Source organism: Aeromonas sp. ASNIH1 (assembly GCF_002934285.1).
GTDB lineage: Bacteria > Pseudomonadota > Gammaproteobacteria > Enterobacterales > Aeromonadaceae > Aeromonas > Aeromonas caviae.
Map to the genome: position 1 here is coordinate 2352501 of NZ_CP026228.1, position 57284 is coordinate 2409784.

Here is a 57284-nt window from a genome sequence, read left to right on the forward strand (position 1 = left end):
GCTGGAGATATCAGAAGTGCGAATGCTGACGTAAGTAACGATAAAGGGGGTGAAAAGCCTCCTCGCCGGAAGACCAAGGGTTCCTGTCCAACGTTAATCGGGGCAGGGTGAGTCGACCCCTAAGGCGAGGCCGAAAGGCGTAGTCGATGGGAAGCAGGTTAATATTCCTGCACGACTTGTAATTGCGATGGGGGGACGGAGAAGGCTAGGTGGGCCAGGCGACGGTTGTCCTGGTGAAAGTGCGTAGGTGGTGTTTCCAGGCAAATCCGGAGACACAACACTGAGACACGAGACGAACGCACTACGGTGCGGAAGCCATTGATGCCCTGCTTCCAGGAAAAGCCTCTAAGCTTCAGATTACAAGTCATCGTACCCCAAACCGACACAGGTGGTCGGGTAGAGAATACCAAGGCGCTTGAGAGAACTCGGGTGAAGGAACTAGGCAAAATAGAACCGTAACTTCGGGAGAAGGTTCGCTCTTGATGGTGAAGTCCCTTGCGGATGGAGCTGTCGGGAGTCGCAGTGACCAGATGGCTGGGACTGTTTATCAAAAACACAGCACTCTGCAAACACGAAAGTGGACGTATAGGGTGTGACACCTGCCCGGTGCCGGAAGGTTAATTGATGGGGTTAGCGCAAGCGAAGCTCTTGATCGAAGCCCCGGTAAACGGCGGCCGTAACTATAACGGTCCTAAGGTAGCGAAATTCCTTGTCGGGTAAGTTCCGACCTGCACGAATGGTGTAACCATGGCCATGCTGTCTCCACCCGAGACTCAGTGAAATCGAATTCGCCGTGAAGATGCGGTGTACCCGCGGCTAGACGGAAAGACCCCGTGAACCTTTACTACAGCTTGGCACTGAACATTGAACCTACATGTGTAGGATAGGTGGGAGGCTTTGAAGGCGTGACGCCAGTTGCGCTGGAGCCGTCCTTGAAATACCACCCTTGTATGTTTGATGTTCTAACGCAGGGCCCTGAATCGGGCTCGCGGACAGTGCCTGGTGGGTAGTTTGACTGGGGCGGTCTCCTCCCAAAGAGTAACGGAGGAGCACGAAGGTTGGCTAATCCTGGTCGGACATCAGGAGGTTAGTGCAATGGCATAAGCCAGCTTAACTGCGAGACGGACAGGTCGAGCAGGTACGAAAGTAGGTCATAGTGATCCGGTGGTTCTGAATGGAAGGGCCATCGCTCAACGGATAAAAGGTACTCCGGGGATAACAGGCTGATACCGCCCAAGAGTTCATATCGACGGCGGTGTTTGGCACCTCGATGTCGGCTCATCACATCCTGGGGCTGAAGTCGGTCCCAAGGGTATGGCTGTTCGCCATTTAAAGTGGTACGCGAGCTGGGTTCAGAACGTCGTGAGACAGTTCGGTCCCTATCTGCCGTGGGCGTTGGATGATTGAAGGGAGTTGCTCCTAGTACGAGAGGACCGGAGTGAACGAACCTCTGGTGTTCGGGTTGTCACGCCAGTGGCACTGCCCGGTAGCTAAGTTCGGAATCGATAACCGCTGAAAGCATCTAAGCGGGAAGCGAGCCCTGAGATGAGTCATCCCTGACCCCTTGAGGGTCCTAAAGGGCCGTTGGAGACCACAACGTTGATAGGTGGGGTGTGTAAGCGTAGCGATACGTTGAGCTAACCCATACTAATTACCCGTGAGGCTTAACCATACAACACCCAAGAAGTGTTTCTGGCCTTGTAGCAAGTGCGAGACTACTTACCTAATTCAGTGATAGTGACAAGCCAAGTGCAACATCACTACTCACGTCAGCTTTCTGGATTAAGATTTTGCCTGGCGGCAATAGCGCAGTGGAACCACCTGACCCCATGCCGAACTCAGAAGTGAAACGCTGTAGCGCCGATGGTAGTGTGGCATTCGCCATGCGAGAGTAGGACACTGCCAGGCACCCAATACAAGAAACCCCGCTCACTCGAGCGGGGTTTTTTATTGCCTGAAATTTATTTTTTAGATAATAAGTCTGGATAATGCTCAAAATCCAGTCAATTGCATCGATAAACATTGCTATTCAGCCAGTATCACTGCCTTTCAAACGGCTCAATCTCTCTTTTTCACCTGGTTGAGCGTCAAATATCTCCGGCTCAAACGCTATTCCCTTCCTTGATAATCACTATCGCCGGAAACGGGAGTGACAAGTACTTCAGGATCCATAGACTGTTTCTTTCATGTACAAGGAGCTGTGTATGTTGGGGATCCACGATCTGGCGCTGTTTGTCGTTTCTGGCCTGTTGTTGAACATGATGCCTGGGCCTGACTCCCTGCTCATCATGCTGCGCAGCGGCTCCCAGGGATGGCGTGCAGGCTCTATGGCGGCATTGGGTATCGGGACAGGTACCATGGTGCATGTGTTGGCGGCGGCGCTGGGACTGTCTGCCCTGTTGAGTGCCTCCGCCGAGCTGTTTGCTGTCATCAAGCTGATGGGGGCGCTCTATCTGGTCTACCTCGGCGTGTCCATGCTCTGGCAGAGGAGTGGCACTTTAACGTCTGTGGATGGGGCTGTGGCGCTGCCTGCGCTCTCTTATGGGCGCATCTTTCGGCAGGGGTTGCTCACCAATGTCCTCAATCCCAAGGTGGCGCTCTTCTTTCTCGCTTTTGTGCCCCAGTTCATCGATCCCGCTTCACCGCAAAAGGCGATGGCATTCATCGTGCTGGGCTGCATCTTCAATCTCAACGGCATGATCTGGTGCCATCTGCTGGCGTTTTCCACCGCGTTTGCAAGCCGCAATGTACGATTGCCCGCCCGGGTGGCCACCTGGCTGAATCGTGTGATGGGGGGGCTGTTCGTGGGGCTTGGTATCAAGCTGGCGGTGGAGTGAGCAGGTAAACTCCGGGCATAGAAAAAGGCGTATCCCATCGCTGGGATACGCCTTCGTCTGCACTGCAGCAGAATGACCGGGATCAGTTCATGCCGTAACGCTTGAGTTTCTTGCGCAGGGTACCGCGGTTGATGCCCATCATCACGGCGGCGCGAGTCTGGTTGCCACGGGTGTACTGCATGATCACGTCCAGCATGGGAGCTTCGACTTCGGAGAGAACCATATCGTACAGATCAATCACTTCCTGACCGTTCAACTGGGCCAGGTAGTTACGCAGGGCCTGTTGCACAGAGTCACGCAGGGGGCGTTGGGTCGGCTCGGCAGCGTGATTGTGAGTAGTTGTTACCAATGCATCAGAAGTCAGGGTTTGTTCGAACATATTCGGTCGGCTCTTTAGTTATGCGTTAACCTAATCCATCGAAATACGCTTCGAGTGCCTCGAGTTGTGCGTCTGCACAATCCAGGGCATTGAAGTGCTTACGGAATTCTCGGCCCGCCTCTTCTTCATCCAGATACCAGCCCACGTGTTTACGGGCAATGCGCGCTCCCAGATAGGCACCGTAAAACTGGTGCAGATTGGTGACATGCTCGTTCATCAGGGTGCGAACCTCTTCCCTGTCGGGAGGCGGCAGCTTGGTGCCCGTTTCAAGAAAATGGCGGATTTCCCGGAAAATCCAGGGTCGTCCTTGCGCAGCACGGCCGATCATCACGGCGTCGACACCGGTATAGTCGAGGACATACCGGGCTTTCTCCGGGCTATCGATGTCGCCATTGGCGACAACAGGAATCGATACGGCCTGCTTAATCGCCCTGATAGTGTCGTACTCCGCTTCGCCCTTGTAGAGGCAGGCACGGGTACGACCATGCACGGCAAGGGCCGCGATACCGCAATCTTCGGCGATTCGGGCGATCTCCTCGCCATTGCGGTTATCCGGATCCCATCCTGTGCGGATCTTCAAGGTGACAGGTACTTCCACCGCATCCACCACGGCCCGGCAGATGGATCTGACCAGGTCTGGCTGACGCAGCAGGGCGGAACCTGCCAGCTTCTTATTCACTTTTTTTGCCGGACATCCCATGTTGATGTCGACGATCTGAGCGCCCTGCTCCACGTTGTAGCGGGCAGCAAACGCCATCATCTCGGGGTCGGCACCGGCAATCTGGACCGATCGCAAGCCGCCTTCAGCAGAGTGATCCATTCTCATCCGGGTTTTCTGGGTATCCCAGACATCCGGGTTGGCCAGCAGCATCTCGGAAACGGCCATACCGGCTCCCAAACGTAAACAAAGTTCACGAAATGGTCGGTCTGTTACACCGGCCATGGGGGCCACGATCAGGGGAGTTTCAAGCGTGTGGGGACCTATCTGCATTCCACGGTTACCATCGGCTTAGGGCGGCGTATATTACGCATTTTTTAGTCAGGAGAAAAGGTTAGTATTTGAGCGTCAGCCATTTTTTTCTGAAAAAAACGTCGCGCCAAGGCTTGCAAATTCAGGAGTGCTTGAAAATCGGACATATTGTCTGTGACCATGGTCAGGGGGGCGCGAGTGAGGGGGATGGTGATTTGTGAGTCTCCCTCTCAAGCCGGTTTAGGCTATGATAGCGGGCCTGAATTGAGCAAAGGCTCTACACAATTTCATTACAAACGGATCGGGGATGTATGACGGCAAAGTTCATCAAATCGCTCTGCCCATGCCTGCTGGGTGTCGTGCTGGGGTCGGCCCAGGCGCAGACGGTCAGCTTTACCGAGGCCTGGAGCCGGGTCATCCAGCAGGATGACGGCTTGGCGGCAGAGCAGGCCGGGGTGGAGAGAGCCCAGCAACTGCGGGAGGCGGCCAAGGCCATGTACCTGCCCAAGGTGGATGTGGGGGCCAGCTATACCCATCTCGATCAGCCGATGGAGCTGGACATGCTGGATCTCAACCCCATCGCCAGTCATCCGGAATTCGGCAAGGTGCTGGGGCCCGTGATGCAGGCGCTCAACCTCAGCCCGAGCGATTTTGTCACCCCCCTCACCAAGCAGAACGTGGTGACCAGTTCGGTCAAGATGCTATGGCCGCTCTTTACCGGCGGGCGCATCGATGCGGCCCAGGATATTCGTCAGGCCCAGGTGAGCGAGGCTGAGCAGTTGCTGGTGCTCAAACAGCAGTCGACCTTCGAGAGCCTCTCCCAGACCTACTTCGGGGTGGTGCTGGCGGCGCAGGTGGTGCAGACCAAGCAGGAGATCGAGCAGGGACTGGCACACCATCTGGATCATGCCAAGAAGCTCGAAGCCCAGGGGCAGATCGCCAAGGTGGAGCGCCTGTCGGCCCAGTCTGCCTATGACAGGGCACGCATCGATACCCAGAAGGCCAGGCGCAGCCTGGAGATCGCCCAGCTGGCGCTCGGCCACATGCTCAAGCTCAAGCAGGCTGAGCCCAATACCGCCCTCTTCATCAACGAAGGGATGCCAGCCTTGTCTCCCTTCGTGGAGGAGACCCTGTCGGTGCATCCCGGTCTCAAGCTGTTGACGGCCAAGAAGGAGCAGGCCCAGGGGATGATCAAGCTGGAGAAGGGCAAGTACGCCCCCGAGCTCTTCCTGTTCGGCAACTACAACCTCTATGAAGATGATTCCATCGTCTCCAAGACCACACCGGACTGGCTGGTCGGGGTCGGGGTCAGCATGCCGCTGGTGAGTCGTGATGGCCGCTCCGAGACGGTCCAGGCAGCCAAGAGCGCCGAACTCCAGGTCAACCTGCTGCAAGCCAAGACCCGCCAGGATCTGGAGCTGCTGGTCGAGAAGACCTGGCGCGAGGCTGCCCAAGGACTGGAAGAGTATCACTCTCTCTCCTCGACCCAGGCGCTGGCCGAGGAGAACGTGCGGTTGCGTGACAAGGCATTCGGTCAGGGGCTCTCCACTTCCCTCGATGTGGTCGATGCCCAGACTCAGCTTGCCGGGGTCAAGACCCAGCGCGCCGCCGCCGCCTATCAATACGTGATCTCTCTGGCCCGCCTGTTGGCACTCTCCGGTCAGATGAACAGTTTCAACCAGTATCAGCATGGCCAGGCGATCGAGGTGAACTCATGATCGCGCTCTCTTCCACTCCGTTATTCATGTCCGTTTCGACCGTCAAGGGTCGCCCGTTTGCCGAGGTGAATTCATGAGTCATCCCCCCATCAAGAAGAAGATGAGCCAGGGCAAGCCCTGGCTGCTGCCACTGGCGCTGGTATTGCTTGTGCTCTGGCTTGGCTGGCGCTTCTGGCTGGCCTATCAGCCGGAGCCGGTGCGTCTGCAGGGGCAGATAGAGGCGCAGCAGTATTCGGTCTCTTCCAAGGTGGCGGGCCGCATCGACGAGGTGCTGGTGAAGAAGGGGGATCAACTGGCCAGGGGCCAACTGGCGTTCACTCTGGCGAGCCCGGAGATCGAGGCCAAGCTGAGTCAGGCCAAGGCCGGGCAGGCCGCGGCGGGTGCCATGGCCGAAGAGGCCGAGAAGGGGGCGCGAGTGCAGCAGATCGCGGCCGCCAAGGATCAGTGGCAACAGGCCAAGGCGGCTGCCCTGCTTCATGGCAAAACCTACGAGCGCATTGCCAGCCTGCATCGGGATGGCGTGATGTCGCTGCAAAAGCGTGACGAGGCCTGGACGGCCTGGCAGGCGGCGAAGTACAGCGAGGGCATGGCCTGGCAGCAATACCAGATGGCACTGGAAGGGGCGCGGGAAGAGACCAAGATAGCGGCCCGCGAGCAGGCCAAGATGGCGGCTGGCGGCGTGGCGGAAGTGGAAGCCTATCTGGCCGATACCCGCATCGCCAGCCCACACGAGGGGGAAGTTGCCCAGGTGCTGTTGCGTAGCGGCGAGCTGGCTCCCCAGGGCTTCCCCGTGGTGACCTTGCTCGACATGAAGGATGCCTGGGCCCAGTTCCATGTCCGTGAGGACCTCTTGCCAAGGTTCCCGGTCGGTACCGAGTTTGATGCCCGTATTCCCGGCCTGGGGGATCAGCTGGTGCGCTTCAAGGTGACCCATGTGGCCGTGATGGGGGATTTCGCCACCTGGCGTGCCACCGACACCCGCCAGGGGTTCGACATGAAAAGCTTCCAGGTGGAAGCGCGCCCCTTGCAGCCGGTTGACGGGCTGCGGGTCGGCATGAGCGTGCTGGTCGAGCTCTGATGGGACGCGAATGGCAGTTGCTCTGGCAGGACCCGTTCGGCCGGGCGCTGGCGAGCTGGGTCCCCTTGCTGCTGATAGGGATCCTGTGCTGGATCTTTTCAGCCGGCCTGGCGCGGGATCTCAAGGTCGGTCTGGTGGATCTGGATCGCAGCACCCTCTCCCGACAACTGGCGTTCTCTCTCGATGGCTCCGCCGGGCTCAAGGTCGCCCAGCAGTTTGATTCCATCGACGCAGGGGCCAGGGCACTGCGAGGGGGGGACATCTATGCCCTGGTGGTGATCCCCCATCACCTGGAGCGGGATGCCCGCGAGGGGACCCAACCCAGGGTGACCGTGTTCAACAATGGCCAGTTCATCCTGATTGCCAAGCTGGTCAACTCCGCACTGGCCCAGGTGGTGGGAACTCTCAATGGCCAGGTGGGCGTGCTCTCGGCCATGGCCGACGGCAAGACGCTGCCCGGTGCCCTGGGACAATCCGTACCCATTGCGAGCCAGGTTACCGCGCTCTACAACATCAATTCCAGCTACGCCCAGTTTCTGCTGAGCGCCCTGCTACCTGCGGTGTGGCAGATCCTGGTGGTGCTCTATGGCCTGAACGCCCTGGCCCGCACCGATCGCCTCGGGTTGGACTGGACCACCAGAGGGGTCTGGTTCGGCCTCTGGCGTACCCTGCTACCCCATGTGCTCATCGGCTGGGGGTGGGGTCTGGCGTGGAGTCTGCTGCTGTTCAAGGGGCTTGGGTACCCCATGCAAGGCAGTTGGCTGGTGCTGACGGCGGGGCTGGGACTGGCGTCGGCCGCTTGCGTCACCATGGGGGCCTTCTTCTACGCCATCATCCGGGATCCGGCGCGCGCTCTGTCGCTGGCGGGGGCTTACACGGCTCCCGGTTTCGCCTTTATGGGGGTCACCTTTCCGGTCAGCGCCATGGGGGATGTGGCCCAGTTCTGGCGCAGCCTGCTGCCCATCTCCCACTATGTGGAGCTGCAGATCGGGCAAACCAACTACGGTCAACCGTTGACGGCGGCCCTGCCCCAGCTCGGGGCCCTGCTGCTGTTTCTGCTGCCCCTGCTGCTGGTGGTACACCGCTACCGGACGCCGTCGGGCGCGCTACCCCATGAGGAGTCCAGGCCATGATGGGATTCTGGGATCTGGTGCGCCTTGAGCTGCGCACCCTCTTGGCGGATCGCGCCATCATGCTGACCCTGTTTGGCGGCGTCTTCTTCTACTCCTTCCTCTACCCCCAGCCCTACCTGCACCAATTGCCCAGGGAAGAGCCCGTGGTGGTGGTCAACGAGGATGGCAGCCAGCTCTCCCGCCAGCTGGAGTTCATGGCCGATGCCACGGCGCAGGTCAAACTGGTGGCCCGTGCCGGTTCGCTCGACGAGGCCCGCCAGATGATGCTGACCGGCAAGGCGAGCGGCATCTTGCACATTCCCCGCCACTTCTATCGGGATCTGATGCTGGGCAGGAGCGTGACCCTGGGTTATGCCGGGGATGCCTCCTACTTCCTGGTCTATGGCACCATTGCCGAAGGGCTGGCCCAGGCGGGGGGCACGCTCGCCGCCCAGGTGAAGGTGGCCAGGCTGCTGAGCCAGGGCGAGGCGCTGCCCCAGGCCGCCATGGGCTGGAACGCGGTGGCCCTCAATGTGCTGCCGGTATTCAACCCCACCATGGGCTATGTGAACTACGTGGTGCCTGCGGTATTCGTGCTGATCCTGCATCAGGTGTTGCTGATGGGGACCGGCATCCTGGGAGCGACCCAGAACCAGCGCAGCCGCCGTGGCGAGTCAGGCTACTGGCAACATGCCCCCGTGCCGGCCTTGTTGCTGGCCCGCACCCTGGTGGTGGGGGCTCTTTTCGTCCTTCCGGTGACCTACTTCTTCGGCTTCTGCTTCGATCACTACGGTATTGCCCGCACCGCTGTACCCGGCGAACTCTGGCTCTTTACCCTGCCGTTCCTGCTGGCCACCACCTGGCTCGGGATCCTGCTCGGCGCCCTGTTCACCCGCCGTGATCTGCCGACCCAGGTAGTGCTTGTCTCCTCTTTGCCGCTGGTCTTCCTGGCCGGCTTTATCTGGCCCCTTGAGCTCATCCCGGCTCCCCTCAACTGGCTGGCCCAGTGGGCCCCGAGCACGCCGGCCATCGAGGGATTCCTGCGCCTCAATCAGATGGGGGCCGACTTTGCCCAGGTCTCCCGCTACTGGTGGCAGTTGTGGGGGCTTGCACTGTTGTATGGCGCTCTGGCGTGCTGGTTGCTCCGCTGGCGTCAACCGTGCCCTGCAACGGGGCCGGATGATGGGGCGACTGCGTCTTCCACCGACTAGGCGCCTTGCAACAGCACGGTCAGCCACTGGGCTGACCGTGTTGCCATTCACAGGGATCATGGCTGATTCAGACCCGGATCGCCGATGGCAAAGATCTGGCCGCACGCCTCCTGGTCGGTGAGCAGTTGCAAACCCCGTATCGCCACATCCTGGCGCCTGACCAGGCCATGCCTCTCTTGCCCCTGGCTCAGGATGGCCTGACCCGTGGGCTCCCCATCCTGCAACCCTGCGGGGCGTAAAATGGTCCACTCAAGGGTGCTGGTCTGCAGCCAGCTTTCCGCCAGGCTCTTGAGGCGTACCTCGTGTCCGAAGGCGGCGCGAGCCCGCTCGGGCAGGTATTGCCAGCTGTCGCCACAACCGAGGGAGGTGACCAGCAGCAGGCGGCTGAGCCCGGCGCGCTCCATCTCGTCGATCACATGGCGGTTGCCCTGATAATCCACCGGTGCACTCTGGCGAAAGCTGCCGAGGGTGGAGACTACCCGGGCATCCCTGTCCGCCAAGCGGCAAGCCTGGGCCACGGCCTGGGGGTCCAGGGCATCCCCGATGACGACCTCGACTCCCAGGGTATGCAGCTCGCTGGCCATGTCGGCATGGCGCACCAGGGCAACGACCCTGTGGCCCAGTTGCAGTGCGTGGTCGGTGAAGGCGCGGCCCAGTCCGCGACTGGCACCGAAGATGAGTGTGGTTGGCATGACAGGCCCTCTCGAACAAAAGAGCAAGCCTAGAGCCTGGATGGCTCTCTGTAAATGAGAGTGGTTTTTATTTGTGAGGTGCAGGGGATATGAAGGGCCGGACATCAGGGACGCCGGCCCGACGGGATCAACCGTTGTAATGGCCGATGCTGGGACGGCGGCTGGGTCCGCTCAGGTGGATGTCCACCGGATTGAACGCCTTGATCGCCTCATAGCTGAAATCACCGATGGCCTGATGCAGGCTCTGGGGGCTGTGGTTGGTGATGATGATGACGCTTTTGGACAGGTTGCGACGACGGCGCAGCAGGTGGCCGAGGAAGCTGGACTGACTCTCCGCCATCTTGGCGCGGTTGGCTGCCACCTCGTCGATGATCAGCAGGTCCACCTCTTCCAGGGCGCGGCGGTACTGGTTGCGCTCCTCCTGATCCTGGATGACGTTGAAGAAGAGCCTGTCCACGATGGAGGCCCACTGCTGGAAGATCACCGACTTCTGGTGGCGCGCGATCAACTCGTGGGCCACGGCACCCGCCAGGGTGGATTTGCCGGTGCCGTAATCGCCGTAGATCAGCATGCAGCCCCCGCCGCTCTTCTCCCAGTGCTCGAAACCGCTGATGAAGTAGCGGGCTGTCTCGATGGGGTATTGCAGGGCCGGGTCACCGGAATCCATCTTGTCGAAGATCCAGTCCGGATTGAGGTCGGCCTGGGCGATCAGCTTCTGGATCCGCTCCTGGCGGGCGGCCTTCTGCAACTCGCGCACTTCGGCATTGGCCTTGGCGTCGTACTCCTTGCGCAGGGTCTCGTAGTCGTACTGGCTGCCGCCGGTTGCGGCCCGCAGTCGGAGAATACGTTGCTGCAGGCTGCTGACGTGACGCTTGAGCTCGGGATCATGAGCCCGTTGCTCCTGTCTCGCCTTGGCGATTTTCTGGCGTTTGGCCTCGATCTCTTCCAGTGCCTGGCGCATCGGGTCGTGCGGATCTGTCATGGAATTCTCCTTCTGCTAGGGCTGTGGCTGGATGGGCAGGGGGTCAATAGTGCACTTCGTGGCCGCCTGGTATCAATCATTCTCCGGCTCCTGAGCTTGTGCCAGCCGTTTGGCCTCATCGATCATCTCTTGCGCCCGGCGGCTCGGGCCAGCCTCTACCGGGGCTGGCGCGACCTGCTGGTACCCGGTGACCACGGTCGCCGGGCGGCGGGCGTAGCGCCGACTCTTGAGGGCCCGAATAAATTTCAACATCCACTGGTGCTGGGAGTCGAACACCTCGGGGCGGCCGAGCCAGTAGGCGATGAACTCCCCGAGATCCTCTTCGCTGTAGCTGGCATCGATCACCCCGCACAGGCGTGCGAGAGCAGGCAGTTCTTCGTCCGGACGCCACTGCAGGTGCATCTGGAACGGGCGTGCCGGCAGAGGGCTGCGCACCCGCTGGCTCAGCAACGGCAACTGGAAAGGGCACTGGTGGTAGTGCTCACTGTCAGCCTGGGCCTCGACCTGAAGCAGTTCGGCCTCCATCAGCTCGTCGAGCAGTTCGGTCAGCTGGCGAGCGTTGACCTGATAGCTGAAACCACCGGGATTGCCCGGATCGACGACAGCCAGTGCCCGGCCAAGCTCGGGATAGTTGAGTCGGGCCAGCCGATTTTCCAGCACCAAGCGGCGCAGTTGCAGGGTATAGAGGCTGCGGGCCGGATGGGAGAGTCTGGGATGGGCGAGGGCGCTGTATTCGGCTGGCGTCATGGTCTGCTTCACGATCTGGAGTGGAGGGCATTATCCCTCATGGCGGTGCCTCATACAATTCATGGGGCCGACCTGCGAGATAACGGCTGCCGGGCGACGGTTGCCGACCATCTCTGCGCAAGGGGGCGATCAAAATAGTCGGACCATTTCAAACGCTTGGCAGATACCAAGGCCAGCCCGGCTCGCTGCTCGACAATATTGTGTGGCGGTATCCAGCGCCCATGATCTAGTCTTAATGCTCAAATAACCATTTGACTAATAAGAGCTTTGTCAAGATGTCAAAAGCCGGACTACGGATCTTGGTGGTAGAAGACGAAGCGGTTTTTCGCCACTCACTGGTATCTTATCTCGAGCACGACGGGGCCTGCGTCTTTCAGGCAGAAGACGGGATTGAGGGGCTCTCTGCCGCAGCGCTCTATCACCCCGATGTGGTGTTGTGTGATCTGAACATGCCGAACATGGATGGCCATGAGGTGATTGCCTGCCTCACCGCCCGCTATCCACAGGTGCCCGTCATCGTCATCTCCGGTCAGGATCAGATGGCTGCGATCGAGCGTGCGCTGCGGGCGGGGGCCAAGGACTTCTTCATCAAACCGGTGAATGACTATGAGCAGATCCGCCGCAGCATCGAGCAATGCCTGACAAACCTCGGGCATCAGAGCCAGCAGCTGGAACTGATGGAGCACATCGACTTCTTCCGTGGCCACGATCTGGCGAGCAGCCGGCTGCTCGCCTGGTTGTCCCCCCCTGGCATGCAGGAGTGGGGGCCCTGGCAGGTCACCTTTGCTGGCATGGGCAATCTCTTCATCCCGGATACCTTCAAACTGGACGACAAGCTGCTGGTACTGGTGATGGAATTGCCCATCCTCGGTGTGGATGCGGCCTTCTGTGGTGCCTTGGTGCGATCCCTGATGAACGGCCCCTATCGCCAATACCAGCAACAAGAGAGCCTGCTGTTGACCCAGCCACACCGATTGCTGGATTACCTCAATCTGCAACTGCTAGAGTCGGGCCTGCGTCACTCCTTTGCCATGGCGGCCCTGCTGTTCGATCAGGAGGACGGGCTGCTTTTTGCAAATGCCGGGCTCACCTCACCTCACTGGTTGATGCGTGCAGGGGGGTTGCCGCTCGGCTTGATGCGCAGCAGTCGCTACACGTTGCACAGGCGAAGCTGGCACGAGCCCTTTGATCTGCAGTTTCGCAGTGACAGCGGCAGCGCCCTGACGATGCAGGTTCGTCACTACTGACGCCGTGAAGTGAACACATGTAAACAGGGCGCCCATGGGCGCCCTGTTTGGTCTCTGCTGTCCTGACCGGTCAAACGGTCGCAGACTGCAGTTTCTGCTCTTGTTCTTCGGGCTCTTTGGCCGGGCCTTCGGCACCGTGCATCCAGTAGACCAGGCGGTTGGCCATGGTCAGCAGGATGAGGGCGCTGATCACGGCGGCCAGTGCGATGCCACCGAAGATGGCCATGGCACCGGACTCGCCGACGAAGGAGCCGATGAAGCCGGCGGCATAGTTGGCCAGGGCCACGAAACCGAACCAGGCACCCATCATCAGGGAGGCCAGGCGCAGCGGAGCCAGCTTGGTCACCATGGAGAGACCGATGGGAGAGAGGCAGAGCTCGCCCAGGGTATGGAACAGGTAGGCACCGACCAGCCAGAACATGGAGGTCTTGACAGCCTGATCACCACCTTGCTCCAGCACGGCACCGATCATGAACAGGAAGCCGACGGCCAGGAACAGCAGGCCCATGGCGAATTTCACCGGGGAGTTCGGCTCTTTCTTGCCGAGCTTGATCCAGATGGCGGCCACGACAGGGGCCAGGGTGATGATGAAGAAGGGGTTCAGGGACTGGAACCAGGCTGTCGGCACTTCGAAGCTGCCGATCATGCGGTCGGTATACTCCTGGGCATACAGGTTCATCAGACCACCGGCCTGCTCGAAGCCGGCCCAGAAGATGATGGTGAACAGGCCCAGTACCAGGATCACCTTGATGCGATCCACTTCCTGTTTGGTCAGGGGCGCTTTTTGCTCCTTGGAGCGTTGCAGGGCGGCACGCTGGGCGGCGGGCACACGGCCGATGTCGCCAAGGAAACGCTGGGCCATGGTGGCCTGCACAACCAGGGAGAGCAGCATGCCGATACCGGCGCTGACGAAGGCGGCTTGCCAGCCATAGGCGGTGGCGGCGGCGCCGCAGATCACGCCGGCCAGCAGGGAGCCCAGGTTGATGCCCATGTAGAAGATGGTGAAGGCGCCGTCACGACGGTGATCCCCTTCTTTATACAGGTCACCCACCATGGTGGAGATGTTCGGTTTGAACAGGCCGTTGCCCACGATCAGCAAGCCAAGGCCGGCATAGAAGACGGTGTTGACCATGTCAGGGAACATGGCGTGAGGCAGTGCCAGGGTAAACTGGCCGGCGGCCATCAGCACGGCACCGAACAGGATGGCACGGCGCTGGCCCAGGAAGGTATCGGCGAGCCAGCCGCCGATGACGGGGGTGATGTAGACCAGACCGGTATAGATGCCGTACAGCTTGAGGGCGTCGGCCTGGGTCCAGCCCATGCCACCGTTGGCGGTCAGGTCGGTCAGATAGAGGACGAGCACGGCACGCATGCCGTAATAGGAGAATCTCTCCCACAGTTCGGTACTAAAGAGCAAAAAAAGCCCTTTAGGGTGACCTAAAAAGGTCCCTTTGGACGGGTTATTCATTGGAACTTCCACCTGTGTCTTATATTTTTTTAGAAATTTTATGCAAGGGCTAGGAACAAGCCTTAATCCTTATAGAACAAGCGATTTTAAATTACAATATTATGATTTAGCGATATTTTATCTATCAATGGTTGAATATTTGTTTATAAAATGAAAAAGGGCATCGAATGATGCCCAGTTTTTTATTCTGCTTATCTTGTAAATATTCAGAGATTACAGCTCTTTGGCAAACTGCTTCAGCCAGCTGGTGAATTCTTTGCTGAGTTCCCGATGGCGCACGGCGTATTCCACATTGGCCTTCATATAACCGAGCTTGCTGCCGCAATCGTGGCTGCGTCCCTTCATGAAGTAGGCATTGACCTGCTCCTTTTCCATCAGCATGGCGATGGCATCGGTCAGCTGGATCTCGTCGCCGGCGCCGGCCGGGGTTTTTTCCAGCAAGGGCCAGATATTGGCCGAGAGCACATAGCGACCGACCACGGCCAGGTTGGACGGGGCTTCATCCCGGGGCGGCTTCTCGACGATGGCCTGCATCGGCAGGGACATGCCTTCGCTCAGGGCTTCCCCCTTGATGTCGGCGATGCCGTATTTGTCCACTTCGCTCTCGGGGACGGCTTCCACCATGATCTGGCTGATCTGCTCCTCTTCGAACAGATGCACCATCTCCGCCAGGTTGTCCTGCTTCAGATCGCTGGCCACCTCGTCGATGAGCACATCCGGCAGCAGAACGGCGAAGGGTTGATCCCCGATGAGGGGGCGGGCACACAGTACTGCATGGCCCAGGCCTTTTGCTTCCCCTTGACGCACGTGCATGATGGTGACGTCTTTGGGACAGATGTGCTGAACCTCTTCCAGCAGTTGGCGCTTGACCCGCTTCTCCAGGGTCGCCTCCAGCTCGAAGCTTTTGTCGAAGTGGTTCTCGATGGAGTTCTTGCTTGAATGGGTCACCAGGATGATCTCCTTGATGCCGGCGGCGATGGCTTCGCGCACCACATACTGGATCAGCGGCTTGTCGACCACGGGCAGCATCTCCTTGGGGATGGCCTTGGTGGCGGGCAGCATGCGGGTACCCAGACCGGCAACGGGGAGAACGGCCTTGCGAACAACGAGCGGTGTCTTTTTCATGGAGTGAGTCCGAAGATACAAAGTGGGCTCATGATACCCGAAGAAAAATAGGGCAGCCACAGGCTGCCCTCGGGATGATAGGGATTCAAACCGGCTACTTGACGATAATCATGTCCCGGTTTGCTTCCAGCGTGGCAGGTCCGATGCCACTGACGTCCGCCAGTTGATCGACGGAGGTGAACTTGCCCTGCTTCTCCCTGTGGTCGATGATGGCCTGTGCCTTCTTCTCGCCAATGCCTTTCAGGGCGGTGAGCTCGCTGGCACTGGCGGTATTGAGATTGATCTTGCCGCTTTTCTTGACTTGGGTGGTGGCCACAGGCTTGGTCGCCGCCTTGTCGGCGGCCAGCAGAGGTTGGCTCAACAGGGGGAGGCAGCCCAGCAGCAGTGCGGCGATCAGGGTCTTCTTGTTCATATCGTCATGTCCTTATGTGGCGTTAGTGCCACATTTATCATTAGCTGTGTTGCGCCACTTTTTGTCTGTCAGTTTTGACACTGTATAAGTCAGTGCAAACGGCTATAAGCCGAAGATACTCACTCGGTTACACTGACCAACCCTTTGAGCGAGAACTCTTTTCCATGTATCTACCCGCCATTTCCGAACTGGAGCCCATCGCCCGCGCCGCCGGTGAGGCCATCATGTCCATCTACAGCCAGCCCTTTGCGGTGGAGTACAAGCAGGACGAGAGCCCGCTGACGGCTGCGGACAAGGGGGCCCACGAGGTGATCGTTCAGGCGCTGGCGCGTCTCACTCCCGATATCCCGGTGTTGTCGGAAGAGTCCTCCCCCGAGGTGATGGCTGCGCGACTCGGCTGGTCCCGCTACTGGCTGGTGGATCCTTTGGATGGCACCAAGGAGTTTGTCTCCCGCAACGGCGAGTTCACGGTGAATATCGCCCTGATTGAACAGGGGACCCCGCGCTGGGGGCTGGTCTATGCCCCGGTACTGGACAAGCTCTGGTATGGGGGCAAGGGGATTGGCGCCTGGCGTGTGGCCGATGGCAGGCACGAGACCATCCAGACCCGTCCTCATGACGCAGGGCAAGTGTGGCGCGTGGTGGGCAGTCGCAATCACCTGTCGCAGGAAACCCTCGAGTATCTGGCCCGTTTTGGCGAACTGGAGCGGGGCGAGATCGAGTTGGTTTCCATGGGCAGCTCTCTCAAGTTTTGCATCATTGCCGAGGGGGAGGCCGAGCTTTACCCGCGGCTCGCGCCGACCTGCGAGTGGGATACGGGGGCTGCTCAGGCGGTACTGGAAGGGGCGGGGGGCAGCGTCACCCGGCTCGATGGTTCGCCGCTTTGCTACAACAAGCCTGATATCCTCAATCCCTGGTTTGTGGCCAGGGCATGAGTCAGAAGATGCAAAAAGGCCGGACAGTGTCCGGCCTTTTTCTTGTCAGCCTCGATGGGCTCAGAAGACTTTCTTGAACGGTTTGATGGTCACCCTGGCGTAGACCCCTGCCGCAACATAGGGGTCCGCATCGGCCCAGGCCTGGGCGTCGGCCTGGCTGGCAAAGTCGGCGATGACGGTGCTGCCGGTGAAGCCCGCATCGGCCGGATCCTCGGCATCGATGGCCGGGTTCGGGCCGGCCGTCAGCAGTCGGCCCTCATCCTGCAAGGCTTGCAGGCGGGCCAGGTGGGCAGGGCGTGCCAGCTTGCGCTGGGGCAGGCTGCCCGCGACATCTTCGGAGTAGATCAGATACCACATGGAACAATCCCTTTCTGGTTGCGGTTATTTTTTCTGTTCTGCGTTCTGCTCGGCCGGCATGTGGCGATAGAGATAGACGCCGCTGAGCAGGGTGAAGACCAGGGTCATGCCCAGCAGGCCGAACACCTTGAAGTTGACCCACATCTCCTGGGAGAGGTTGAAGGCCACGTAGAGGTTGAGCAGACCGCACAGGGTGAAGAAGCCGACCCAGCCGAGATTGACGTTGTCCCAGACCCGGTCGGGGGCTTGGAGCTCCTTTCCCAGCATCTGCTTGATGAGGTTCTTGCCAAAGCCATAGCGGCCGATGAGCAGGGCGAGGGCAAAGAGCATGTTGATGACGGTCACCTTCCACTTGATAAAGGCATCGTCGTGGAAGAAGATGGTGAGGCCGCCGAAGAAACCGACCAGCACGAAGGTGAACAACTGCATCTTCTCGACCCGGCGATAGCGAAGCCAGTTGTACAGGAGTTGCAGGCCGGTGACGACCACCAGGGCGCCAGTGGCGGTGTAGATGTCGTAAAACTTGTAGACCGCGAAGAAGACGATCAGGGGGATGAACTCGATAAACTGCTTCATGCTGGGCTCTAGTCTCAAAATTTCACTCAGTGTACCTGCCTGTCAGACAACGGCAAATGAATAAGACCGTCCATTCTGCAGGCAGTTCCTTCCCGGGGCGGCGGGTTACTCGAACAGCTGGCTGGCAATCTGGTTGCCAAGGCGCACCTGATCGTCCAGCAATGCGCGTATGTCTGCTTCCTCGATGAGGGGGTTGAGCAGGACGGCGCGCAGCAGCGTGAGTGGTTGCTCGCCATAGCGGGAGACTGCGCGCTGGGTGCGTGAGACGAAGCTGTGCCCTTCGGCGCGCTGGGCTTTTTGCAGGGCGACGTTGAAGAGATTGATCTGTTCGTTGGCCGCCACATCGGGCACCTGACCTTGCAGGTGGGGCGGAATGCATCGGTAGGAGAGCAGGTTCATGACAGGTGCCGACATCAGCTCGAAGGCGGGACTGGCGTCGATGAGCGCGGCCATTCGCCGCGCCCTGTCGTAGTTGGCGTCGATGAGTTGGGCATAACCCTGCTGTCCCAGCATCTGGAAGGCGGCATCCAGATAGAGCGCGTTGGCGGGACGGGTCCCCTCCAGAGTGAAGCGCCCCTGATCGAAGGAGGTGGCGCGGATGGCGTAGGGAGCCTCGCGCTTCACCGTCATCATCAGGTCCGGTTGGCGGCAGAGCAGCATGCCGGTACCGAGCGGGACCAGCAACTGCTTGTGACCGTCAAGGGTGACGGTATCGGCGTGCTCTATCCCCGTAAGCAATCCCTGATAGCGGGGCGAGAAGAGGGTCGGACCACCCCAGGCCGCGTCCACGTGGAAGTGGATTTGCTCGTGCCGGGCGATGGCGGCCAGTTCCGGCAGCGGGTCGACGGAGCCAAAATCCGTGCTGCCGGCCACGCCGACCAGCGCCAGCACCTTGAGCTTCTGCTCCCTGCATTGTTGAAGGGCCTGTTCCAGCGCCGCCAGACTGAGCCGGTTGTGTTCGTCGGTGTCGAGACGCCAGACGCTGCGACCCCCGAGTCCCAGCAGATCCATCCCCTTGTCGAAGGAGTAGTGCATCAGCCGCGAGCCCAGAATGACGGCGCCGCGATAGCCCTGCTCGGCGAGGGCGAACAGGTTGTCGCCACAGGCTCGGTTGCGGGCCAGCCAGAGGGCGGTGACGTTGGCGATGGTACCGCCACTGGTCATGACGCCGAGGGCTGCATCCTTGGCATGCATCTGTGCTGCATAGAAGGCGTCGTCCTGGCGGTAGACCAGGCGGTGCAGCTTGGCCAGCACTTCCCGCTCCAGAAAGCTCAGCAAACGGGAGGACTCCATCTTCATCGGGTTCTGGTTGAGCATCACCAAGAGCCGGGAGAGCTCGGCGGTGAAGGCCGGCAGCGGTGCCGTCATGTGTCCCATGTAGCGGGGAGAGGTGAGGTGCGATGCCCCGGGTACCAGGGTGGCGAGCCGTGCCAGATAGTCCCGGGGAGAGATGCCGATGGCGGGCATGCACGACTGATCGAGCTGGTGGGTGAAGCTGCCCCGCTGATAGGGGGCCTGACTGTCGTCGGAATGATGGAAATGCTCCAGCAGGGCCGTCATGGCCTTGCCGAAATCAGGATCCGGTTGTGTAAACAGTTCAGTGAGCTTCATCGGGTTCTCCAGACCAGATTGTCGGGCAGACGCGGCCATCCGCATGGGCGGCGTCGGCGGCAGAGCATACACCAAAGGGGCGGGGGGCACAGCCATCTCTGGCCCTCCCTCTCCTCGCCCTTTATTTTCAGCTAACGCTTGTAGCCTGAAACGTCGACCGCTAGAGTGGGCCGGTAATGGGTTGGAGGTAATGATGGATGTGACGGGGTACTCCCCATGGGAAGAGTGGGCGAATCGCCTCAGCCATGGGCTGGGGCTGCTGCTGGGCGGACTGGGACTGGTCTTGCTGCTGCACAAGGGGTGGGATCAGGGGCCTAGGGTACTGCTGAGCTACGGCGTCTACGGTGCCAGCCTGGTATTGCTCTATCTCGCCTCGACGCTCTACCACAGCGTGAGCTCGGTGACGGCCAGACGCTGGAGCAAGCTGTTCGATCACTGCGCCATCTATCTGCTGATCGCCGGCACTTATACCCCCTTCCTGCTGGTGGCGCTCGATACGCCGCTGGCGCAAGGACTGATGGTGGTGATCTGGGGGCTGGCCCTGGCGGGGGTCGTGTTCAAGCTGATCTTCATCAATCGCTTCAAGAAGGTGTCGCTATTTACCTATTTGATGCTGGGCTGGCTGTCGCTGGTGGTCATCTACCAGCTCTATCTGCATCTGGATGGTACCGGGCTCCTGCTGCTGGGGCTGGGTGGTCTCATCTACAGCCTGGGAGTGATCTTCTATGTGGCCAAGCGCATTCCCTACAACCACGCCATCTGGCACCTGTTTGTGCTGGGGGGAAGTCTGTGCCACTTCATGGCCATTTATGGCTACATCTGATGGCTAACCCTTAATTGGTATTTTTGTGCTCATGAAAGCCTGAATTCGTGCGGCACCCCACAGTTGCCCCCTTCGTTTGCTGACAAGCTAGTGCCAGTTCAGTTTGGAAAGGATGCAAACGATGAGTGAGATCGCGCTTTCCATCAGCATGCTGTCGCTGGTGGCAGTGCTGGGGCTCTGGCTGGGAAACTGGCGGGTCTATGGCGTGGGTTTGGGTATCGGCGGGGTGCTGTTCGGCGGCATCATAGTGGGCCACTTCGCCGGATTGTCCGGCTTGAAGCTGGATGAGCAAACACTTCATTTTATTCAGGAATTCGGCCTGATCCTGTTCGTCTACACCATAGGCATCCAGGTTGGTCCCGGCTTTTTCTCCTCCTTGCGCAGTTCGGGCCTCAAGCTCAATGGCTTCGCGGCCCTGCTGGTTCTGCTCGGCTGCCTGGTGGCGGCAGCGTTGCACCAGCTGTTCGATGTACCGCTGCCGGTGATCCTCGGGGTCTTTTCCGGGGCCGTGACCAATACCCCGTCCCTGGGGGCTGGCCAGCAGATCCTGGCCGAGCTGGGGGCGGATCCTGGATCCACCGGCCTGATGGGGATGGGCTATGCGGTGGCCTACCCGTTCGGGATCTGCGGCATCCTGCTCACCATGTGGCTCATCAGGATGTTCTTCCACATCAAGATTGAGGAGGAAGCGGTTGCTTTCGAGCAGCAGGCTGGCAAAACCAAGGAGAGTCTGCAAACCATCAACATTGCCGTGCGCAATCCCAATATGCATGGCCTGATGCTCCGCGAGATCCCGAGTCTGGACGAGGCGGACGTCATCTGTTCCCGCCTCAAGCGTGGCGACGAGCTGATGGTGCCAAAGCCCGACTCGCGCATCGAACTTGGCGACCTGCTGCACCTGGTGGGGGAGCGCCATGCCCTGCACAAGGTGCTGCTGGTGCTTGGAGAGGAGGTAGACACCTCCCTCTCCACCCGCGGGACCGATCTGCGGGTCGAGCGGGTGGTGGTCACCAATGAGCAGGTGCTCGGCAAGCGGATCCGCGATCTCGACATCAAGCAGAAATACGATGTGGTCATCTCGCGCCTGAATCGGGCCGGCATCGAGCTGGTGCCGACCAGTCAGACCAGTCTGCAGTTCGGTGACATCCTGAACCTGGTGGGGCGGCTCGATGCCATCGAGGCGGTCACCAGCGTGGTGGGCAACGTGCAGCAGAAACTGCAACAGGTGCAGATGCTGCCCGTCTTCATCGGTATCGGGTTGGGGGTATTGCTCGGATCCATTCCCTTCTACCTGCCGGGATTCCCGGCGGCGCTCAAGCTGGGGCTGGCAGGGGGACCGCTGGTGGTGGCGCTCATCCTGTCTCGTATCGGCAGCATCGGCAAGCTCTACTGGTTCATGCCGCCGAGCGCCAACCTGGCGCTGCGGGAAATAGGCATCGTGCTCTTCCTGGCGGTGGTGGGGTTCAAGTCCGGGGCCGGCTTCATCGACACCCTGATCAACGGCGACGGTCCCGCATGGATGATGTACGGTGTGGCAATCACCCTCATCCCGCTGCTGCTGGTGGGTGTGCTGGCACGCCATTATGGCAAGCTCAACTACCTCACGCTGTGCGGTCTGCTGGCCGGCTCGATGACGGATCCTCCCGCTCTGGCATTTGCCAACGGCATGCACCCCACCAGTGGTGCCAGCGCACTCTCTTACGCGACCGTCTACCCCCTGGTGATGTTCCTGCGGATCATCTCGCCCCAGCTGCTGGCCATCCTGCTCTGGGCCGGTGTCTGACACTTCACGAGACGGGAGCCGATGAGGCTCCCGTCTTCGTTTTGTCACAATTGATGCTATTGATTTAATTAATTTTATTCATCTTCGGCGTCCCTTCGTTTTCACCCCGAAACTCGGTTTCATTTCGGTCTGTTCATTCGATTTTTCTCACTGGTTTATGGCCTGATAAACGGGCACATTGGAGGCTGGAGCAATATGCCCTTCGATATTTCAGGAGAAACCATGAGCAATCAGCGCATCGTATTGGATCAGGATGTCGTCGTTACCCACTTGCAAGGCAAAATGTATCTGGTCGCCGCCGACGGGAGCCAGAGACTCGTTGCAGAAGGCGATGTACTGCCCAAGGATGCGGTATTGCTTGCGCCCGAAGGGGCCAGCTTCCAGGGAGGGGAGACCACGTTCACCCTGGGTTCCGGCGAGCGCCCCGAACAGGGTGACGCCGTGCTGGCGAACGCGGGTACACCCGATGACATCGCCGCCTTGCAGCAAGCGATTCTGGACGGAACCGACCCCACCAAGGCATTCGAAGCGTCGGCGGCGGGCGGAGCCCCGGCCGCAGGCAATGCGGGGGGCGTGGCTGGTGCCAGCGGCAATGGCGGTTTCGTCACCATCGATCGTACCGGTGATGCAACCATCTCCAGCGCAGGCTTTGACAGCGCGAACCCGGCTGGCGCGGCGCCGCTGGTGGATGCGCAAAGCAGCGAAGATGAGCTGGTCGACCTCACCGCTCCCGTCATCACCGTCTCTGCCCCCGACAACACCAACGATCGGACGCCGACCCTGACCGGCACCACGGATGCCCCCGCTGGCAGCACGGTGACCCTGGTGGTGACCGATGCCAACGGCAATCAGCAGACCCTGACCGCGACGGTGCAACCGGATGGCAGCTTCAGCGTGGATGTCACCACACCGCTGGCCGAAGGGGGCTATCAGGTGACGGCTTCCGTGACCGATCCGGCCGGCAACACCGGTACCGCGACCGATGACGGCAGCGTGGACAGTACCGCGCCCTCGGCGCCACAAGTCGAAATCCAGGACGGCGCGGACAATGTCATCTCCGCCAACGAGCGCGAAAATGGGATGGATGTCATCATCCGGCTGCCGGGCGATGCCAAGGCTGGCGATCGTCTCGATGTGGACTGGAACGGTGATGGCGTGCCTGACTCCAGCAGAATTCTGACGACTGACGACATCGGCCGTACCCAGGTCTCCCTGACCATCCCCACTACGGATCTGCCAGTCAACGGCCCCATCACTGTGGATGCCACCCTGACCGACCCTGCGGGAAACACCTCGCCCAAGGGGACCGACAATAGCGTGGTGAATGCCGCGCCTCTGCCGGGGGACGACCAGTTCACCGTAGCGGAGGATGGCACCGTCACCATCAATGTGCTTGGCAACGACACGGATGTGGATGGTGATCGCCTCACCATTACCGCCATCAACGGCCAGACCATTGCCGAAGGTGGCTCGGTAGCGATCAGCAATGGCTCCGTCACCCTGAGCAATGGCCAGCTGATCTTTACGCCGGCCCCGGATTTCAATGGCAGCATCGCGTTTGAATACACCATCACCGATGGCCTGAACAGCGCCACAGGTGGGGTGACGGGGACTGTTACGCCTGTCAACGATGCAGCTGTCATTACCGGCACCGACACCGGCGGCGTGGTGGAAGACGAAACCAACCCGATCCTGACCGAGACTGGTACCCTGAGCGTGACCGACGTGGACGGCGCCGATGAGGCCAAGTTTGTGGCCGGCAACGGCACCCCGAGTGCGGGTGCACTGGGCAGCCTGACCATCACCGAAGGCGGTGTCTGGACTTACAACGTCGACAACAGCAAGGTGCAGTACCTGGGCGAAGGTGAGACCAAGGTCGAGACCTTCACCGTGCAGAGTATGGATGGCACGCCGCACATTGTGACCATCACCATCAACGGCACCGACGACGTGCCGACGCTGACGCCGGATGTGGGCAGCGTGACCGAAGACCGCAATGTGCAGCCGGGCAACCTGCTGCAAGCCAGCGGCACGCTGGCGGCCGGCACCGGCGGCGACGCCGGTGAAGACAAGTTCATCGCGGGCACGCTGACGGGCAAGTATGGCGAGCTGGTGCTGGGCGCGGATGGCAAGTGGACGTACAGCGCCGACAACGGCCAGGCGGCGATCCAGGGGCTGAAGGTGGGCGAGACGCTGACCGACACCCTCACGGTGACCAACGCGGACGGCAAGACCACCACCACGGTGACCATCACCATCAACGGCACCGACGACGTGCCGACGCTGACGCCGGATGTGGGCAGCGTGACCGAAGACCGCAATGTGCAGCCGGGCAACCTGCTGCAAGCCAGCGGCACGCTGGCGGCCGGCACCGGCGGCGACGCCGGTGAAGACAAGTTCATCGCGGGCACGCTGACGGGCAAGTATGGCGAGCTGGTGCTGGGCGCGGATGGCAAGTGGACGTACAGCGCCGACAACGGCCAGGCGGCGATCCAGGGGCTGAAGGTGGGCGAGACGCTGACCGACACCCTCACGGTGACCAACGCGGACGGCAAGACCACCACCACGGTGACCATCACCATCAACGGCACCGACGATGCACCTACCCTGAGTATCGACAAGGGGGCCGTGGTCTCCGAAGAAGGGCTTGCGGGCGGCATTACCGATACGGCAGGCAGCAGCGATACCACCGACAGAGTGGCCGCCAGCGGCAAGATCACGGTCGGTGATGTTGACAGCCATGATACGCTTACCATCAGCCTGAACGGACCGGCCGGGCTGACGTCCGGTGGGGCCAAGGTCCAATGGAGCTGGGATGCGGGCAGCAAGACGCTGGTCGGCTATACGGGGGCGATTGGCGGCGCCGATTACAAGGCGGTGGTCGAAGTCAAGCTGACGGCACCCAATGCCAGCGGCAAGGGAGAGTGGACCTATGACGTGACCCTAAAGGGCCCCCTCGACCACGGGGATACGACCTCGGAAGACAAGTTGTCGTTCCAGCTGGACGTGGAAGTCTCCGATGGCAGCGGTGTCACCAAGGGCAAGCTGGATGTCAGCGTCGAGGACGACTCCCCCATTGCTGGCAACAGCGATGCCGTTTCCGTGGTGAAGACCGATATTCCGAATGTGCTGACCGGGCTCTTCGACCTGACCAAGTACAGTGGCAACCAGAGCACACTGAACATGGCGGGCTTTACCATCAGCGCCCTGGGCTTCAAGTCGGCAACCGATTCCTCACTGGTAACGGCGGAGGTCAACGGCTCCAGCTCGGGGCTGGGGGTGGCCAGCGGTGCTGCGCCTTATCACAACCTTGCCAACGAGATTGACTTCCGTCACTTTGCCGACGGATCGTCCGCCTCCGAGCAGCTGATCGTCAGGCTGGATGCGGGCAAGGTTGCCTACGGCGCCAACATCAAGTTCAGCAAGATGTTTGGCGGCGAGCTGGAGAGCGGGGTCGTGGAGTTCTATCGCGGTGGTGTGCTGATCAGCACTCTGGTATTCAACTCCAACGCATCGGGTGGGGAGTTCAACCAGAACTTCCAGGTGCAGCAGGGTGGCTTCGATACCATGGTGATCAAGGCGACCAACAACGGCAACACCAATACCTCCGACAACAGCGACTTCACTGTACAGAGCATCGAGTTCCTCGGTGCCAACACGGCGCAGGCCATCGCCTATGGTTCCGGCACCGTGACCCCGCAGTGGGGGGCGGACGGCAAGGGCTCCATCGGGTTGGTACTGGACCCGGCGACCTTCGAGAATGGTCTGCGGACGGCTTCCGGCTCAGCCATCGCCATCACCGCCAGCGGGGCCAATACCCTGCTCGGGAAGGATGCGGGCGGCAACCTCGTCTTCAAGCTGGAGTTCACGCCAGCCACCGGCAAGTGGGAGTTCTTCCAGTACCAGCGCATGTCCAAACCCCTGGGTGATGGTGACATCGACTTCCAGATCCGGGTGGTGGATGGTGACGGTGACGCCAGCATTGGCTCCTTCGCCACCAAGCCTCTCTTCACGCCGCTGGTTCAGGGTGTCTCCAGCGAGAGCGTGACTGAAGGGGGCAACCTGTTGCACAAGGTCACCTTGTCCGATGCGACCCAGGAAGCGACCGAATACGATTTCGCCATTCGCGGATCGGGCAACAACCCCGCCTCCAACCAGGATTGGGGCAATGCCCAGTTCAGCAACGGCGTGACCTACAACAGCACCACCGGCAAGATCACGGTACCGGCGGGCGTGACAGACTTCACGGTGACCATCCCGACGGTGAACGATCGTCTGGTCGAGACGAACGAGACCCTCTCGGTGACCATCGGTGGTCAGAGCGGGACCGGTACCATAGTGGACAACGATCGGGCGCCGACGGCGGCTGGCGGCCACAGCGCCGGTGCCGAAGATCAGCCCCAGGTCCTGACCTGGGCCCAGTTCGGTGCCAGCGACGATCAGGACGCGACCGATCTCGGGGTGCAGATCAACACCCTGCCGCTGAACGGTACCCTCGAATACCTCAATGCGGCTGGGCAGTGGGTTGCGGTGCAAACCGGAGCCCTCATCTCCTATGCCGAGGTGAACGCAGGCCATCTGCGCTTCGTGCCCGGTCTGAACGAATCGAGCACCCATGCCGCCAACGGCAACGGCGCCGTGGTCGGCAACATGAAGGGCGACTATGCCAGCATCGGCTATCAGATAAGCGACGGTGCCAACCTCAGCAACGGCAGCAAGCTTGTGATCGACGTGGCGGCGGTGGCCGACAAGCCCACGGTCAACGTCACCCTGATGGGGAATGGCATGCCGTCTTACAGCCAGAGTTTCCCGAGCGCGGGGATCACCACGGGCCAGTTCCAGTCCGGCAACTTCGACAAGGGGGCCCTCGGGATCACCAACACTCTGACCGATAGCACTTCTAGTAAGGAAACCGTGGTGGGTGGTGATGGCAACGACTACATCGTGAGCCAGAAGGGGGGCGGAGACCACTTCGTCGGTGGCAACGGCAATGACGTGCTGGTCGGTGGCAACTCAGTGTCGGGCGATACCCTCGACGGCGGCGTTGGAAACGACATTCTGGTCGCTGGGTTGGGTGGCGATACTCTCTATGGCGGTGCTGGTGATAAAGATATCGCTGTACTGTCCGGCAACCGTGCCGACTACGCCATCACGAAGGGCAGCGGATACTCGATCAATGATCGCTGGTTCAACTTCTCCGTCACGGAGAAGGGGGTCGGCATCACCAAGGCGCTGCACGACGTGGAGTATGTCCAGTTCGCCGACGGTGTCTACCAGATCAATCAGGATACGGGCGTGCTGACCCTGGTGCAGCCGGTGGTGGTCGACTACCCGCTGGAGGTGAGCGCCTCCCTGAGCGATCGGGATGGCAGCGAAGTGCTCGACAGCCTGGTACTAAGCGGGATGCCCAAAGGCTCCGAGCTCTACAAGGGCAGCCAGTTGCTGGGCACCGTCGGGGTTGATGGCAAGCTTACCCTCACCGTCAACAGCGGTCTGTGGAGTGCGAGCGCGCTGGATGTGAAGTTGAGCGGACTGACGCTGCGAGTGCCGGGCAGCAGCGCCGGTCTGGTGGATCTCAAGGTCGAGGCCATCGCCAAGGAGGTGGGTACCGATCAAACCAGTACCGCGACCGACAGTGACAGCATCCGTCTGAGCTACTTCCAGTCCACCGAAGGTGAACCTGGCGATCAGAACCGGACCTATGGCAGTGAACACAATATCGTGGTGGGGGATCTGGACGGTAGCGTGGTGCTGCCAGGCCAGAACTATAACCTTGCCTTTATGGTCGACACATCGAGCAGTATTGGTGACGATATGGCGACGATTAGAAATCAGCTGATTCAGGTGTTCGAAGATCTTCAGGCGAGCGCGGGCAAGGAGGCTGCGGGCAAGGTCAACGTCTTCCTGGTCGATTTTGATACCCAGGTCAAGCGTTCCGTCAGCGTGGATCTGAAAGATCCCAATGCTTCGGGGTTGTTGGAGGATGTTATTAGTCAGATGAATGGCTATGAGGGATATACCAACTATGAGGACCCGCTCAAGGCGACCTCGAACTGGTTCAACAGTGACATAGCCAAGAACAACACCAATGCGAAGAATCTGGCCTATTTCATCACCGATGGGGCACCCAACTCCTTCTTCTACAACGAAAATACCAATCCGGTGGTGAACACCAAGACTGTGCAAAGGCTGGATACCTTTGTCAACGTCAACAACTACGTACCGGGCAAGGCCTTCTACGCCAATATCGGGGGCGATCAGAGGGTGATAGTGGATGCCAACGGCGATGTCAGACAGTGGTCACAGAATGGAAAGAAATGGGAATATAGCATCATTGGAACCCTTAAACCCCAGGGAGACGGAAGCTTCGAAATCTCAGATGCTTACATTTCTGGGTATACCAATGACACAGCCAGAAACAACGCATTGAGCGTGCTGCCGCTGCTGGAGGCAAACAATGTAGTGCTGCAGGCCATCGGCATCGGTAGCAAGGTCTCCATCGATACCCTGAAGCAGTTCGATAGCGATCAGGTGGTGCAGTTCAACGTATCAGCCTCCGATCTGGCCAATGCCATTCTGGGAACCTCCATCAACAACAAGCCGGGCAGTGACCGGATCGATGGCGGTGCGGGCGACGACATCCTGTTTGGCGACGCGGTACGCTTCACCGGCATCAGCGGGGAAGGGTATGCGGCCATCAAGCAGTATGTGAGCGGCAAGCTGGGGGCTGGGTCGGTGACCGATGCCCAGGTGCACGCCTACATCACGGATCATGCCAGCGAGTTCGATCAGTCGTCGGCCAATGACAAGGGTGACACCCTCCTCGGCGGTGATGGCAATGACATCCTGTTCGGTCAGGGGGGGGATGACTTCCTGTACGGCGGTGCCGGCAACGACACCCTGTTCGGTGGTAGCGGCAACGACACCCTCTATGGGGAGAGCGGCAACGATCGCCTCTATGGTGGCAGTGGCAACGACACCCTCTATGGCGGTACCGGCAACGACATATTGAGCGGCGGGCTGGGCAACGACATCCTGATCGGGGGGGGCGGAAACGACATCCTCATGGGGGATGCAGGTGCTGATACCTTCACCTGGCTGAAGGGGGATACCGAGGCTGGCAAGGTGGCCAAGGACTACATCGTCGATTTCAGCAAGTCGGAAGGGGACAAGCTGGATCTGAGCGACTTGCTAGACAGCGATGGCAGCAAGAGCGAGAGCTCCCTGAAGAGCCTGCTCTCGGTGTTCCAGGACAGCGAAGGGGTGCATCTGCAAGTCAAGGAGAGCAGTGCGGCGCCGGTGACTCAGGAGATAGTGCTGATGAACCACACCTTCGACACCCTGACGGGCGGTTCAGGGACGACTGCCAACCAGGTGATCGATTTCATGTTGCAAAACAACATGTTGGATATCAACAAGTAACAGCCAAGCGGGCTGGGCAAAAGCGGCAGAGCAATCTGCCGCTTTTTTTATGGGGGATTTTTGGGTGGATGGGCGCAGACGAGGGGGAGGGCAATGCAAGAAGAAGATAAAAAAGGGCGCCCTTCAAGAGAAGGGCGCCCGGGGTAGACGGGATGATTGCCAGAGGATCAGGCGTTGACCCCTGCCAGACGGGAGCCGCGCTGGAAGCAGTTGGCCAGCAGCAGCAAGGTGGTGACACCGACGGTGCCGAGCACCAGCCAGGGCAACCAGGGTTGCCCCTGGGCCATGGCGTAGTCGTGCAGGGCACCGCCCCCCACGTAACCCGTCATGCCCCCGAGCGCCAACCCCAGTCGGCTGAAGCCCATGTAGCTGCCCCGCGCCCCCGGTTGTGCCAGCTTGGTCATCAGGGTTTCCCGCGCCGGCTCGGCGATGACGATGCCGAGATAGAAGCAGGCGAGCAGCAGGAAGACGGCGGGCAAGGTGGTGGCAAAGGCCACCAGCCCGATCCCCGTGGTCATCAGCAGCACCCCCGCCATCAGGCGGTTCTCCAGCTTGAAGTGGCGCTCGCCGAACCGGGCAAGGGGGTAGAGCAGGGCCAGGGAGATGGCCGTCTCCAGGGTGTACATCCAGCCCACCGCCGTGGTGCTGCCTGCCATCTGTTTGACGAGAATGGGGAAGATCAGCATGACCTGCACCCAGAGCGCGTAGTAGCCGCTTAAGATCAGCACCAGTCGGCAGAAGGCCTTGTCCGCCAGCACCTGGCCGAGGCCGTCCCGGATCGGCGTCGGACGCACCGAAAGCTTGTAGGGGGGCAGGATCAGCAGGTTGCACAGGGCGGCGCAGACGAACAGGCCGGCACCCAGCAGGCAGACATATTCAAAATCGAAGTTGAGCAGCCAACTGCCGAGCAGGGCTCCCACCACGGCGCCGGCGCTCTCCAGCATCATCAGCAGGGAGATGTAGCGACCCCGCTCCCGTGGCCGGGTGAACTTGATCACCAGGGCGGCGCGGGGGGGATCGAACAGGCAGCCACCCAGCCCCGAGATGATGCAGGAGAGGATCAGCTCCAATCCGCTCTGGGCATAGGCCAGGCTGGCAAACCCCAGCGCCCGCAGCAGCATGCCGCAGACGATGAGGGGGCGCGCCCCGAACTTGTCGGCGAGGGAGCCGCCAAAGACCCCCAGCCCTTGCTGGGTAAGCTGACGCAGCCCCAGTGCCAGTCCGACCACACCGGCGGCCCAGCCCAGTTGGTCGACGAAGCGCAGGCTGATCATGGGCATCACCACGAAGAAGCCCAGGATCACCAGCAGGGAATCCAATGCCAAGAACCACCGCCCCAACCGCCTCGCCCGATCCACCATGACCCTGATACCTCTGTTTGCTTCGCTGATATTGTTGTCTTTCTTGCCCGAACGGCGCCGTCACCAAACAGAGCCAAGGGGGATGACAACTCCCTGGCGCGGTGGCGTTCAGCCGGTTCATGACGATTGATGCTGCTATTCTGGTGGGGCTCCAGATATAGTGGTAGCCGACAACTGGCTATATTTCATATTGGATTTGGTTATGGCTATGACCCTCGACGATTTGCAACTGCTGCTGGATGTGGCCAACCGTGGCAGCTTCAGCAAGGTGGCCGCCATTCGCGGCTGGTCACAACCCATGGTGAGCCAGCGCATTGCCGTGCTGGAGCAGGAGCTGGGCCAGTCCCTGTTCCGTCGCCATCGTCGGGGGGCCACCCCGACCCCGGCCTGCGAGCAGTTTCTGCCTGCCGCGACCGCGGCTCTGAGCGCACTGGAAGGGGGGCGGCTGGCGATGCAGGGGGCGCCTGCATTGCCGCGGATCCGGCTTTCCTGCCTCCCCTCTCTGACCACGGCGGTGTTCGGCCCCCTGCTGCTGGCCCTGGTGGACGAGACCTTCGAGATCCGCTGCAACACGGATCACTCTGGCATCATCATGCAGGAGTTGCTGACCGGCGAGACCGACGTGGGCTTCATTCTCAAGTGCCCTGCCATCGCGGGCATCCAGCTCGAACTGCTTTACCGTTCCCCGATCATCGCCGTGGCCTGCGCCACCCACCCGCTGGCCGGGCGGCAGGGGCTGACCCTGCAGGACATTGCCAACGAGCGGCTGGCGCCCCAGCAGTGGGGGACGGGCTGCGACGAGCTGATCCTGCAGTTGCGTCTGCTGCGCCAGGTGGCGAGCCCGCTGCACGCCATCCAGCCAGCGAGTGCGGCACGGGAGCTGGCGCTGGAGCACGGCTTCATCACCCTGATGCCGGCGCTCGCCATCACCCGGGATCTGGAGTTCGGTCGCCTGGTGAAGCTGGACGTGGTGGATCTGCCACCGGATCACTGGGACGTGATGATGGCCTGGCGCAGCGGCAAGCGCCCCAATCCCGCCAAGGAGCGGGTGCTGGAGGCGGCCCGTACCCTTGCCCGGCGCTGGTCGGGCAAGCGGACATAAAAAAGCGCCGGACCAGGCCGGCGCTCTTTGCTTATTCCCCTTGATGCCCGCTCAGACTCAGTAGCTGGCCTTGAGGGTGACGCCGGAGAAGGCGCTGAACCCGCTCAACTGCACGTGCCAGGTCCCCGCCTTGGGGGCGTTCAGGGTACAGGTTTCGGCATTGCCGCTCTTGTAGGGGCGGCAGTCATAGCTGCTGGCGGTCGGCGCGCTGCCGAACTTCACGTAGAGATCCGCATCCCCGCTGCCGCCGCTGCTGGTCACCACCAGCTGGCTTCTGCCGGCGGGCACCTCGACGGTGAAGTTCAGCTTGCCCCCCTTGGCGGCGGTGAGATTGCTCACCGGTACCCCGTTTTGCAGCACGCTGCCCGGTTGGGGCGTGGTGCCGCCGCAGGTGGCATTGACCCCGACGGCGGTGAAGGCGGCTGCCACGTCGCTCACGCTGTAACCGAGATCCGTGGCGGCCCTGGTCACCCCGCACGCCCCCTGATCGAAGGTGGTGTTGGGGCCCCAGTAGAGGCGGTTGGCCAGCACGAACACCTCGAACGCCTTGCGGGTTTGCCAGCCGCTGGTGTTGGCCAGCAGGTAGAAGGCGCGGTTGTAGACCCCGGAACTGTGGTGCACGTCGATGCCGTCATAGTAATCGCTGGCATGGCCGATGGACTTGCCGTCCCGGGCCGGGTCCTCGAAGTAGCGCAAGGAGCCGTTGCCCTTGAAGATCTGGGCCCCCACCAGCCAGTCGTTGCTGCCCTTCATGTAGTATTCGGCCGCTTCCCCCGCCATGTCGGAGAAGGCCTCGTTGATGCCGCCGGACTGACCGGAGTAGACCAGCCCTGAGTTCTGCTCGGTGAAGCCATGGCTCACCTCGTGGGCCGCCACATCCAGGCTCACCAGTGGATAGAAGGTGGTGGCCCCGTCGCCGAAGGTCATCTGGCTGCCGTCCCAGAAGGCGTTCTCGTAGTTGCGGCTGTAGTGCACCCGCATCTTGAGCTTGAAGCTCAGCGGTGCCGTGTTGTACCAGTTGCGGTACATGTCGAACACCACGTTGCCGAAGTAGTGGGCATCGTTGAGAGGAGAGTAAGCACCGTTGATCTCCTTGACCGTGTTCTCCGGGCAGGTGAACTGGTGGATGGCGCCCCCCGTGGTGCCGTGATTCATGTTGAGGGTGTCCACGTTGGTCCCCGTCATGCGGCAGTTGTCATCCACCTGCAGGGGGCCAAAGTCGGCGCCGTAGAAATACTTGCCGGTCTTGACGTTGCCCCCCGGGCCGGTGGCGTCCTTGTGGTTGATCCCCTCCCAGCGTTTGAGCTCGCTGCCGGTCTGGGCGTCGATCATCACGAAGGGGCGGCTCGGTTCCTTGCTGGCGGCGAGCCAGGAGACCAGATAGACCAGTCTGGCCTGGCCGGTCTCATCCTGCATCACGAACAGCTTGACCTGTTCGTTGCTCCCCTTGGCACCGCTGCGAGCCTGGCGTGCGGCGTCGCTGGCGGAGAGGGCAACGGCCGGGCCCGTCAGGTCGGCATCGATCTTGCGCAGCATGGTGCCGGACACCTGATTGACCTGGCCCCCCAGCGCCTGATCGGCCACCAGAACCTGGCCCCACACCGGAATCCCCTGCCAGGTCTGCTCATAGCGTATCCGCTGCTGGCCATTGGGCAGCGTCACCGCCCGCACCTTGCGAAACTCGCCATCCCCGGCGCCAAGGGCGCCAATCTTGGCGGCGCCGCTCACCGCACCGGTCAGGTCGGAGACCTGGTTCACTTCCACCTGTTCTGCCGCCATGGCGGCGCTTCCCCAGCAGGCCAGCATGACGGCCAAATAGACTTTGTTCATCTCGTCTTTCCTTAGTCGATGAAGATTACACGCCGGGTCCGTTGCCCGGCGCTCTTACACTAGTGGGAAGGGGGAAAATAACGGCCTGTCATTTGTCACAGGGCAGCGAAAACAGGTAGCACGATTCACTTTTACAGCGTCAATCATCCACAAATACTGGTAATGGCAGCATGTTGAACCGCTGCGAGGGGTGATTGATGACCTTGGGATCAAGGTGCCCGCATGGGGATCGCCATATGGGGGTTGCCAGCGGGGAAGCCAGTTGAAAAGTCCTTGGCAAACAAGGGATTGATTGACTACATTGGCTCCCATGACGGCAGATGGCCGGAGCGAAACCGGGGAGGAGTGGCGATGTTTTCATGGCAACTGGATGACGAGCTGGCGCTCCTATTCCTGCAACCCGACATGGCCAGCGAGCTGTTTCGCCTCTGCCAGCGCAACCGCGATTACCTCTCCCAGTGGCTGCCCTGGGTGCCCCACATTCAGCAGCCCGCCGACAGCGCCACCTTCATTCGCCACGCCATCGAGAAGTTTGCCCGGGGGGAGGGGCTGACCACGGCCATCGAGTATCAGGGGGAGGTGGTCGGCGTCATCGGTTACAACCAGATCGATCAGGATCTCGGCAAGGTGACCATCGGCTACTGGCTGGCGGAGCGCTGGCAGGGACACGGCATCATCACCCGGGCCTGCCAGGCCCTGATCCATCACGCCTTCGAGGAGATGGGGGTGGAGAAGGTGGAGGTCAGCGCCGCCCTCGAGAACGAGGCGAGCCGAGCCGTGTGCGAGCGGCTGGGAATGACCCAGGAGGGGATGACCCGGCGGGCGGAGCGGCTGGCGGGCAGGGTGGTGGATCACGTGCACTACGGCCTGCTGCGGGACGAGTGGCTGAGGCTGAGGGATCTCTGATGACCCTTCTGTCCGCTTCCAATCTCCTGAGGGCGAGATGACGACGCTGCCCCACATTGTCACCCCCCGTACCCGGCTGACCGTGCTGACCCCGGAGCGGGCCTGCCTGATGGTGGATTTCTATCTGCGCAATCGCGCCCACCTCTCCCCCTGGGAGCCCAGGCGGGAGGAGAGCTTCTACACCCTCGCTCACTGGCAGACCCGCTTGCGCGACGGTTACGGCCACTATTTCGAGGGCAGTGCCGTGCAATTGGTGGCGCTCGATCCCAGGGGGGAGCGGGTGCTCGCCACCTGCAATTTCACGAACATTGTGATGGGCATGTTCAAGGCGTGCCACCTGGGCTATGCCATCGACAAGGAGCACGAGGGGCAGGGCCTGATGCAGGAGGTGGTGGCCGCCGGCATCGATCACCTGTTCCGGGAGCGGGGCCTGCATCGCATCATGGCCAGCTACATGCCCGCGAACCTGCGAAGCGGCGCGCTCCTCGAACGGCTGGGGTTCGAGCAGGAGGGGTACGCTCGGGACTATCTGATGATCAACGGCCGCTGGGAGGACCACGTCCTCACCGCGCTCATCAATCCCGCTGGCTAGCAGAGCCGTTGTCGAAAGGGGGGCTGGCGGGTGACCGCCATCGCTTTTTCACTGCAAGATCGCACTATCTGTACACCTCTCATACCCCTGGGGATAAAAGCGTGTAAAATTGCGCCCTGAATTTTCCCGGCCGGCAGACGCAGGCCGCGACTCCATACATGCAAGGCAGACATTGTGACAGAAGTAGATAGATTCGCGGACATTCGCCCCTATCGCGATGAAGAAGTGCCGGCTGCCATCGAGCGGCTGATCCAGGATGACGAGTTTATCGGCGCCATCGCCAAATACCGCTTCGGTTCCCTGATGAGCTGGCTGGGCTGGGCCATTCGCCCGCTGATCCGCCAGTTCCTGCGCCACAAGTGGGCCAAGGTCAGCACCATCCATCAGGTACAGATGGGGGTGACCCGCTACATGACCCGGATGATCGCCACCTCCACCCAGGGAGTGAGCTTCTCCGGGCTCGAACACCTCAAGAAGGAGCAGGGCTACCTGTTCGTCTCCAACCACAGGGACATCGCCATGGATCCGGCGTTCGTCAACTGGGGGCTGCACACCCATGGTTTCGATACCGTGCGCATCGCCATCGGCGACAACCTGCTGCGCAAGCCCTGCGCCACCGAGCTGATGAAGCTCAACAAGAGCTTCATCGTCAAGCGCTCCGCCAAGGGGCCGCGGGAGATGATGAAGGCCCTCGGCGAGCTGTCGGCCTACATCGGCCAGTCGGTGCATGAGGGGCACTCCATCTGGATCGCCCAGAAGGAGGGGCGCGCCAAGGACGGGGATGACAAGACGGATCCGGCCATCCTCAAGATGTTCTACGTGGACGGCAAGAAACAGAAGATCGAGTTCGTCGACTACATGCGCAGCCTCAACATCGTGCCGGTGAGCATCAGCTACGAGCTGGATCCCACCGACAAGGCCAAGGCGCGCGAGCTCTACGAGAAGTCGGTCAACGGCAGCTACGAGAAGGGCGAGTTCGAGGACATCGAGAGTATCGTCGCGGGCATCGTCGGCCAGAAGGGGCGGGTACACGTCTCCTTCGGCGCCCCCATCACCGAGGGCTTCAGCGATCCGGACGAGCTGGCGGCGCTCATCGACAAGGCGATCTGGAGCAGCTATCGCCTCTTCCCGGGCAACTACCTCGCGGCGGATGTGCCCGGCAAGGCCAGCACCATAGAGCAGAGCGCCTTCCTGACTCGCCAGTCCGAGGTGCCACAAGAGCACAAGGCCATCTGGCGCGCCATGTACGCCAAGCCGGTGGAAAACGCCGGCAAGGTTTGAATGGCACCGCTTTTGAGCGGGTGATGGAAAAAAACGGGAGCAGATGCTCCCGTTTTTGCGTCTGGTCAAAGTCGGGGGAGATTGGGTAGTGAATAATATTGTTTCAACTGGTACGATCATCGGGTGAATGGGCGAGTATCTCTTGGCAGGGGCGGACGAGTATGCAACAGTGACTCGGCGCCATCGGCTTGGAAGCGACAGCGCCCCCGTCTGCACGGATGGCAGACGAGACGATAAAAGGACCTTCAATGGTCCTTTTTCATTGGTGCACAAAGATAGACCACAGATATACCTAAGGATGCGAACCTCATGATCACCGGCAGTCTGGATACCTTGCAACGCACCCCCTTGCCCGCCCCCCTGAACCGTATCGTGGCCGAGGTGGTGCAAAGCGTCGAACGCTGGCTGCACGCCCCCCTCGGCAAGCAGGAGGTCGACGACCTCATGCTGTTCTGCCTGGTGAGCGAGGATCTGACAGAGCCGGTGGCGGATCGCCGGGGCGAGTTTCATGAGCAGTATCTGGACATCCAGCTGCTGCTGCGCGGCGAGGAGTGGATCGGCGTGGGCCCTCACGCCTACAGCCGGGAAGGTGCCGATCATCCTCACCCCGATCTCTGGTTCGTCGATGACGAGCAGACCAGTTATCTGGCGTTGCAGCCCGGCGACTTCGCCATCTTCTGGCCGGGAGAACTGCATCGCCCCCTCTGTACCCTGACGACCCCAGGTCCGGTCAAGAAGCTGGTCGTCAAGGTTCACCAGTCGCTGCTGACCGGCGCCTGAGTGGCATTCGGGGCCTGGAGTCCCGAGTGATTGGGCCAACAGAGGCCCGTTGCGAATCGCTGATTCGACGCGCGCGCCAGACGAACGGTCTGCGCCCAACGATTTGAAAAATTGGACGCACCCTCCTGCGACCATAAGCCCCCGGCAGGGGAATCCCATCCATCGCTGGATGACACGACACTGTCGGCGTAAAGCCGAAGCACAGGAAGATGTAGAACATGAGCAAGTTGGTATTGATCCTTAACTGCGGTAGCTCTTCCCTGAAATTTGCCGTAATGGACGCTGAAACGGGCGAGGACATGCTGTCCGGCCTGGCCGAATGCTTCAATCTGGATGACGCACGTATCAAATGGAAACTCCACGGGGTCAAGGGCGACGCCATGCTGGGCGCCGGTGCCGCGCACCAGGAAGCCCTCGACCACATCGTGGGCCACATCCTGCCCCAGGATCCCGCCCTGGCCGATCAGCTGGTCGCCATCGGCCATCGCATCGTGCACGGCGGCGAGCAGTTCTCCCGTTCCGTGCGCATCGATGACGGCGTGATTGCCGGCATCGAGGCCGCCATTCCGTTTGCCCCCCTGCACAACCCGGCGCACCTCATCGGCATCCGTGCCGCCCTCAAGGTGTTCCCGGCCCTGGCCGACAAGAACGTGGCCGTGTTCGACACCGCCTTCCACCAGACCCTGCCAGAGGAAGCCTACCTCTACGCGCTGCCCTACAAGCTCTATCGCGAGAACGGCATCCGTCGTTACGGCGCCCACGGTACCTCCCACCGCTTCATCGCCGAAGAGACCGCCAAGGCGCTGGGCAAACCGCTCCATGAGCTCAACATCATCAACTGCCATTTGGGCAACGGTGCCTCCGTCTGCGCCATCAAGAACGGCGAGTCCGTCGACACCTCCATGGGGCTGACCCCGCTGGAAGGGCTGGCGATGGGCACCCGCTCCGGTGACATCGACCCTGCCATCGTCTTCTTCATGCACGACAACCTGGGTTACAGCGTGGACAAGATCAACCAGGTGCTGACCCGCGAATCCGGCCTGCTGGGCATGACCGAGGAGAGCAGCGACTGCCGCTACGTCACCGGCAACTACGCCACCGACGCAGGTGCCAAGCGTGCACTGGACGTCTTCACCTATCGCGTTGCCAAGTACGTCGGTGCCTATGCTGCCGCCATGGATGGTCGCCTTGACGCCCTGGTGTTCACCGGCGGCATCGGCGAGAACGCCGCCATGGTGCGCGAGATGGTGCTGGCCCGACTGGCCCTGCTCGGCTTCAAGATCGACAAGGAGGCCAACAACGCAGCCGTACTGGGCGGTGAAGGCCCCATCACCGTCGAAGGCAGTCGTCTGGCCCTGGTGATGCCCACCAACGAAGAGCTGGTGATCGCCCGTGATGCCCTGAGTCTGGTCGGCTAAGGCACCCTCTGGTGATGACAACGCCCGGCCCCTGCCGGGCGTTGTCGTTTCGGCAATAGTGATCGGCCTGTCATTTGACATGGGGGAGCAGATGCGTACCCTGACCGCTGTGTGATATTGCGGAGGTAACGATGAAAGAGATGTTTTTCAACTGGTTGTCAGGCCTGGGGGTCGATGTGACCCCCATGATGGCCCTGGTGATCGCCCTGGGGTTCATCGTGCTGACCGCCATGGTGCTGCACTTGGTGCTGCACCGCATCCTGCTGGTGCGCCTGGTGGGGCTGCTCGGCAAGACCAAGCAGATGTGGCTGCCGCCCCAGTTGCAGCAACGCCTCTTCTACCGGCTCGCCTTCGTGTTCCAGGGGGCCGTACTGCTCGGTCAGGCGGAGATCTGGCTGCCCAAAGCGTCCGAGAGCCTGGCGCTTATCGAGTTGCTGGCCCAGCTCTGGATCCTGCTGTTCCTGCTGCTGGCCCTGTTCGCCCTGCTCGACTGCCTGCTCTCCCTGAGCCGTCATACCCGGCTTGGGCGGGATCTGCCCCTGCGCGGCATCTTCCAGGGAGTGAAACTGGTGGCCAGCATCCTGGTGGGCATCCTGATGATCGCCCTGCTGCTTGGCAAGTCGCCCCTCTTCCTGTTCAGCGGCCTGGGGGCCATGACCGCGGTCCTGATGCTGGTGTTCAAGGACCCCATCCTCGGCCTGGTGGCGGGTATCCAGCTCTCCGCCAACCGCATGCTGAGCGTCGGTGACTGGTTGCAGATGGACAAGTACGGGGCGGACGGCGAGGTGACCGACATCGGCCTCACCACGGTCAAGGTGTCGAACTGGGACAAGACCATCACCACCATCCCCACCTATGCCCTCATCTCCGACTCCTTCAAGAACTGGCAGGGGATGACTGAATCCGGCGGGCGCCGCATCAAGCGCAGCGTCAACATCGACATGACCAGCGTGCGCTTCCTCACCTCGCAGGAGCAGTTGCAGCTCAAGCAGGCCAGGTTGCTGGCACCCTACCTCAGCCGCAAGGAGCAGGAGCTCAGCAGCTACAACCAGCAGCTCAGCGATGCCATCAGCTGCCCCATCAATGGTCGCCACCTCACCAACCTCGGCACCCTGCGCGCCTATCTGGACGCTTACCTGCGGGCTCATGCGGGCATTCGCAAGGACATGACCCTGATGGTGCGCCAGTTGGCACCGACCACGGACGGCCTGCCGCTGGAGATCTACTGCTTCACGGCGACCACCGCCTGGGCCGAGTATGAAGGGATACAGGCTGATATTTTCGACCACATATTTGCGATAATTGAGCAATTCCATCTGCGTTTGCATCAGTCGCCAACCGGTTATGACATGCACAGTTGGAAAAACGGCTGATCCCGCTTATGACAAGGTGCCGCGGCGCAGCGCGGTACCGTATTTAATCGCCGACCCGTCAGCACGTGGCGGTTGAAATTTGCATGGCAGAGGAGAAAAATGGCGGCCTTCTCTTCGCCCCGGGCGCGCCCGTCGCCTCCGCGCTGGCCAGAGTGCTGAACCACCCCCTTTATCACAGGAAAGTTATGAAGCTCCTCCACAACACGGCGGCCGCACTGTGCTGCTCCCTGATCCTGGCCGCCATGCCCGCCCTCGCCATCGAATATGCCCTGCCCGCAGCCAACAGCCGCCTGGTGGGGGAGAACCTGGACTACGTGGTGTCCCCGGAAGAGGCGGGCCAACCCCTGGAAGCGGCGGCGGCCAGATTCCAGCTTGGCTTGACCAACATGCTGGAAGCCAACCCCAAGGCAGACCCCCTGCTGCTGCAGGCGGGCGAGAAGCTGGTCGTGCCGCATCAGCTGATCCTGCCGGATGCCCCCCGTGAAGGCATCGTGCTGAACGTCGCCGAGATGCGCCTCTACTACTACCCCAAAGGCAAGAAGGTGGTGGAAGTGCTGCCGATTGGCATCGGCCAGCTCGGCACCGACACCCCGGAAGACTGGGTGACCAGCGTGCAGCGCAAGAAGGCGGGCCCGACCTGGACCCCGACCGCGAAGATGCACGCCGAGTACGCCGCCCGTGGCGAGACCCTGCCTGCGGTCTGGCCGGCCGGTCCGGACAACCCCATGGGGCTGTTCGCGCTCTACATCGGCAAGATGTACGCCATCCACGGTACCAACGCCCAGTTCGGCATCGGCCTGCGGGTGAGCCACGGCTGCGTGCGTCTGCGCAACGACGACATCGAGTACCTGTTCAAGCAGGTCCCGGTCGGTACCCGCGTCCAGTTCGTGAACCAGCCCATCAAGGCCTCTGTCGAGCCGGATGGCCGCCGCTACCTGGAAGTGCACCAGCCTCTCTCCCGCAACCAGGAGGAGTTCAACTCCAGCCTGCCGGCCCCGCTGCCCATGTCCACCGCCGTGACCCGCTTCATCGCCCACGCGGACAGCGACTCCCAGCTGGTCAAGCAGGCCCTGGAGCAGCGCAGCGGCATGCCTATCGCCATCAACCGCTGATCCCGCCCGTCGGTATTCCGAGCCCCGGCCACTGTCGGGGCTTTTTTATGGCGCGGGGGAGGGAATCATCAGGGTAAACCCTTGGCAGGTCGGGATAAAATCCGGCCTTATTGCAATTGAGTGGTTGCTTGGTTAGGTGTTAAACGTTTTTCATGTGTTTTTTATTTGTTAAAAGTGGTTGTGGTCCGGCGATCTGCTGATTACTCTAGGCCGGTTTTTTTAAGGAAGAGTCCGTCGCAAGAACGGGCACAGACGTCACATAACGGAGTTTTGAATGACAGCTAGCACCCCCATGCTCATCACCTTTCTGGTGTACATCCTCGGGATGGTGTTGATCGGCTTCATCGCCTATCGCGCCACCCGTAACTTTGACGACTACATTCTCGGCGGCCGCCGGATGGGGAGCTGGGTGACCGCCCTCTCCGCCGGTGCCTCCGACATGAGTGGCTGGCTCCTGATGGGCCTGCCTGGCGCCGTCTTCATCGGCGGCATCTCCGAGAGCTGGATCGCCATCGGCCTCATCATCGGCGCCTACTTCAACTGGCGCTGGGTGGCCGGTCGGCTTCGGGTTCACACCGAGAAGAACCGCAACGCCCTGACCCTGCCGGACTATTTCACCTACCGCTTCGAAGACAAGAGCCGGGTGCTGCGCATCCTCTCCGCCCTGGTGATCCTGCTGTTCTTCACCATCTACTGCGCCTCCGGCGTGGTGGCCGGTGCCCGCCTGTTCGAGAGCACCTTCGGCATGAGCTATGACACCGCCCTCTGGATCGGTGCCGCGGCCACCATCACCTACACCTTCTTCGGCGGCTTCCTCGCGGTAAGCTGGACCGACACCGTGCAGGCGACCCTGATGATCTTCGCCCTCATCCTGACCCCGGTGTTCGTCATCATCGCCGTGGGCGGTATCGACACCGCCATGGTGCAGGTGGCGGCGCAGAACGCCAGCAACCTCGACATGTTCAAGAACCTGGACTTCATCGCCATCATCTCTCTGATGGCCTGGGGCCTGGGCTACTTCGGCCAGCCCCACATCCTGGCGCGCTTCATGGCGGCGGACTCCCACCACTCCATGGCCAGCGCCCGTCGCATCAGCATGACCTGGATGGTGCTGTGCCTTGGTGGCGCCGTGGCCATCGGTTTCTTCGGCCTGGCCTACTTCTCCACCTTCACCGAGCAGGCGGGTGGCGTGACCGCCAACCCGGAGCGCGTCTTCATCGAGCTCTCCAAGATCCTGTTCAACCCCTGGATTGCCGGCGTGCTGCTCTCCGCCATCCTGGCGGCGGTCATGAGTACCCTCAGTTGCCAGCTGCTGGTCTGCTCGAGCGCCATCACCGAGGATCTCTACAAGCCCTTCCTGCGCAAGAACGCCTCCCAGAAAGAGCTGGTGTGGGTCGGCCGCGCCATGGTGCTGCTGATCGCCCTGGTGGCCATCGCCGTCGCCACCAACCCGGAAAACCGGGTGCTGGGGCTGGTGAGCTACGCCTGGGCCGGTTTCGGTGCCGCCTTCGGCCCCGTGGTGCTGCTCTCCGTGCTCTGGCCCCGCATGACCCGCAACGGCGCCCTGGCGGGCATGCTGACCGGTGCCCTGACCGTCATCATCTGGAAGCAGTTCGGCTGGCTGGGTCTGTACGAAATCATCCCGGGCTTCCTGTTTGCCACCCTGGCCATCGTGCTGTTCAGCCTGCTGGACAAGGCCCCCTCCAAGGCCATGCAGGATCGCTTCGCAGAAGCCGAGCAGGAGTTCCAGAGCCCCATGGCAGACGCCATCGCGGCAAAATAACCCCCGCCTCGACGACAAAAGCCCCGCAACTGCGGGGCTTTTTAATGGGCAAAACATGCCCATGGCGGGGATTAGGCGGGGCGCCTGCCCAGCCGCTGCACATCCTGGCGGGCGGCGGCCCCGGCCTGGCTGAGCCAGCGCTGGCGGGCCCCCTCATCCGAGGTGTGGACGGGCCCCAGATGCTGGCGGTGGGTCAGCCGGATACCGCACAGCCCCAGCACCGGCTTGTCCAGGGTGCGCTCCAGGGGGGCTCCCTGCCACCAGCGGTAATACCAGGGGGGGCTGTCCATGGTGAGCAGCAGGCGCGCCGTCTTGCCGGCGAGCAACTGCTCCGGGTGCGCCTTCCCCGGCTGGTAGCGAAAGGCGAAACCCGGCAGCAGGGTGCGATCCAGCAGCCCCTTGAGCCGGGCTGGCAGGTGGCCCCACCAGACGGGGGCGACGATCACCAGATGGTGGGCTTGCGTCAGGCTCTGTTGCACCGCCTGCAGATCGGGCTCGAGGGGCTGCACCTCGTCATAGCCATGGTGAAGATCCGGCGCGAAGGCGAGCTCCCCCACGTGATGCAGGGTGACGCGCGCGCCCCCTTGCTCGGCACTGCGGGCATACTCCCGGGCGAGGGCGTGGCAGAGGCTGTCGGGTTTGGGGTTGCCGTTGAGAACAAGCAGGTTGGGGGTCATGGTATGGCTCCTTGAAGTGAGCCCCCATTACACCCCTTGTCCCATGGGACAGAGTCAAGCCACCTTTTGCCCCCGATCCGCGGCGGCGGGATGATCCCGCCCGTCGGGGGATTGCCGCGCCGGGGCGCCATAGCGGCAGGGGTGCTGCGCTAGCAGCGTGGCGCACTGGCTCAAGCCCTGATGCTGGCGTTGCAGCCGGGCGACCTCCGCCTCGATCTGCGCCAGCTTGTCCGCGATAAGCTGCTCCACCTTCTGCCAGGGGAAGTGATCGAGGCTGGTGACGCCCGCGAGCAGGGGAACCAGCTCCCCGAGCTTGCAGCCAAGCCGCTGGGCCTCGCGGATAAAGCCGACCCACTCCAGATCCTCGGCCCGGTAGACGCGATACTTGCCGCGCCGCCTGGGCTCGGGCAGCAGCCCGAGCTGCTCGTAGAGGCGGACTGCCTTTGGGGTGGTGCCAGCCAGCCGGGCAAATTCGCCGATATACATGGTGCTGCTCGCAAAGGTTGTTCGAGTAGGGGCTCACTATAGGTCAGTGGCTGGCGGGAGAGAATCCCCTAAATAGCTGTTCCGAATAGTAGATCACCGGAGGAAGGGAACTCAGTCCAGTTTGTGCGATCTGATTAGTCGCTAAACAAAACAAGCCACACCCAAAGGACTGAGTTGATGCCTATCCTACCACCTCTGCCACGACCACAACGGCGCCGCATTCACAAAATCATCCATGCCACCCGTGATAAAGGACATGCTCGTCGCTTGATGGCCATCTTGCTGTTACATGAAGGACGCACGATCACCGATGTTCATCACCTTACCGGCGCTGCGCGCTCGACCATCGGTCGTTGGCTTCGGTGGTATCGAGATGAAGGCATAGATGCGCTAGAAGCCTTACCGGCTGGCCGTGCCCCAGTCTTACCTATCGCCAAGATTGTCACCCTACTGGTGCTGCTCATGCAGTTTTCTCCGCAAGATTTTGGTTATCAGCGCAGCCGTTGGTGTACTGAACTATTGGCTATAAAAATCAATCGGTTAACAGGGCTCAATGTGGCAGCCTCCACGCTCCGCCGATGGTTACCTCGTATGGGCATTGTCTGGCGCAGGCCCGTGCCGACCTTGCGGATAAAAGACCCAGCCTATCAGGAAAAAATGGCGAATATCGACGCCGCGCTGGCCCGCTGTGATGCCGATAATCCGGTGTTTTATGAGGATGAAGTCGATATAGACCTCAATCCCAAATTAGGAGCCGACTGGATGTTCAGAGCGCAGCAAAAGCGGGTTGTCACACCGGGGCAGAATGCCAAGCATTATCTGGCAGGCGTTCTCCACGCAGGCAACGGAAGGGTACTTTACGTCAGCGGGATCAAGAAAAACTCATCGCTGTTTATTGCCATGCTGGAAAAGCTGCGCCACCACTACCGACGAGCCAAAACCATCACGTTGATCCTCGATAACTACATCATTCACAAAAGCAAACAGACCGAGCGATGGTTGAAGAAGAATCCCAAGTTCTGCCTGGTGTTCCAGCCAGTTTACAGCCCTTGGGTTAATCACATAGAACGGCTATGGCACAAGTTACATGAAACCATCACGCGCAATCATCAATGCAGAGGGATGGCAAACCTGCTGGCCCGAGTGAAACACTTCATGGATACCGTGTCTCCTTTCCCGGGGAATGGCTATGGCACAGCGAAGGTGTAGCACTATTGGGATCAGTTATTTAGAGGGCAGTGGATCCATTGGACCGCGCTGCGGTGGCAGAATTTTGACAGGGAGGGTACACCCACCTTGTCAGGCAAGTCTTTTATCGAGACGGTGGGGGACCAGATTACTGTTAACGCTTGGCTCATGCGCCGCCGTTGGCGGTCGCATGGAGCCACTTGTTGCATGGAGACTAATCTGAAAGTAATTGTTTGAGTTCTTCAACGCCTTCCTCTGATGGATTCCAGTCAACATTACCTTCTCGTAGTTTTGAAATCAGTTTTGAAATTGAATTAATTTTATAAAGTAGATCTCGGAGAATTTTGGCAGCCTCTAACTCTTGCCTGCTAGGTGTTCGATATTCAATTTCAATTCTATTTACAGGTTCGTCTTGATAATTAAATGTATGCTCTGACCTGCTAGCATTTATAAGCTGCAGCCTTAAGTCCAGTGATGTATCGAAATTTGGTAAAAACTTAGTATAGTGACTTATCTCAGCATTTTCATTGAATGCAATATGGTAGAGTAGTGATGAATTGTCCAACTCAAACTTATCTCGCCGAGTTGAAAACTCAACCACTCTATTATATAGATCAGAAATGATATCTTCTAAATAAGAGCAATATTTTCCTAAGACAACATCCTTCTTAAATGACTCTATTTCTAGCGATGCTTTAGCGTGAATAAAGCATAGCAAAACATCAATATATATATTGCAGTTGTTTTCGATGGCTTTTATTGTTCTTATATTATCTTCTGGCTTGGCATTTCTTCTATGCGAGTAACTTTTTTTAGTTTCATCGATTCTAAACTGCAAAGATATGATTAGCTTGTTTGATAATTGAGATAGACTTTCAAATTTTGGTAATTTTATCTCAGTTTTGGAGTAAGTCTTTGATTCTTGCCAATAGTTAAAAACGGAGTTGTATTGTTCTCTGATCAATTGCTCGGCAATTGCATCATGCTTAGCATATAAGGCTTCTATTACTGGTGAAAAATCAATCAGGTCATATCTTGATTCAGATTTTGGTCTGATAAGTTCAAAAAACTCTGGAATTGCCAAGCTTTCAGAAAGGTAGCCTATTTGCCCATTTTCACGTCTTAATCCTAAAAACAACTGAGTTTTTGACACAATGTACCTCTACTTCCTTAACTTGAATTTAGCTCGATTCTTGATAAGCCATGTAACGCCCGCAGCACGGGAAAAATTGTAGCGCAGCGGAAATTTTGTCCCTGTGCCTGCGATTGTTAGGCTTACCTGATTACCCATGACCCTCAGCCAGCTTCAAGAGCCGATATGGCATCGGAGGGCTTGCCACGACTGCATGCCCCAATTCAACCAACATGCTCTTGAGGTCAAAACGATGATTAAACCGGAAGCAGTATTCCGCAAGATGCCTTGGTAAATGCTTCGCTCCGAGCGTATGGCAACTGCCCCGCAGCGAGTTTTTCACATTTCCTATCATCGTGTTTACCCAGTTGAATGCCGGATGATCCAGCCAGTCCAGGTTGCCCCCGGTGACAACACCCAGGTGCTCACAATTGGCCTCCTTGACCGCTTTGAAACAGGCCAATCCATCGGATATCACCGCGCTACCACTGGCAATATGCCGTTTTGCCCAATCAGCAACGGACTTGGTTTTGAAACCATCGACCACCGTCATCCGCATCTTGATTGGATGTCCTTCCTTGTTCAGGGCCACTGCTGCCACAAACGGCGTCTTGCCTGCCGCGCCCCGACCCCGTTTACCACCACGGCGCTCGCCACCCCAGTAGACATCATCGAGCTGAATGATGCCGCTGATGGGCTGCTTGTCATCGGACTCTTTCATGGCTTGCAGCAGCTTGTGCTTGAGCATCCAGGCGGTGTCATATTTGACGCCCAACTGGCGCTTTAGCTCCATCGCTGACAAGCCTGTTTTGGTTTGTGACAACAGGTGCATTGCCAGAAACCACTTGGTCAGTGGGAGCTTGGTGTTTGCGAAAATCGTGTTTCCAGTCAATGACATCTGGTGACGGCAGTGATTGCATTGCCACACACGTGGCCGCCTTCTCAGGCGACAACAGGTCTTGTTGGCACATTCAGGGCAGACAAAGCCGTTAGGAAAACGCCAAGTGAACAGCGCGTTTTCGCACTGAGCCTCAGTGCCATAGTCCTTGAGAAACTCAAACAGGCTGTAGCCTTTCTGGAATTGGATTTTGCTTTTGGCCATGATCTCGCACCTCGATAACTGTACGTAAGATCAGTATAGTTCGTGGTAACTGACTGCTAATCATGGGTAATCAGGTAGGCTTATACTTGATAGCCAACACTGCGCATCTCTTTTTTAAGCTCTTCCTTCCAGCGACCTAGCGGGTCAAGAGCAACGTAAATCACTCCGCTTATATCATTCGGAGTTTCAACAGTATCTTTCACGATTGCTGTAACTCTAGGTCGCCCCAATTTTCCAATTAAGTAACCATGCTCGAATACCACATTCTGCCTTGCTCGGTAATTTCCATTCAAAGCTCCAACCTTTGAGCCAACATCACAAGGTGTATAAAGAACAATTCCAAAACCAACGTTTGAATAGTGCTCTATTTTTTCAATTATTGTGCGGCCAGAGCTGGCTTGCATATGTAAAATTATTGGCTCTAGACCCAAGCTCTCGATAAAGTCTGCCATTTCAAGCTTTGCCAAATCATCGTGCCCATGAACAATAAACACTTGCGATGTATTGAATGCACTTTGACCGCCCGATGCTGGCGGCGGCACTACCGGTGGAGGAGGTGACTTAATAGCTTGAGAGGCATCCAGTTGTTGCCGTGAAATGTGGCCTTTTCTTAGCAGAATTTCAAAGATCGGTTCATCTTTTACCGCCCAGTGAGTTCTCGATAACTCAAAGCGACCTAGATCAATATCAATCCTCATGTCTTCGATCGCACCAATTTTCAGCGCTGGCAGAATAGGATCAAATTCGAAATGAATTACAACCGAGTTCTGACGTACACGAATATCAGTTATGTATCCAATGCGTGACTCTCGCTCTTCATTTTCTACGACGAATAGACAAGGAAAGCTTTTTAATTCACGAATAGATTTATCATCAAAATTTCTGTAGCGTTCACGAATTTCATCGGCTGTGTATTCGACAACTGAGCGTCCTCGCTCAAGCTTATATGGGCTCGAATCCCAGCTTTCTGGATTTCCTGATATCAGCAAATTAAACAAAATTGAACTCCGAAACTATTTTGAGCCTAACAGTGATTAGATGGATGGTGGTATTAACACATTAATACCGCCGTCTATCTAACTCCGCTTCACTTTGATTCAGGGGTTTACAAATAACATTTTAAATAAATTAGTTACCTGCCAACCTCTGAAGCTGATTGTATTCGCTTGACCTCTTTTTTTTGCGCAATCATTACGACTGTATAGAAAAGCAGTGTGAACTTGGTCATGGCAAACACCGGCATGGCTACCGCACTGGATTTCAGCTTCCAGCTTGCTGCGATTGACCAAAGGGGCGTGGTTGGCATGGCTCATGGGAGACTCCGACGAGGCGTGTGTTGCCAATTGGCTATATTAATGGCCCGCGAGCGAAGGGAAAGGAGGAAATGGCGGATTGCCGGGCAAGATCAACAAATGGAGGCAAGCCCGAAAGCCTGGCGTCCGGGCTGGATTGGCGAGAGAGGGCAGGGGATAGTTAAAAGGGGGCGAGTGGCCACCTGTCGGTGACCCTCTTGCTGCCTGTACGGGAGTGGTTGCCCGGCCCTTGGCCGGGCGGGGGATCAGTTGCCCGGGATCTCGCTGCAGTTGAGGGTGGGCTGACCGTAGCGCTCCAGCATGGCGTCGCTCCCCTTGGTCCAGAAGGTGAGGTTTTGTCCCTCGTACCGGGCGCCGCTGGCGCTGGGGGTCTCATAGGCGAGCACCTGCTGCTGGTCGTTCCCCTCGCTCAAATTGATCATGGCGGCGGGCCGCTTGGCCTCGTTGTAGAAGTAGGTGGAGAGGGTGACGCTCTTGCCGCACTGATAATCGACCGGCGTCGGCACCTTCAGTTGGCCGCCTTTTATCTGCAACTCGGTGATCCGCAACTGGTAGCTCTCTTCCACGCACTGGCGCAGGTCGCCCGCCTTCCAGCAGTCGTTGCGCCCCTTGATCCAGCCGCGCTGGATGGCGCGCTCGCTCTTCTGCTGCTCGGGGGAGAACCCGGCAATCGCCTTGGGATAGAGGGCTGACAGCTCGTTATCCAGCGCAGCCAGTCCGGCATCCTTGCAGATAAGGGTTTCGGCGGCGCCTTTCGCCTTGGCGCACTCGAAGGACGGGGTGGCCGCCGTGGCCAGCAGAGGGGAAAACAGCAGGGTTCCAAGCAAGATCTTGTTCATCGACAGGGCTCCAACAGGGGGCATGATGCCCCGTGATCAGAGCACACTTTACACCCGAAGTAGGCAGGAGCACCCCGTGTTTTTGGGTGCCGGGCGGTCCTGCATGGCAATCAGACACCGGCCAGCGCCAAGGTCTGGCGGCTGCGCCACAGCCGCTCGTGGAAGAAGAAGACGACGGTGTTGATGGCAGGTTCGATCAGTGCCATCACGCCGCCGGTGAGCAGCTCGCCACTCAGCAGGTAGGCGACACCGAAGGCCACCGAGAAGTGGACCAGGGCGAAGCTGCTGGTCTTGGCCTGCAGGCTGTGGTGGGGCTTGAGCTTGTGCCAGCCAAGGTCGTGGAAGTAGAAGGCGACCGTGTTCACGGCGGGCTCGATGAGGGCGATCAGGCTGGCGGTGAGCAGTTCGCCGGTCAGCAGGTAAGCCACGGTGAAGGCGACACAAAAGTGCAGGATGGCGAAGCTGATGGTCTTTTTCATGGTGGTGTCTCCTCTGGCGATGAAGGCAGTATCACCCAGAATTCCATCAAATGAAAACCATTCTCATCTATTGGCGAAATAGAAAATGCCTATCGACCGGGGGAGGCACCACCAGATTGGGAGTTGCCTGGGACCGCAACGGCGCTAGAGTGTGCCTTTTGCCATGAAAAAGGAGCTTTCATGACCATCAACTCCAACCTGTTTGTTCTCTTCATGCTGCTGCTGATGATCGTCGTCGGCCTGGTGGCCTGGCGACTGGCCCGGCGCAAGAGCCGCCACCCGGGGCTTGTTACCTTCCTGTGCGTGCTGCTCTGCCTGGCGCCTCCCTTTGCCCTGCTGGCGCTGCTCATTCTGGCGCTCTGGCGGGACATGCCCGCAGGCCCCGATGCGAGGCAAGCCTAGTCTCTTCCGCTACTGCCGCAGTCATAGAAAAGCCCCTTGCGGGGCTTTTTTACTTGGAATGTCCCGCGCAGCAGGTGGCCGGTTGGAAGGGGCAAGATCGGGTGATGGCCCTACCTGCCGAGGCCAGCGATCCGAGCATGGGCTTCGCGCATTCCCTGTTCCGCCCCGTGGGGGTGCAGATCCATCCCCTCTGCGTAGACAAATTCCACCTCCGCGATGCCCATCAGGCCGAGCACGGATTGGAGGTAGGGGGTGACCGCATCCGTCGCCTGTCCCTGATGCACGCCGCCGCGGCTGCTGAACACCAGGGCGTTGACCCCCTCCACCAGCCCCATGGGGTAGGTGTCGGTGTAACGGAAAGTCACCCTGGCCCGCGCCACCAGATCGAACCAGTTCTTGAGGGGGGTCGGCACGTTGAGGTTGTACATGGGGGCGCCGATCAGCAGCAGGTCGGCGGCCTTGAGTTCGGCAATCAGCCGATCCGACAGCGCCACCGCCTGCCGGATGGCCTCATTGGCCGGTTCCGCCCCCCGCAGGGCGTGAAACAACGGGCTGTCGAGGGCAGGCAAGTCGAGGGCGGTCAGGTCGCGCACCACCACCTGGTCCTGATGGCCCTGCTCCCGGCGTGTTTGCAGGAAGCGCTCCATCAACTGGTTGGTGCGGGATGCGGGGCCGTTGAGGCTGGATTGCAGCAGCAGGATCTGGCTCATGAGGGGAACTCCATCTGAAACGTGTGAAGAATGAAGGGAGCTTACCAGTCATTTTTTTCCGCAGTGCTGATAGTATTTCGCCATATTGGTTCCAAAAGGTATGCAATAGATGGCAAACACGCTCAACGGCATCGATCTCTTCGCCACCGTGGTGGAGGCGGGCAGCTTCGCCCAGGCGGCGGAGCGGCTTCACCTCACCCGCTCGGCGGTGGGCAAGGGGGTGGCGCGGCTGGAGCTGCGTCTCGGCGTGCAATTGTTTCATCGCACCACCCGCAGTCAGAGCCTGACCGAGGAGGGGGCGCTCTTCTATCGCCACTGCCTGCGGGCGCTGGAGGAGGTGCGTCTTGGGGAAGCGGCGCTGGCCAGCAACAAGCTCACCCTCAACGGCAGATTGAAGGTCTCCATGCCGGTGCTGTTCGGCCAGCAGTGCGTGGCCCCCATTTTGCTGGCGCTGGCGAAGGCGCATCCCGGGCTGGCCCTGGAGCTGTCGTTCAGCGATCGCAAGGTGGATCTGGTGGAGGAGGGGGTGGATCTGGTGATCCGCAACGCAGAGCCGCCGGACAGCCTGGATCTGGCGGCGCGCAGGCTCGGGGAGCACGGCATGACGCTTTGCGCCTCGCCCGCCTATCTGGCCGAGCGGGGGGAACCTGTGACCCTGGCCGAGTTACCGGATCACGAGTGCATCGCCTATCTGCGCCAGGGGCGGGTGCTGTCGTGGTGGTGGCAGGAGGCCGAGGCATGGCGCGAGGTCCAGCCCAGAGGGCGGTTGCAGATGGACGATCTCAACGCCATCACCCAGGCGGCCATCGCGGGCTTTGGTCTCGCCTGGCTGCCGACCTGGCTGGCGCGGCCTCACCTTGAGCGGGGCGAGCTGCGCGAGCTGCTGGCCCGATTGCCGGGTCGGCGCTATCCCACCAACGCCCTCTGGCCCCGTGGTCCGCATCTGCCCCTCAAGACCCGGCTCGCCATCGACTGGCTGGCGAGCCGCCTGCCCGAGCGGCTGGCCAGCGTGAGCGGGCCGGGTCATCTGTCCCAATGAAAAAGGGCCTGCTGTGGCAGGCCCTTCCCCATTTTCTGTGGTTCCGAGGATCAGGCCTCGGCCTTGCTCAGCCACTCCACCCTGTACTGGGCGCCGGGGCCCTGGGCCAGCTTGGCGCACAGGGGTTTCAAGAAGGCCTCGATCTGCTCGTCCAGCATCCAGGGGGGGCTGACGATGAGCATACCGGAGCCGTTCATGCCCCAATCGGCAGTCTGGCCGGCCACTTCCAGCTCGGCCACCAGGACGTTTCCGAAGTTCTCGCGCTTGATCGCTTTGAGCATGTCGCGGGACTTGTCCGACTCTTGCCCGAGGATGGGATACCAGAGGGCGTAGATGCCGGTGGCCCAGCGCTTTTGCGCTTTTTTAAGGGTATCGACCACGGCGAAGTAATCTTCCTTGAGCTCATAAGGCGGGTCGATGAGCACCAGGCCGCGGCGCGGGGTGGGGGGCAGCAGGGCGACCAGCCCCTCGAAGCCGTCGCGATGGTGGACGGCGACGCGGGGGTCGTACCCCATGTTGGCGCGAAGATCCTCCACCTCGTTGTTGTGCAGCTCCATCAGCGCCAGCTTGTCCTGATCGCGGATGAGGCGGCGGGACAGCTCGGGGGAACCCGGGTAGTAGTGCAGCTGACCATCGCTGTTCATCTCCTCGATGACACCCAGATAGGAGGCCATGGCAGACCACTGGGCCCGCTCATCCCACAGGCGTTTGATCCCGTCGGCGTATTCCGCTTTCTTCTGGGACCAGTCGCCGCGCAGGTCGTAGAGACCGCCACCGGCATGGGTGTCCAGCACGATGAAGGGTTTCTCCTTCTTCTTGAGGGACTCGATGATCAGGGCCTGGACGGCGTGTTTGAGCACATCGGCGTGGTTGCCGGCGTGAAAGGCGTGGCGGTAGCTCAGCATATGAGATCTCTGAGGGGGCCCTGCTGGGCACCCAGTAACGATAGATAGTGAAACAGGTTGCGGCTGTCGCCGCGAAACAGGGCGAGGGTGCGCAGGGTCTGCAGCAAGACCCCCTGTTGCAGCCGCTCCAGCTCCAGTTCGTGGGCCAGCATGGTCTGGTACTCCTCGGTTCCCACCCGTGACTTGGCCTGCTGGCGCAGGGTGCGCCAGGGGAGCAGCACCGCCTCGGTCTGTACCAGGGCCGGTTGCAAGTCCGTGAGGTCGACCGGGATCCGGAGCAGGTCGAGGTGGTACAGCAGGAGCGCCAGGTTGACGTTGCCCCCCATGCTTTGCACGTGGAGCCAGTCCTGGCTGCGCTGGCCATAGGCGCCTGTGCTCCATGTCCAGAACTCGGAAGGGGTGGGCAGGGCGTCGGGGCTGACCCGCTCGCTGGCCATCAAGGCTTCATCACGCAAAGAAGGCCTGCTCCATGGTTTCCAGCTCCTCGGAGAGGCTCATCCACTCCAGCTCGACGTGCTCCAGCTCTTCCTTGAGGGGGCCCTGGGACTTGAGCAGCTCGGAGAGCTTGCCCTTGGCACTCTCTTCATAGATGGCGGGATCGGCCAGCTGCTCTTCCACCGCGGCCAGCTTGGCCTGCAGCTTCTCCATGCTGGCCTCGAGCTTCTCGAGCTTCTGGCGCAGCGGCCGGGTTGCTTGCCGGAACTGGGCCTCAAGGCGCTTCTGATCCTTGCGCGCCACCGCCGAGTTGGCGGAGACGGTGCCATCTGCCGGCTTGGCATTGGCCTCTTTCTCCTGCTCGCCGAGCCACTTGTGGTAGTCGTCGAGATCCCCATCGAAGGGCTCGACCCGGCCGCCGTGGACCAGATAGAAATCATCCGTGGTGGTGCGCAGCAGGTGACGGTCGTGAGAGACCACCACCATGGCGCCCTCGAACCCTTGCAGGGCCATGGTCAGGGCGTGGCGCATCTCCAGATCCAGGTGGTTGGTCGGTTCATCCAGGAGCAGCAGGTTGGGCTTTTGCCAGGTGATGAGGGCCAGCACCAGACGCGCTTTCTCACCGCCGGAGAAGGGGGCCACCTTGTCGAGCACCTTGTCGCCGTGAAAACCGAAGCTGCCGAGGTAGTTGCGAAGCTCCTGCTCGGTCTTGTCCGGCGCGAGGCGCACCAGGTGATCGAGGGGGCTGTCATCGAGGCGCAGGGTCTCGAGCTGATGCTGGGCGAAGTAGCCGATGCTCACCCCGGCGCTCACCTCCAGCTTGCCCGACAGCGGCGGGTTGCTACCGGAGAGCATCTTGATAAAGGTGGACTTGCCCGCGCCGTTGCGACCGAGCAGGCCGATGCGCGACCCCGGCACCAGGTTGAGCTTGATCTTCTCCAGGATCACCTTGTCGCCGTAACCGGCGCTGAGGTTCTCCATGGCGATGAGCGGGGTCGGCAGAGCGGAGGGCTCGCGAAACTCGAAGCTGAACTCGGAGTCGGCGTGAGCGGGCAGGATCTTCTCCATCCGCTCCATGGCCTTCAAGCGGCTCTGGGCCTGACGGGCCTTGGAGGCCTTGTAGCGGAAGCGGTCCACATAGGATTGCATGTGGGCCATCTCCCGCTGCTGCTTCTCGTACATGGACTGCTGCTGGGCCAGGTGCTCGGCCCGTTGCAGCTCGAAGTCGGAGTAGCCGCCGCTGTATTCGTTGAGCTTGCCGTTCTCGATATGGATGATGCGATTCACCACGGAGTCGAGGAAGTCGCGGTCGTGAGAAATGAGTACCAGCGTGCCCTGATAGCCCTTGAGCCACTTCTCCAGCCAGATGACGGCGTCCAGATCCAGGTGGTTGGTCGGTTCATCCAGCAGCAGCAGATCGGAGCGGCAGAGCAGCGCCTGGGCCAGGTTCAGGCGCATGCGCCAGCCGCCGGAGAAGCTTCTGACCGGCGAGTCGAGCTGATCGCCGCCAAAACCCAGACCGTGCAGCAGCTCGGCGGCGCGGGCGCGAATGCTGTAGGCACCTATGGTATCGAGCTTGCCGTGCAGCTCGGCCACCAGCAGACCGTTGTCATCCGCCTCGGCCCGGGCGAGCTCGGCCTCCAGGGCGCGGAACTCCTTGTCGCCGTCGATCACGTACTCCAGGGCGGAGCAATCCAGCGCCGGGGTCTCCTGGGCCACGCCGGCAATCTGCCAGCCGGCGGGCAGACTGAAGCTGCCGTTGTCGATGGCCAGCTCGCCCCGCACCAGCGCAAAGAAGGTGGACTTGCCACAGCCGTTCTTGCCCACCAGGCCCACCTTGTGGCCGGGGTGTATGGTGGCGGACGTGTTGTCCAGCAGCGTGCGGCCGCCGCGGATCAGTTCGATTTGACTGGCAACTATCATGGATGGGTCTGCTTGGCTCGATTGAAGGAGAGAAACTGGCGCGGATCTTACGTGAAATGACACAAATTTGCACTTGAGGGCGGGGGGGATGGCTGCCGCCGGAAAAACGTGTCATAACAGAGACATCTGGGGGGCAGGAGGCTGACCATGTTGATTAAAGAGATCATGACGACCCGGGTCGCGACCGTTTCCATGGATGACAGGCTGAGTGTCATCAAGGAGATCTTCGAGCAGGCCCATTTCCGCCACCTTCTGGTGGTGGAAGAAGAGGAGCTGGTGGGGGTCATCTCGGACCGGGATCTGCTGCGTGCCATCAGCCCCTATCTGGACACGGATGCCGAGATGAACCGGGACACCGAGACCCTCAACCGGCGCGCCCACCAGATCATGAGCCGTGAACCCATCACCGTCTCCCCCGAACGCTCCCTGAAAGAGGCCGCCGGCCTCATGCTGGAGCACCAGATCTCCTGCCTGCCTGTGCTGGAGAACGGCGCCCTGGTGGGCATAGTGAGCTGGAAGGATCTGCTGAGGGTCATGCGCGGCTGGCAGCCGGTCTGACGGGGCGGGGAAGGTGTGCGGGGAGCCCGTGTCGCCCGGCAGGGCTTCCCTGCTTCTCGCCTTGTTGAAGGATTGAACTGCATTTATCCCGTTTCATAGATCACTTGTATTGCTATATTGATTTTCTTGGTCATAAGTTCCGCAAAAATTATTTCGCGTGACACTATGTGTCGCGGCGTCAGCTCGAATTGACGCTTTTATAATTAATCGTTCGCCGCTTCAGTTCCCATCAAGGTTTCCGGATCTACCTTAGGCCATCGGCACATCAACCGATCATCACGACCGAACTCTGGTCTGACAGAGAGTGCTTACACCTGAGGAAAGAACAATGAAAAAGACAGCATTGACGATGGCCATCTCCAGCCTGCTGCTGGCCGGTGGTGCACAGGCCGCCAACGTTTACGATCAGAATGGTACCAAACTGGACATCGGCGGCCGCGTCAACGGCATGTACTACGGCACCGATGACAACGCCACCGAAGGCGATGCCAGCTACCTGCGTCTGCACATCGCAGGTGAAACCAAGGTTGACGAGGATCTGACCGCGTTCGGCTTCGCCGAGTACAACCTGCCGGTCTCCGGTTCTGACAACGACGAGCTGCGTTACGCCTATGCGGGCATCAAGCACGATCGCTTCGGTGCCTTCAGCTACGGTCGCCAGGACGGTCTGTTCACCAAGGCGGTGAACAACTACACCGACGTGCTGCCGGAGTGGGGTGGTGATGGTCTGGGCAAGGACACCGAGGTGTTCGGTACCGGTCGTACCAACGGCCTGGCCCAGTACATGTACAACTGGCAGGGGCTGACCCTGGGTGCCCAGTTCACCGGCAACAACGACCCGCAGAACGCGAGCCGCAGCGAGCGCGTCGGCCCGAACAGCACCTGGAGCCCGAAAGGTTCTTCCGAGGGGTATGCTCTCTCTGCCAACTATGACTTCAACATGGGCCTGAGCCTGGGTGCCGCCTACAACCAGGCAGGCAAGACCGACGAGCAGGCCGAGAACGTGAGCTTCGGCGGCGACAGCGACGCCAAGCTGTTCGGGGTGGGCGCCAAGTACGCCGTCGGCAACCTCT

The 57284-nt window shown here is 60.3% G+C and carries 49 protein-coding genes and 2 rRNA genes (2 of these 51 cut by a window edge); 26 read left to right on the forward strand and 25 right to left on the reverse strand.

Features of this window, described 5'->3' with window-relative positions; genetic code table 11:
- The 3 genes from C2U37_RS11470 to C2U37_RS11480 all read left to right on the forward strand — a co-directional run.
- Positions 1 to 1672 (forward strand): 23S ribosomal RNA (locus C2U37_RS11470) (it extends 1217 nt beyond the left edge of the window).
- A gap of 121 nt (positions 1673 to 1793) precedes the next feature.
- Positions 1794 to 1908, forward strand: a 5S ribosomal RNA gene (rrf, locus tag C2U37_RS11475).
- Positions 1909 to 2204: 296 nt separating this feature from the next.
- Positions 2205 to 2837 (forward strand): LysE family translocator, encoded by a 633-nt coding sequence (locus tag C2U37_RS11480; RefSeq protein ID WP_104452313.1) that lies wholly within the window; start codon positions 2205 to 2207, stop codon positions 2835 to 2837.
- Between the two features lie 82 nt (positions 2838 to 2919).
- Here C2U37_RS11480 and fis read toward each other — a convergent pair whose 3' ends face one another.
- Both fis and dusB read right to left on the reverse strand, forming a co-directional pair.
- Complete coding sequence (fis, locus tag C2U37_RS11485; protein ID WP_005309538.1) at positions 2920 to 3216, reverse strand: DNA-binding transcriptional regulator Fis; 297 nt, start codon at positions 3214 to 3216, stop codon at positions 2920 to 2922.
- A 25-nt stretch (positions 3217 to 3241) separates the two neighbouring features.
- Complete coding sequence (dusB, locus tag C2U37_RS11490; RefSeq protein WP_010675552.1) at positions 3242 to 4207, reverse strand: tRNA dihydrouridine synthase DusB; 966 nt, start codon at positions 4205 to 4207, stop codon at positions 3242 to 3244.
- A 290-nt stretch (positions 4208 to 4497) separates the two neighbouring features.
- Between dusB and C2U37_RS11495 the strand changes: the two genes are divergently transcribed.
- The 4 genes from C2U37_RS11495 to C2U37_RS11510 all read left to right on the forward strand — a co-directional run bounded on the left by C2U37_RS11495 (position 4498) and on the right by C2U37_RS11510 (position 9305).
- The gene (locus C2U37_RS11495; protein ID WP_199770527.1) at positions 4498 to 5904 is read left to right on the forward strand and encodes a TolC family protein; all 1407 of its coding nucleotides are present in this window, start codon (positions 4498 to 4500) and stop codon (positions 5902 to 5904) included.
- A 73-nt stretch (positions 5905 to 5977) separates the two neighbouring features.
- A complete protein-coding gene (locus tag C2U37_RS11500) occupies positions 5978 to 6982 on the forward strand; it encodes an HlyD family secretion protein (RefSeq protein ID WP_080767988.1) in 1005 nt (334 codons plus the stop codon).
- The gene (locus C2U37_RS11505; protein ID WP_104452314.1) at positions 6982 to 8115 is read left to right on the forward strand and encodes an ABC transporter permease; all 1134 of its coding nucleotides are present in this window, start codon (positions 6982 to 6984) and stop codon (positions 8113 to 8115) included. The genes C2U37_RS11500 and C2U37_RS11505 overlap by 1 nt, the downstream gene beginning before the upstream one ends.
- Positions 8112 to 9305 carry an ABC transporter permease gene (locus tag C2U37_RS11510; protein WP_104452315.1) on the forward strand — a complete coding sequence of 398 codons (1194 nt, stop codon included), beginning with the start codon at positions 8112 to 8114 and terminating at the stop codon, positions 9303 to 9305. Before C2U37_RS11505 ends, C2U37_RS11510 begins: the two co-directional genes overlap by 4 nt.
- Positions 9306 to 9361: 56 nt before the next feature.
- On the opposite strand, the gene C2U37_RS11515 is transcribed toward C2U37_RS11510, so the two are convergent.
- From C2U37_RS11515 to C2U37_RS11525, 3 genes are all read right to left on the reverse strand, one after another.
- A complete protein-coding gene (locus C2U37_RS11515) occupies positions 9362 to 9997 on the reverse strand; it encodes an SDR family oxidoreductase (RefSeq protein ID WP_104452316.1) in 636 nt (211 codons plus the stop codon).
- A 127-nt stretch (positions 9998 to 10124) separates the two neighbouring features.
- On the reverse strand, positions 10125 to 10979 hold the full coding sequence (locus tag C2U37_RS11520; RefSeq protein ID WP_010675546.1) for a DnaA ATPase domain-containing protein: 855 nt from the start codon (positions 10977 to 10979) through the stop codon (positions 10125 to 10127).
- Between the two features lie 72 nt (positions 10980 to 11051).
- A complete protein-coding gene (locus C2U37_RS11525) occupies positions 11052 to 11726 on the reverse strand; it encodes a DnaT-like ssDNA-binding domain-containing protein (RefSeq protein WP_039041329.1) in 675 nt (224 codons plus the stop codon).
- Between the two features lie 275 nt (positions 11727 to 12001).
- Here C2U37_RS11525 and C2U37_RS11530 point away from each other — a divergent pair, with 275 nt between their 5' ends.
- Entirely contained in the window at positions 12002 to 12973 is a 972-nt protein-coding gene (locus C2U37_RS11530; protein WP_104452317.1) for a response regulator, read from the forward strand.
- A gap of 70 nt (positions 12974 to 13043) precedes the next feature.
- Here the strand turns inward: C2U37_RS11530 and C2U37_RS11535 are convergent, their stop codons facing one another.
- The 3 genes from C2U37_RS11535 to C2U37_RS11545 all read right to left on the reverse strand — a co-directional run bounded on the left by C2U37_RS11535 (position 13044) and on the right by C2U37_RS11545 (position 15978).
- On the reverse strand, positions 13044 to 14441 hold the full coding sequence (locus tag C2U37_RS11535; RefSeq protein WP_052815577.1) for a peptide MFS transporter: 1398 nt from the start codon (positions 14439 to 14441) through the stop codon (positions 13044 to 13046).
- A 213-nt stretch (positions 14442 to 14654) separates the two neighbouring features.
- A complete protein-coding gene (gene galU, locus C2U37_RS11540) occupies positions 14655 to 15566 on the reverse strand; it encodes a UTP--glucose-1-phosphate uridylyltransferase GalU (RefSeq protein WP_010675542.1) in 912 nt (303 codons plus the stop codon).
- Between the two features lie 94 nt (positions 15567 to 15660).
- Complete coding sequence (locus tag C2U37_RS11545) at positions 15661 to 15978, reverse strand: ComEA family DNA-binding protein (RefSeq protein ID WP_104452318.1); 318 nt, start codon at positions 15976 to 15978, stop codon at positions 15661 to 15663.
- A gap of 164 nt (positions 15979 to 16142) precedes the next feature.
- Here C2U37_RS11545 and cysQ point away from each other — a divergent pair, with 164 nt between their 5' ends.
- On the forward strand, positions 16143 to 16913 hold the full coding sequence (cysQ, locus tag C2U37_RS11550) for a 3'(2'),5'-bisphosphate nucleotidase CysQ (RefSeq protein WP_104452319.1): 771 nt from the start codon (positions 16143 to 16145) through the stop codon (positions 16911 to 16913).
- 60 nt (positions 16914 to 16973) lie between these two features.
- Here cysQ and C2U37_RS11555 read toward each other — a convergent pair whose 3' ends face one another.
- The 3 genes from C2U37_RS11555 to C2U37_RS11565 all read right to left on the reverse strand — a co-directional run bounded on the left by C2U37_RS11555 (position 16974) and on the right by C2U37_RS11565 (position 19457).
- Positions 16974 to 17270, reverse strand: coding sequence for a YciI family protein (locus tag C2U37_RS11555; protein ID WP_010675539.1), 297 nt, complete (start codon positions 17268 to 17270; stop codon positions 16974 to 16976).
- Positions 17271 to 17294: 24 nt separating this feature from the next.
- Positions 17295 to 17846: a septation protein A gene (locus C2U37_RS11560; protein WP_104452320.1), complete on the reverse strand. Its 552-nt coding sequence runs from the start codon at positions 17844 to 17846 to the stop codon at positions 17295 to 17297.
- A gap of 105 nt (positions 17847 to 17951) precedes the next feature.
- Complete coding sequence (locus C2U37_RS11565) at positions 17952 to 19457, reverse strand: aminotransferase class V-fold PLP-dependent enzyme (RefSeq protein ID WP_104452321.1); 1506 nt, start codon at positions 19455 to 19457, stop codon at positions 17952 to 17954.
- A gap of 190 nt (positions 19458 to 19647) precedes the next feature.
- Here C2U37_RS11565 and trhA point away from each other — a divergent pair, with 190 nt between their 5' ends.
- The 3 genes from trhA (at position 19648) to C2U37_RS11580 (ending at position 29485) form a co-directional block, all read left to right on the forward strand.
- On the forward strand, positions 19648 to 20280 hold the full coding sequence (trhA, locus tag C2U37_RS11570; protein WP_104452322.1) for a PAQR family membrane homeostasis protein TrhA: 633 nt from the start codon (positions 19648 to 19650) through the stop codon (positions 20278 to 20280).
- A 121-nt stretch (positions 20281 to 20401) separates the two neighbouring features.
- Entirely contained in the window at positions 20402 to 22063 is a 1662-nt protein-coding gene (locus C2U37_RS11575) for a putative transporter (RefSeq protein ID WP_010675535.1), read from the forward strand.
- A gap of 222 nt (positions 22064 to 22285) precedes the next feature.
- On the forward strand, positions 22286 to 29485 hold the full coding sequence (locus C2U37_RS11580; RefSeq protein WP_104452323.1) for a retention module-containing protein: 7200 nt from the start codon (positions 22286 to 22288) through the stop codon (positions 29483 to 29485).
- Positions 29486 to 29652: 167 nt separating this feature from the next.
- Here the strand turns inward: C2U37_RS11580 and mdtH are convergent, their stop codons facing one another.
- Entirely contained in the window at positions 29653 to 30846 is a 1194-nt protein-coding gene (gene mdtH, locus C2U37_RS11585; protein WP_029314794.1) for a multidrug efflux MFS transporter MdtH, read from the reverse strand.
- Positions 30847 to 31048: 202 nt separating this feature from the next.
- Between mdtH and C2U37_RS11590 the strand changes: the two genes are divergently transcribed.
- Positions 31049 to 31948 (forward strand): LysR family transcriptional regulator, encoded by a 900-nt coding sequence (locus C2U37_RS11590; RefSeq protein WP_029314793.1) that lies wholly within the window; start codon positions 31049 to 31051, stop codon positions 31946 to 31948.
- Positions 31949 to 32005: 57 nt separating this feature from the next.
- Here the strand turns inward: C2U37_RS11590 and C2U37_RS11595 are convergent, their stop codons facing one another.
- A complete protein-coding gene (locus tag C2U37_RS11595) occupies positions 32006 to 33778 on the reverse strand; it encodes a M4 family metallopeptidase (protein ID WP_104452324.1) in 1773 nt (590 codons plus the stop codon).
- A 351-nt stretch (positions 33779 to 34129) separates the two neighbouring features.
- Between C2U37_RS11595 and C2U37_RS11600 the strand changes: the two genes are divergently transcribed.
- The 8 genes from C2U37_RS11600 (at position 34130) to putP (ending at position 43023) form a co-directional block, all read left to right on the forward strand.
- Positions 34130 to 34684: a GNAT family N-acetyltransferase gene (locus C2U37_RS11600; protein ID WP_104452325.1), complete on the forward strand. Its 555-nt coding sequence runs from the start codon at positions 34130 to 34132 to the stop codon at positions 34682 to 34684.
- A 37-nt stretch (positions 34685 to 34721) separates the two neighbouring features.
- Complete coding sequence (locus C2U37_RS11605; RefSeq protein ID WP_042016041.1) at positions 34722 to 35276, forward strand: GNAT family N-acetyltransferase; 555 nt, start codon at positions 34722 to 34724, stop codon at positions 35274 to 35276.
- 174 nt (positions 35277 to 35450) lie between these two features.
- Positions 35451 to 36557, forward strand: a complete 1107-nt coding sequence (locus tag C2U37_RS11610) for a 1-acyl-sn-glycerol-3-phosphate acyltransferase (RefSeq protein WP_010675527.1) — start codon at positions 35451 to 35453, stop codon at positions 36555 to 36557.
- 309 nt (positions 36558 to 36866) lie between these two features.
- Positions 36867 to 37337 (forward strand): YhcH/YjgK/YiaL family protein, encoded by a 471-nt coding sequence (locus C2U37_RS11615; RefSeq protein WP_103858537.1) that lies wholly within the window; start codon positions 36867 to 36869, stop codon positions 37335 to 37337.
- A gap of 218 nt (positions 37338 to 37555) precedes the next feature.
- Entirely contained in the window at positions 37556 to 38755 is a 1200-nt protein-coding gene (locus C2U37_RS11620; protein WP_010675525.1) for an acetate kinase, read from the forward strand.
- Between the two features lie 131 nt (positions 38756 to 38886).
- Positions 38887 to 40128 (forward strand): mechanosensitive ion channel family protein, encoded by a 1242-nt coding sequence (locus C2U37_RS11625; RefSeq protein WP_010675524.1) that lies wholly within the window; start codon positions 38887 to 38889, stop codon positions 40126 to 40128.
- A 185-nt stretch (positions 40129 to 40313) separates the two neighbouring features.
- Positions 40314 to 41240, forward strand: a complete 927-nt coding sequence (locus C2U37_RS11630; protein WP_010675523.1) for a L,D-transpeptidase family protein — start codon at positions 40314 to 40316, stop codon at positions 41238 to 41240.
- A 274-nt stretch (positions 41241 to 41514) separates the two neighbouring features.
- The gene (gene putP, locus C2U37_RS11635) at positions 41515 to 43023 is read left to right on the forward strand and encodes a sodium/proline symporter PutP (protein WP_104452326.1); all 1509 of its coding nucleotides are present in this window, start codon (positions 41515 to 41517) and stop codon (positions 43021 to 43023) included.
- Positions 43024 to 43094: 71 nt separating this feature from the next.
- Here the strand turns inward: putP and C2U37_RS11640 are convergent, their stop codons facing one another.
- Positions 43095 to 43700 carry an NAD(P)H-dependent oxidoreductase gene (locus tag C2U37_RS11640; RefSeq protein WP_104452327.1) on the reverse strand — a complete coding sequence of 202 codons (606 nt, stop codon included), beginning with the start codon at positions 43698 to 43700 and terminating at the stop codon, positions 43095 to 43097.
- 54 nt (positions 43701 to 43754) lie between these two features.
- A complete protein-coding gene (locus C2U37_RS11645) occupies positions 43755 to 44186 on the reverse strand; it encodes a MerR family transcriptional regulator (protein ID WP_041212963.1) in 432 nt (143 codons plus the stop codon).
- Between the two features lie 177 nt (positions 44187 to 44363).
- Here C2U37_RS11645 and C2U37_RS11650 point away from each other — a divergent pair, with 177 nt between their 5' ends.
- Entirely contained in the window at positions 44364 to 45395 is a 1032-nt protein-coding gene (locus C2U37_RS11650; protein WP_001809438.1) for an IS630-like element ISAhy2 family transposase, read from the forward strand.
- A 193-nt stretch (positions 45396 to 45588) separates the two neighbouring features.
- On the opposite strand, the gene C2U37_RS24615 is transcribed toward C2U37_RS11650, so the two are convergent.
- The 6 genes from C2U37_RS24615 to C2U37_RS11670 form a co-directional block, all read right to left on the reverse strand.
- Positions 45589 to 46527 carry a hypothetical protein gene (locus C2U37_RS24615; protein ID WP_158656244.1) on the reverse strand — a complete coding sequence of 313 codons (939 nt, stop codon included), beginning with the start codon at positions 46525 to 46527 and terminating at the stop codon, positions 45589 to 45591.
- A gap of 130 nt (positions 46528 to 46657) precedes the next feature.
- Positions 46658 to 47608 (reverse strand): IS1595-like element ISKpn3 family transposase, encoded by a 951-nt coding sequence (locus C2U37_RS11655; protein WP_005342491.1) that lies wholly within the window; start codon positions 47606 to 47608, stop codon positions 46658 to 46660.
- Positions 47609 to 47688: 80 nt separating this feature from the next.
- Positions 47689 to 48606, reverse strand: coding sequence for a TIR domain-containing protein (locus C2U37_RS11660; RefSeq protein WP_104452328.1), 918 nt, complete (start codon positions 48604 to 48606; stop codon positions 47689 to 47691).
- Between the two features lie 99 nt (positions 48607 to 48705).
- Positions 48706 to 48921 (reverse strand): hypothetical protein, encoded by a 216-nt coding sequence (locus C2U37_RS24620; RefSeq protein ID WP_158656245.1) that lies wholly within the window; start codon positions 48919 to 48921, stop codon positions 48706 to 48708.
- A 245-nt stretch (positions 48922 to 49166) separates the two neighbouring features.
- On the reverse strand, positions 49167 to 49760 hold the full coding sequence (locus C2U37_RS11665) for an MliC family protein (RefSeq protein ID WP_104452329.1): 594 nt from the start codon (positions 49758 to 49760) through the stop codon (positions 49167 to 49169).
- Positions 49761 to 49870: 110 nt separating this feature from the next.
- A complete protein-coding gene (locus C2U37_RS11670; RefSeq protein ID WP_039040193.1) occupies positions 49871 to 50239 on the reverse strand; it encodes a DUF2061 domain-containing protein in 369 nt (122 codons plus the stop codon).
- A gap of 180 nt (positions 50240 to 50419) precedes the next feature.
- Here C2U37_RS11670 and C2U37_RS11675 point away from each other — a divergent pair, with 180 nt between their 5' ends.
- Entirely contained in the window at positions 50420 to 50641 is a 222-nt protein-coding gene (locus C2U37_RS11675; RefSeq protein WP_104452330.1) for a hypothetical protein, read from the forward strand.
- A gap of 110 nt (positions 50642 to 50751) precedes the next feature.
- Here the strand turns inward: C2U37_RS11675 and C2U37_RS11680 are convergent, their stop codons facing one another.
- A complete protein-coding gene (locus tag C2U37_RS11680; RefSeq protein WP_103259603.1) occupies positions 50752 to 51351 on the reverse strand; it encodes an FMN-dependent NADH-azoreductase in 600 nt (199 codons plus the stop codon).
- Between the two features lie 109 nt (positions 51352 to 51460).
- Between C2U37_RS11680 and C2U37_RS11685 the strand changes: the two genes are divergently transcribed.
- Positions 51461 to 52390 (forward strand): LysR family transcriptional regulator, encoded by a 930-nt coding sequence (locus C2U37_RS11685; protein ID WP_104452331.1) that lies wholly within the window; start codon positions 51461 to 51463, stop codon positions 52388 to 52390.
- Positions 52391 to 52440: 50 nt separating this feature from the next.
- Here C2U37_RS11685 and C2U37_RS11690 read toward each other — a convergent pair whose 3' ends face one another.
- Genes C2U37_RS11690 through C2U37_RS11700 form a run of 3 tightly spaced genes read right to left on the reverse strand, consistent with a single transcriptional unit; the run spans position 52441 to position 55653 of the window.
- The gene (locus C2U37_RS11690) at positions 52441 to 53295 is read right to left on the reverse strand and encodes a 23S rRNA (adenine(2030)-N(6))-methyltransferase RlmJ (RefSeq protein ID WP_104452332.1); all 855 of its coding nucleotides are present in this window, start codon (positions 53293 to 53295) and stop codon (positions 52441 to 52443) included.
- On the reverse strand, positions 53289 to 53750 hold the full coding sequence (locus tag C2U37_RS11695) for a DUF2390 domain-containing protein (protein ID WP_199769604.1): 462 nt from the start codon (positions 53748 to 53750) through the stop codon (positions 53289 to 53291). The genes C2U37_RS11690 and C2U37_RS11695 overlap by 7 nt, the downstream gene beginning before the upstream one ends.
- Positions 53743 to 55653, reverse strand: coding sequence for an ABC transporter ATP-binding protein (locus C2U37_RS11700; protein WP_104452333.1), 1911 nt, complete (start codon positions 55651 to 55653; stop codon positions 53743 to 53745). The genes C2U37_RS11695 and C2U37_RS11700 overlap by 8 nt, the downstream gene beginning before the upstream one ends.
- A 147-nt stretch (positions 55654 to 55800) precedes the next feature.
- Between C2U37_RS11700 and C2U37_RS11705 the strand changes: the two genes are divergently transcribed.
- Both C2U37_RS11705 and C2U37_RS11710 read left to right on the forward strand, forming a co-directional pair.
- Complete coding sequence (locus tag C2U37_RS11705) at positions 55801 to 56211, forward strand: CBS domain-containing protein (RefSeq protein WP_010675511.1); 411 nt, start codon at positions 55801 to 55803, stop codon at positions 56209 to 56211.
- A 328-nt stretch (positions 56212 to 56539) separates the two neighbouring features.
- On the forward strand, positions 56540 to 57284 hold the 5' portion of the coding sequence (locus tag C2U37_RS11710; protein ID WP_043156284.1) for a porin. 356 nt of this gene lie beyond the right edge of the window; only the first 745 of its 1101 coding nucleotides appear in the window; the start codon lies at positions 56540 to 56542; its stop codon lies off the right edge, out of view.

What these genes read in the sequence shown, in the direction of transcription:
- C2U37_RS11480 (WP_104452313.1), top strand. Translation starts at nt 2,205, where the DNA reads ATGTTGGGGATCCACGATCTGGCGCTGTTTGTCGTTTCTGGCCTGTTG.
- fis (WP_005309538.1), bottom strand. Translation starts at nt 3,216, where the DNA reads ATGTTCGAACAAACCCTGACTTCTGATGCATTGGTAACAACTACTCAC.
- dusB (WP_010675552.1), bottom strand. Translation starts at nt 4,207, where the DNA reads ATGCAGATAGGTCCCCACACGCTTGAAACTCCCCTGATCGTGGCCCCC.
- C2U37_RS11495 (WP_199770527.1), top strand. Translation starts at nt 4,498, where the DNA reads ATGACGGCAAAGTTCATCAAATCGCTCTGCCCATGCCTGCTGGGTGTC.
- C2U37_RS11500 (WP_080767988.1), top strand. Translation starts at nt 5,978, where the DNA reads ATGAGTCATCCCCCCATCAAGAAGAAGATGAGCCAGGGCAAGCCCTGG.
- C2U37_RS11505 (WP_104452314.1), top strand. Translation starts at nt 6,982, where the DNA reads ATGGGACGCGAATGGCAGTTGCTCTGGCAGGACCCGTTCGGCCGGGCG.
- C2U37_RS11510 (WP_104452315.1), top strand. Translation starts at nt 8,112, where the DNA reads ATGATGGGATTCTGGGATCTGGTGCGCCTTGAGCTGCGCACCCTCTTG.
- C2U37_RS11515 (WP_104452316.1), bottom strand. Translation starts at nt 9,997, where the DNA reads ATGCCAACCACACTCATCTTCGGTGCCAGTCGCGGACTGGGCCGCGCC.
- C2U37_RS11520 (WP_010675546.1), bottom strand. Translation starts at nt 10,979, where the DNA reads ATGACAGATCCGCACGACCCGATGCGCCAGGCACTGGAAGAGATCGAG.
- C2U37_RS11525 (WP_039041329.1), bottom strand. Translation starts at nt 11,726, where the DNA reads ATGACGCCAGCCGAATACAGCGCCCTCGCCCATCCCAGACTCTCCCAT.
- C2U37_RS11530 (WP_104452317.1), top strand. Translation starts at nt 12,002, where the DNA reads ATGTCAAAAGCCGGACTACGGATCTTGGTGGTAGAAGACGAAGCGGTT.
- C2U37_RS11535 (WP_052815577.1), bottom strand. Translation starts at nt 14,441, where the DNA reads ATGAATAACCCGTCCAAAGGGACCTTTTTAGGTCACCCTAAAGGGCTT.
- galU (WP_010675542.1), bottom strand. Translation starts at nt 15,566, where the DNA reads ATGAAAAAGACACCGCTCGTTGTTCGCAAGGCCGTTCTCCCCGTTGCC.
- C2U37_RS11545 (WP_104452318.1), bottom strand. Translation starts at nt 15,978, where the DNA reads ATGAACAAGAAGACCCTGATCGCCGCACTGCTGCTGGGCTGCCTCCCC.
- cysQ (WP_104452319.1), top strand. Translation starts at nt 16,143, where the DNA reads ATGTATCTACCCGCCATTTCCGAACTGGAGCCCATCGCCCGCGCCGCC.
- C2U37_RS11555 (WP_010675539.1), bottom strand. Translation starts at nt 17,270, where the DNA reads ATGTGGTATCTGATCTACTCCGAAGATGTCGCGGGCAGCCTGCCCCAG.
- C2U37_RS11560 (WP_104452320.1), bottom strand. Translation starts at nt 17,846, where the DNA reads ATGAAGCAGTTTATCGAGTTCATCCCCCTGATCGTCTTCTTCGCGGTC.
- C2U37_RS11565 (WP_104452321.1), bottom strand. Translation starts at nt 19,457, where the DNA reads ATGAAGCTCACTGAACTGTTTACACAACCGGATCCTGATTTCGGCAAG.
- trhA (WP_104452322.1), top strand. Translation starts at nt 19,648, where the DNA reads ATGATGGATGTGACGGGGTACTCCCCATGGGAAGAGTGGGCGAATCGC.
- C2U37_RS11575 (WP_010675535.1), top strand. Translation starts at nt 20,402, where the DNA reads ATGAGTGAGATCGCGCTTTCCATCAGCATGCTGTCGCTGGTGGCAGTG.
- C2U37_RS11580 (WP_104452323.1), top strand. Translation starts at nt 22,286, where the DNA reads ATGAGCAATCAGCGCATCGTATTGGATCAGGATGTCGTCGTTACCCAC.
- mdtH (WP_029314794.1), bottom strand. Translation starts at nt 30,846, where the DNA reads ATGGTGGATCGGGCGAGGCGGTTGGGGCGGTGGTTCTTGGCATTGGAT.
- C2U37_RS11590 (WP_029314793.1), top strand. Translation starts at nt 31,049, where the DNA reads ATGGCTATGACCCTCGACGATTTGCAACTGCTGCTGGATGTGGCCAAC.
- C2U37_RS11595 (WP_104452324.1), bottom strand. Translation starts at nt 33,778, where the DNA reads ATGAACAAAGTCTATTTGGCCGTCATGCTGGCCTGCTGGGGAAGCGCC.
- C2U37_RS11600 (WP_104452325.1), top strand. Translation starts at nt 34,130, where the DNA reads ATGTTTTCATGGCAACTGGATGACGAGCTGGCGCTCCTATTCCTGCAA.
- C2U37_RS11605 (WP_042016041.1), top strand. Translation starts at nt 34,722, where the DNA reads ATGACGACGCTGCCCCACATTGTCACCCCCCGTACCCGGCTGACCGTG.
- C2U37_RS11615 (WP_103858537.1), top strand. Translation starts at nt 36,867, where the DNA reads ATGATCACCGGCAGTCTGGATACCTTGCAACGCACCCCCTTGCCCGCC.
- C2U37_RS11620 (WP_010675525.1), top strand. Translation starts at nt 37,556, where the DNA reads ATGAGCAAGTTGGTATTGATCCTTAACTGCGGTAGCTCTTCCCTGAAA.
- C2U37_RS11625 (WP_010675524.1), top strand. Translation starts at nt 38,887, where the DNA reads ATGAAAGAGATGTTTTTCAACTGGTTGTCAGGCCTGGGGGTCGATGTG.
- C2U37_RS11630 (WP_010675523.1), top strand. Translation starts at nt 40,314, where the DNA reads ATGAAGCTCCTCCACAACACGGCGGCCGCACTGTGCTGCTCCCTGATC.
- putP (WP_104452326.1), top strand. Translation starts at nt 41,515, where the DNA reads ATGACAGCTAGCACCCCCATGCTCATCACCTTTCTGGTGTACATCCTC.
- C2U37_RS11640 (WP_104452327.1), bottom strand. Translation starts at nt 43,700, where the DNA reads ATGACCCCCAACCTGCTTGTTCTCAACGGCAACCCCAAACCCGACAGC.
- C2U37_RS11645 (WP_041212963.1), bottom strand. Translation starts at nt 44,186, where the DNA reads ATGTATATCGGCGAATTTGCCCGGCTGGCTGGCACCACCCCAAAGGCA.
- C2U37_RS11650 (WP_001809438.1), top strand. Translation starts at nt 44,364, where the DNA reads ATGCCTATCCTACCACCTCTGCCACGACCACAACGGCGCCGCATTCAC.
- C2U37_RS11655 (WP_005342491.1), bottom strand. Translation starts at nt 47,608, where the DNA reads ATGGCCAAAAGCAAAATCCAATTCCAGAAAGGCTACAGCCTGTTTGAG.
- C2U37_RS24620 (WP_158656245.1), bottom strand. Translation starts at nt 48,921, where the DNA reads ATGAGCCATGCCAACCACGCCCCTTTGGTCAATCGCAGCAAGCTGGAA.
- C2U37_RS11665 (WP_104452329.1), bottom strand. Translation starts at nt 49,760, where the DNA reads ATGAACAAGATCTTGCTTGGAACCCTGCTGTTTTCCCCTCTGCTGGCC.
- C2U37_RS11670 (WP_039040193.1), bottom strand. Translation starts at nt 50,239, where the DNA reads ATGAAAAAGACCATCAGCTTCGCCATCCTGCACTTTTGTGTCGCCTTC.
- C2U37_RS11675 (WP_104452330.1), top strand. Translation starts at nt 50,420, where the DNA reads ATGACCATCAACTCCAACCTGTTTGTTCTCTTCATGCTGCTGCTGATG.
- C2U37_RS11680 (WP_103259603.1), bottom strand. Translation starts at nt 51,351, where the DNA reads ATGAGCCAGATCCTGCTGCTGCAATCCAGCCTCAACGGCCCCGCATCC.
- C2U37_RS11685 (WP_104452331.1), top strand. Translation starts at nt 51,461, where the DNA reads ATGGCAAACACGCTCAACGGCATCGATCTCTTCGCCACCGTGGTGGAG.
- C2U37_RS11690 (WP_104452332.1), bottom strand. Translation starts at nt 53,295, where the DNA reads ATGCTGAGCTACCGCCACGCCTTTCACGCCGGCAACCACGCCGATGTG.
- C2U37_RS11700 (WP_104452333.1), bottom strand. Translation starts at nt 55,653, where the DNA reads ATGATAGTTGCCAGTCAAATCGAACTGATCCGCGGCGGCCGCACGCTG.
- C2U37_RS11705 (WP_010675511.1), top strand. Translation starts at nt 55,801, where the DNA reads ATGTTGATTAAAGAGATCATGACGACCCGGGTCGCGACCGTTTCCATG.